The 57,671-nt window shown below is 43.3% G+C and carries 50 protein-coding genes (2 of these 50 running past the window's edge); 33 read left to right on the top strand and 17 right to left on the bottom strand.

What is annotated here, in order from left to right:
* Positions 1 to 7,205, bottom strand: partial view of a BapA/Bap/LapF family large adhesin gene (locus tag AMBT_RS13370; RefSeq protein ID WP_013785164.1) — the start only. Its footprint begins 11,905 nt before the window's first position; 7,205 of the gene's 19,110 nt are visible here — the first part of the coding sequence; its start codon is at positions 7,203 to 7,205; its stop codon lies off the left edge, out of view.
* Positions 7,206 to 7,457: 252 nt separating this feature from the next.
* Between AMBT_RS13370 and AMBT_RS13365 the strand changes: the two genes are divergently transcribed.
* The 4 genes from AMBT_RS13365 to AMBT_RS13350 are packed head-to-tail and all read left to right on the top strand — an operon-like array spanning position 7,458 to position 13,524.
* Positions 7,458 to 9,383 carry a TolC family outer membrane protein gene (locus AMBT_RS13365; RefSeq protein ID WP_041453002.1) on the top strand — a complete coding sequence of 642 codons (1,926 nt, stop codon included), beginning with the start codon at positions 7,458 to 7,460 and terminating at the stop codon, positions 9,381 to 9,383.
* Between the two features lie 23 nt (positions 9,384 to 9,406).
* Positions 9,407 to 11,563: a type I secretion system permease/ATPase gene (locus AMBT_RS13360; RefSeq protein ID WP_013785162.1), complete on the top strand. Its 2,157-nt coding sequence runs from the start codon at positions 9,407 to 9,409 to the stop codon at positions 11,561 to 11,563.
* Complete coding sequence (locus AMBT_RS13355; protein WP_013785161.1) at positions 11,560 to 12,924, top strand: HlyD family type I secretion periplasmic adaptor subunit; 1,365 nt, start codon at positions 11,560 to 11,562, stop codon at positions 12,922 to 12,924. Before AMBT_RS13360 ends, AMBT_RS13355 begins: the two co-directional genes overlap by 4 nt.
* The gene (locus AMBT_RS13350; RefSeq protein WP_013785160.1) at positions 12,925 to 13,524 is read left to right on the top strand and encodes a response regulator transcription factor; all 600 of its coding nucleotides are present in this window, start codon (positions 12,925 to 12,927) and stop codon (positions 13,522 to 13,524) included.
* On the opposite strand, the gene AMBT_RS13345 is transcribed toward AMBT_RS13350, so the two are convergent.
* From AMBT_RS13345 to AMBT_RS13335, 4 genes are all read right to left on the bottom strand, one after another.
* Positions 13,499 to 15,436, bottom strand: a complete 1,938-nt coding sequence (locus AMBT_RS13345) for a bifunctional diguanylate cyclase/phosphodiesterase (RefSeq protein WP_013785159.1) — start codon at positions 15,434 to 15,436, stop codon at positions 13,499 to 13,501. The genes AMBT_RS13350 and AMBT_RS13345 overlap by 26 nt on opposite strands.
* A 7-nt stretch (positions 15,437 to 15,443) precedes the next feature.
* The gene (locus tag AMBT_RS22960; protein ID WP_232363142.1) at positions 15,444 to 15,728 is read right to left on the bottom strand and encodes a hypothetical protein; all 285 of its coding nucleotides are present in this window, start codon (positions 15,726 to 15,728) and stop codon (positions 15,444 to 15,446) included.
* Complete coding sequence (locus AMBT_RS22955; protein ID WP_232363141.1) at positions 15,703 to 15,966, bottom strand: hypothetical protein; 264 nt, start codon at positions 15,964 to 15,966, stop codon at positions 15,703 to 15,705. The genes AMBT_RS22960 and AMBT_RS22955 overlap by 26 nt, the downstream gene beginning before the upstream one ends.
* A gap of 214 nt (positions 15,967 to 16,180) precedes the next feature.
* The gene (locus AMBT_RS13335; protein ID WP_013785157.1) at positions 16,181 to 17,410 is read right to left on the bottom strand and encodes a flagellar assembly protein T N-terminal domain-containing protein; all 1,230 of its coding nucleotides are present in this window, start codon (positions 17,408 to 17,410) and stop codon (positions 16,181 to 16,183) included.
* A gap of 277 nt (positions 17,411 to 17,687) precedes the next feature.
* Between AMBT_RS13335 and AMBT_RS13330 the strand changes: the two genes are divergently transcribed.
* Complete coding sequence (locus AMBT_RS13330; protein ID WP_049791832.1) at positions 17,688 to 18,140, top strand: LPP20 family lipoprotein; 453 nt, start codon at positions 17,688 to 17,690, stop codon at positions 18,138 to 18,140.
* Positions 18,141 to 18,236: 96 nt separating this feature from the next.
* On the opposite strand, the gene flgN is transcribed toward AMBT_RS13330, so the two are convergent.
* From flgN to flgA, 3 genes are all read right to left on the bottom strand, one after another.
* Complete coding sequence (gene flgN / locus AMBT_RS13325; RefSeq protein WP_041452575.1) at positions 18,237 to 18,665, bottom strand: flagellar export chaperone FlgN; 429 nt, start codon at positions 18,663 to 18,665, stop codon at positions 18,237 to 18,239.
* A 10-nt stretch (positions 18,666 to 18,675) separates the two neighbouring features.
* The gene (gene flgM / locus AMBT_RS13320; RefSeq protein ID WP_013785154.1) at positions 18,676 to 19,008 is read right to left on the bottom strand and encodes a flagellar biosynthesis anti-sigma factor FlgM; all 333 of its coding nucleotides are present in this window, start codon (positions 19,006 to 19,008) and stop codon (positions 18,676 to 18,678) included.
* Between the two features lie 103 nt (positions 19,009 to 19,111).
* Entirely contained in the window at positions 19,112 to 19,834 is a 723-nt protein-coding gene (gene flgA, locus AMBT_RS13315) for a flagellar basal body P-ring formation chaperone FlgA (RefSeq protein ID WP_013785153.1), read from the bottom strand.
* Between the two features lie 208 nt (positions 19,835 to 20,042).
* Between flgA and AMBT_RS13310 the strand changes: the two genes are divergently transcribed.
* From AMBT_RS13310 to flgL, 13 genes are all read left to right on the top strand, one after another.
* Positions 20,043 to 20,972, top strand: coding sequence for a chemotaxis protein CheV (locus AMBT_RS13310; RefSeq protein ID WP_013785152.1), 930 nt, complete (start codon positions 20,043 to 20,045; stop codon positions 20,970 to 20,972).
* Positions 20,973 to 20,986: 14 nt separating this feature from the next.
* Entirely contained in the window at positions 20,987 to 21,817 is an 831-nt protein-coding gene (locus AMBT_RS13305) for a CheR family methyltransferase (RefSeq protein WP_041452574.1), read from the top strand.
* Between the two features lie 178 nt (positions 21,818 to 21,995).
* Positions 21,996 to 22,427: a flagellar basal body rod protein FlgB gene (flgB, locus tag AMBT_RS13300; protein ID WP_013785150.1), complete on the top strand. Its 432-nt coding sequence runs from the start codon at positions 21,996 to 21,998 to the stop codon at positions 22,425 to 22,427.
* 2 nt (positions 22,428 to 22,429) lie between these two features.
* Complete coding sequence (flgC, locus tag AMBT_RS13295) at positions 22,430 to 22,852, top strand: flagellar basal body rod protein FlgC (protein ID WP_013785149.1); 423 nt, start codon at positions 22,430 to 22,432, stop codon at positions 22,850 to 22,852.
* 31 nt (positions 22,853 to 22,883) lie between these two features.
* Positions 22,884 to 23,573, top strand: a complete 690-nt coding sequence (gene flgD, locus AMBT_RS13290) for a flagellar hook assembly protein FlgD (protein WP_013785148.1) — start codon at positions 22,884 to 22,886, stop codon at positions 23,571 to 23,573.
* Between the two features lie 14 nt (positions 23,574 to 23,587).
* A complete protein-coding gene (gene flgE, locus AMBT_RS13285; RefSeq protein ID WP_013785147.1) occupies positions 23,588 to 24,964 on the top strand; it encodes a flagellar hook protein FlgE in 1,377 nt (458 codons plus the stop codon).
* Between the two features lie 127 nt (positions 24,965 to 25,091).
* Positions 25,092 to 25,835 carry a flagellar basal-body rod protein FlgF gene (locus AMBT_RS13280; RefSeq protein ID WP_013785146.1) on the top strand — a complete coding sequence of 248 codons (744 nt, stop codon included), beginning with the start codon at positions 25,092 to 25,094 and terminating at the stop codon, positions 25,833 to 25,835.
* Positions 25,836 to 25,883: 48 nt separating this feature from the next.
* Positions 25,884 to 26,672 (top strand): flagellar basal-body rod protein FlgG, encoded by a 789-nt coding sequence (gene flgG / locus AMBT_RS13275; RefSeq protein ID WP_013785145.1) that lies wholly within the window; start codon positions 25,884 to 25,886, stop codon positions 26,670 to 26,672.
* An 11-nt stretch (positions 26,673 to 26,683) separates the two neighbouring features.
* Complete coding sequence (gene flgH, locus AMBT_RS13270) at positions 26,684 to 27,364, top strand: flagellar basal body L-ring protein FlgH (RefSeq protein WP_041453000.1); 681 nt, start codon at positions 26,684 to 26,686, stop codon at positions 27,362 to 27,364.
* Positions 27,365 to 27,384: 20 nt separating this feature from the next.
* Positions 27,385 to 28,497 (top strand): flagellar basal body P-ring protein FlgI, encoded by a 1,113-nt coding sequence (locus AMBT_RS13265; protein WP_013785143.1) that lies wholly within the window; start codon positions 27,385 to 27,387, stop codon positions 28,495 to 28,497.
* The gene (gene flgJ / locus AMBT_RS13260) at positions 28,497 to 29,447 is read left to right on the top strand and encodes a flagellar assembly peptidoglycan hydrolase FlgJ (RefSeq protein ID WP_013785142.1); all 951 of its coding nucleotides are present in this window, start codon (positions 28,497 to 28,499) and stop codon (positions 29,445 to 29,447) included. The genes AMBT_RS13265 and flgJ overlap by 1 nt, the downstream gene beginning before the upstream one ends.
* Before the next feature lie 17 nt (positions 29,448 to 29,464).
* Positions 29,465 to 31,594: a flagellar hook-associated protein FlgK gene (gene flgK, locus AMBT_RS13255; RefSeq protein WP_013785141.1), complete on the top strand. Its 2,130-nt coding sequence runs from the start codon at positions 29,465 to 29,467 to the stop codon at positions 31,592 to 31,594.
* 6 nt (positions 31,595 to 31,600) lie between these two features.
* A complete protein-coding gene (flgL, locus tag AMBT_RS13250; protein WP_013785140.1) occupies positions 31,601 to 32,824 on the top strand; it encodes a flagellar hook-associated protein FlgL in 1,224 nt (407 codons plus the stop codon).
* On the opposite strand, the gene AMBT_RS13245 is transcribed toward flgL, so the two are convergent.
* Positions 32,801 to 33,787, bottom strand: coding sequence for a hypothetical protein (locus tag AMBT_RS13245; protein WP_013785139.1), 987 nt, complete (start codon positions 33,785 to 33,787; stop codon positions 32,801 to 32,803). The genes flgL and AMBT_RS13245 overlap by 24 nt on opposite strands.
* A 227-nt stretch (positions 33,788 to 34,014) precedes the next feature.
* Between AMBT_RS13245 and AMBT_RS13240 the strand changes: the two genes are divergently transcribed.
* From AMBT_RS13240 to rffA, 15 genes are all read left to right on the top strand, one after another.
* Positions 34,015 to 34,866 (top strand): flagellin N-terminal helical domain-containing protein, encoded by an 852-nt coding sequence (locus AMBT_RS13240; protein WP_013785138.1) that lies wholly within the window; start codon positions 34,015 to 34,017, stop codon positions 34,864 to 34,866.
* Between the two features lie 658 nt (positions 34,867 to 35,524).
* Positions 35,525 to 36,376 carry a flagellin N-terminal helical domain-containing protein gene (locus AMBT_RS13235; protein ID WP_013785137.1) on the top strand — a complete coding sequence of 284 codons (852 nt, stop codon included), beginning with the start codon at positions 35,525 to 35,527 and terminating at the stop codon, positions 36,374 to 36,376.
* Positions 36,377 to 37,098: 722 nt separating this feature from the next.
* Positions 37,099 to 37,938, top strand: a complete 840-nt coding sequence (locus tag AMBT_RS13230; protein ID WP_013785135.1) for a flagellin N-terminal helical domain-containing protein — start codon at positions 37,099 to 37,101, stop codon at positions 37,936 to 37,938.
* Between the two features lie 89 nt (positions 37,939 to 38,027).
* The gene (locus tag AMBT_RS13225) at positions 38,028 to 38,516 is read left to right on the top strand and encodes a flagellar protein FlaG (RefSeq protein ID WP_013785134.1); all 489 of its coding nucleotides are present in this window, start codon (positions 38,028 to 38,030) and stop codon (positions 38,514 to 38,516) included.
* Positions 38,517 to 38,566: 50 nt separating this feature from the next.
* On the top strand, positions 38,567 to 40,000 hold the full coding sequence (gene fliD / locus AMBT_RS13220; RefSeq protein WP_013785133.1) for a flagellar filament capping protein FliD: 1,434 nt from the start codon (positions 38,567 to 38,569) through the stop codon (positions 39,998 to 40,000).
* 18 nt (positions 40,001 to 40,018) lie between these two features.
* Entirely contained in the window at positions 40,019 to 40,447 is a 429-nt protein-coding gene (fliS, locus tag AMBT_RS13215) for a flagellar export chaperone FliS (RefSeq protein ID WP_013785132.1), read from the top strand.
* Between the two features lies 1 nt (position 40,448).
* On the top strand, positions 40,449 to 40,754 hold the full coding sequence (locus AMBT_RS13210) for a hypothetical protein (protein WP_013785131.1): 306 nt from the start codon (positions 40,449 to 40,451) through the stop codon (positions 40,752 to 40,754).
* A gap of 2 nt (positions 40,755 to 40,756) precedes the next feature.
* Positions 40,757 to 44,107, top strand: a complete 3,351-nt coding sequence (locus AMBT_RS13205; RefSeq protein WP_013785130.1) for a motility associated factor glycosyltransferase family protein — start codon at positions 40,757 to 40,759, stop codon at positions 44,105 to 44,107.
* 53 nt (positions 44,108 to 44,160) lie between these two features.
* Positions 44,161 to 45,132, top strand: a complete 972-nt coding sequence (locus tag AMBT_RS21965; protein ID WP_013785129.1) for a stealth family protein — start codon at positions 44,161 to 44,163, stop codon at positions 45,130 to 45,132.
* Positions 45,129 to 46,184 carry a TDP-N-acetylfucosamine:lipid II N-acetylfucosaminyltransferase family protein gene (locus AMBT_RS13195; protein ID WP_013785128.1) on the top strand — a complete coding sequence of 352 codons (1,056 nt, stop codon included), beginning with the start codon at positions 45,129 to 45,131 and terminating at the stop codon, positions 46,182 to 46,184. The genes AMBT_RS21965 and AMBT_RS13195 overlap by 4 nt, the downstream gene beginning before the upstream one ends.
* Positions 46,174 to 47,025, top strand: a complete 852-nt coding sequence (locus AMBT_RS21960; RefSeq protein WP_013785127.1) for a class I SAM-dependent methyltransferase — start codon at positions 46,174 to 46,176, stop codon at positions 47,023 to 47,025. The genes AMBT_RS13195 and AMBT_RS21960 overlap by 11 nt, the downstream gene beginning before the upstream one ends.
* 9 nt (positions 47,026 to 47,034) lie before the next feature.
* Positions 47,035 to 47,802, top strand: a complete 768-nt coding sequence (locus AMBT_RS13185; RefSeq protein ID WP_013785126.1) for a phytanoyl-CoA dioxygenase family protein — start codon at positions 47,035 to 47,037, stop codon at positions 47,800 to 47,802.
* A gap of 5 nt (positions 47,803 to 47,807) precedes the next feature.
* The gene (locus AMBT_RS21955; protein ID WP_013785125.1) at positions 47,808 to 48,473 is read left to right on the top strand and encodes an acetyltransferase; all 666 of its coding nucleotides are present in this window, start codon (positions 47,808 to 47,810) and stop codon (positions 48,471 to 48,473) included.
* Positions 48,470 to 49,171 carry a WbqC family protein gene (locus tag AMBT_RS13175; protein WP_013785124.1) on the top strand — a complete coding sequence of 234 codons (702 nt, stop codon included), beginning with the start codon at positions 48,470 to 48,472 and terminating at the stop codon, positions 49,169 to 49,171. Before AMBT_RS21955 ends, AMBT_RS13175 begins: the two co-directional genes overlap by 4 nt.
* Positions 49,155 to 50,300: a dTDP-4-amino-4,6-dideoxygalactose transaminase gene (gene rffA, locus AMBT_RS13170; protein ID WP_013785123.1), complete on the top strand. Its 1,146-nt coding sequence runs from the start codon at positions 49,155 to 49,157 to the stop codon at positions 50,298 to 50,300. Before AMBT_RS13175 ends, rffA begins: the two co-directional genes overlap by 17 nt.
* 188 nt (positions 50,301 to 50,488) lie before the next feature.
* On the opposite strand, the gene AMBT_RS21950 is transcribed toward rffA, so the two are convergent.
* The 8 genes from AMBT_RS21950 to pseG form a co-directional block, all read right to left on the bottom strand.
* Positions 50,489 to 51,388 carry a class I SAM-dependent methyltransferase gene (locus AMBT_RS21950; RefSeq protein ID WP_013785122.1) on the bottom strand — a complete coding sequence of 300 codons (900 nt, stop codon included), beginning with the start codon at positions 51,386 to 51,388 and terminating at the stop codon, positions 50,489 to 50,491.
* A 17-nt stretch (positions 51,389 to 51,405) separates the two neighbouring features.
* Positions 51,406 to 52,917, bottom strand: coding sequence for a CDP-glycerol glycerophosphotransferase family protein (locus tag AMBT_RS13160; protein ID WP_013785121.1), 1,512 nt, complete (start codon positions 52,915 to 52,917; stop codon positions 51,406 to 51,408).
* A 141-nt stretch (positions 52,918 to 53,058) separates the two neighbouring features.
* Complete coding sequence (locus AMBT_RS13155; protein ID WP_013785120.1) at positions 53,059 to 53,796, bottom strand: SDR family NAD(P)-dependent oxidoreductase; 738 nt, start codon at positions 53,794 to 53,796, stop codon at positions 53,059 to 53,061.
* 4 nt (positions 53,797 to 53,800) lie between these two features.
* Positions 53,801 to 55,132, bottom strand: coding sequence for an ANL family adenylate-forming protein (locus AMBT_RS13150; protein WP_013785119.1), 1,332 nt, complete (start codon positions 55,130 to 55,132; stop codon positions 53,801 to 53,803).
* Between the two features lie 4 nt (positions 55,133 to 55,136).
* Complete coding sequence (locus tag AMBT_RS13145) at positions 55,137 to 55,406, bottom strand: acyl carrier protein (RefSeq protein WP_013785118.1); 270 nt, start codon at positions 55,404 to 55,406, stop codon at positions 55,137 to 55,139.
* Between the two features lie 23 nt (positions 55,407 to 55,429).
* A complete protein-coding gene (gene pseH / locus AMBT_RS13140) occupies positions 55,430 to 56,086 on the bottom strand; it encodes a UDP-4-amino-4,6-dideoxy-N-acetyl-beta-L-altrosamine N-acetyltransferase (protein WP_013785117.1) in 657 nt (218 codons plus the stop codon).
* A 4-nt stretch (positions 56,087 to 56,090) separates the two neighbouring features.
* A complete protein-coding gene (gene pseI / locus AMBT_RS13135) occupies positions 56,091 to 57,140 on the bottom strand; it encodes a pseudaminic acid synthase (RefSeq protein ID WP_013785116.1) in 1,050 nt (349 codons plus the stop codon).
* 1 nt (position 57,141) lies between these two features.
* On the bottom strand, positions 57,142 to 57,671 hold the final stretch of the coding sequence (gene pseG / locus AMBT_RS13130) for a UDP-2,4-diacetamido-2,4,6-trideoxy-beta-L-altropyranose hydrolase (RefSeq protein WP_013785115.1). 595 nt of this gene lie beyond the right edge of the window; 530 of the gene's 1,125 nt are visible here — the last part of the coding sequence; its start codon lies off the right edge, out of view — the gene reads right to left on this strand; it ends in the stop codon at positions 57,142 to 57,144.

The following is a 57,671-nucleotide window of genomic DNA, read 5'->3' as shown; positions in this document are numbered from 1 at the left end:
GCCGTTGCGGTGACCGTATAGTCACCTTCAGCTAAGGGTGAAGGTACATTGGCTGCAAAACTGCCGTCGGTTTGTACCGTTGCCGCAAAGGTTTGCGTGTTACCTGCACTGTCGACGACTGTCAGTGTAACAATTGCGCCAGCCGGAAGGTTTGTGAGACCGGAAATGGTTGGCGTTAGATTATTTTCTGGCGCTAATTCATCTAGGTTTAGCTCAGGTGGCGTTGTGTCGATATTCCCCGAATTATCGAGTATCGAAGTACTATTGCCTGCTTCATCAGTGGCTGTAGCTTCAACACTATACGAGCCTTCAGCCAGTGCCGCGGGTAGGTCCACCGTAAAGTTTCCTGCAGCATCAACCGTTGCCGTGACCGTTTGAATGTTGCCTGTACTATCCGTGATAACTAAGGATACAACGCTACCTTCAGCTAGATCTGTGCTACCCGACATGGTTGGTGTTGTGTCATTGCCTAGCCCTTGAGGGTCTAACGTTAAGGTAGGCGCTGTGGTGTCAATGGTGCCCGCTGCACTGGCTGTCGAACTGTTGCCTGCCTCATCCTTAGCTGTTGCGGTTACGGTATAGTCACCTTCGGTTAGCGCAACTGGCACATCCACACTGAAGTTGCCGTTTGCATCAACCGTTGCCGTAACGGTTTGGGTATTTCCTGCATTGTCGGTAATCGAAAGCGTAACGCTCTCACCTGCTGCCAAGTCGGTAGTGCCCGAAATGGTAGGCGAAGTATCGTTATTTGAACCCAGCGTATCTAGCGAGATAACAGGGGCGACGGTATCGACGACACCGTTATTATCAGTGACAGAAGCACTATTGCCACTGCTGTCAGTGGCGGTAGCCGTTACTGAGTAATCGCCCTCGGCAAGTGGCGCGGGAACATCAGCACTGAAATTACCGCTTGCATCAACCAGTGCTGTAAAGGTTTGCGTGTTGCCTGCACTGTCAATGACGGAAAGCGTAACGGTTGAACCCGCGGGTAGGTCAGTCGTACCTGATAGGGTTGGAATAGTATCGCTAACCGTAACTTGAGCCTCTAGCGTTAGTGCAGGAGCGCTGGAATCTAGCGTACCGGTATCAGAGGTGGTGGTTGTATTGCCTGCATCGTCTGAGGCACTTGCTGTTACCGTGTAGCTGCCATCCGGTATAGCGTTTGGAACATCCGCGCTGAAGTCACCATTCGCATCCACAATGGCGTCAAAGGTTTGTGTATTGCCTGCGCTATCAGTAACAGTTAATGTTACCGTGCTTCCCGGTGCTAAATCAGTGTTGCCCGATATGTTAGGCGTTTCATCGTTGCCTGTACCTTGCGGATTTAGCGTAAGCACAGGGGCAGTGGTGTCAATATTGCCACCATCTTCAGATGTGGTTGTTGAGTTACCAGCATCATCTGTTGCAGTAACTTCTACGCTATAGTCGCCTTCAGGCAGTGGAGACAATGCCTCTGTAGCAAAGTTGCCATCGGCATCAACCAATGCGTTAATGGTTTGTGTGTCGCCATTACTGTCAGTTATGTTGATCACAACAACAGCGCCTTCGGGTAAATCTGTATTACCTGAAATAACCGGCGTTGTGTCATTACCTGAGTTTAACGGATTAACGTTGACAACAGGCACTTGCGTATCAATGTTTCCATTTGCCTCGTTTGCCGTTGCGGTGTTGCCTTGCGCATCGCTTACTGTTGCCGTAACGGTAAAGTCGCCTTCAGCTAATGCTGCAGGCACATCGGCGCTAAATGTTCCGTCTGCTTGTACTGCGGCTTGGAAACTTTGCGAGTCACCAGTGGCGTCAACTACCGTAATAGTGACAAGAGTGCCAGGGGCTACATCGGTAGTTCCTGAGATAGTAGGGGTTACGTCGCTGGTAGAGACTTGCGTGTCAAGCGCTAGCAGCGGCGCTTGGCTGTCTACATTGCCTGTTGTATTGGCATTTGCGGTATTGCCTGCACTGTCAGTTGCACTGGCGGTAACAGTAAAGTCGCCGTCAGCTACTGCGTTTGGCACATCTACACTAAAGCTACCATTTGCATCGACCAAGGCATTGACAGTTTGTGTATTTCCAGCGCTATCAGTTACGACAAGCGTGACTGTGCTTCCTCCTGGAAGGTCAGTGGTGCCTGAAAGCGTAGGGGTCGTGTCACCCGTGCTTCCCGGGTTTTCAAGGGTTAGCGCTGGCGCAGTAGTATCAATGGTGCCGCCATTATCGGTCACCGTTGTGGTATTGCCATCACTGTCAGTTGCGCTGGCGGTAACTGTGTAAGCGCCATCAGCGAGTGGGACGTTTACATCTGCATTGAAGGTGCCGCCGGTGTCTACTGTCGCGGTAATAGTTTGCGAGTTACCTGCGCTATCCGTTACGGTTAACGTTATCGTACTACCTTCAGGTAAGCTGCTGGAACCAGAAATAGTGGGCGAGCTATCATTCGTCTCGCCTTGTCCATCTAGCACTAATGTAGGTGAATTGGTGTTAATGTTACCGGTTGCGTTATCTGAAGCTTCATTGCCTGCTTCGTCCTCAGCCGTGGCAGTAACAGTAAAGTCTCCATCAGCCAGTTCTTGTGGTACGTCGACAGAGAAGTTGCCGTTTGCATCGACCAAGGTATTGATAGTTTGCGTGTTACCTGCGCTATCGGTGACGGCCAGTGTAACCGTACTACCTTGTGGTAAATCAGTCGTGCCACTAATTAATGGCGTGGTATCGTTGCCAATGTCTTGTGGATCAAGCGATAGCGTTGGTGCTGCGGTATCAATATTGCCCTGTGTTGACGCAGAGTCTTGATTACCCGCATCGTCATTGACTGTTGCGGTGATGGTAAAGTTGCCGTCGGCAAGCTCTGCTGGTACATCGACTGAGAAGGTCCCATCGTTTCCGACTACAGCAACAAAGGTTTGCGTATTTCCTGCACTGTCTGTAACTGTGATTGATACGTTGTTACCAGGTGCCTGGTCTGTGTTACCAGAAATGGTTGGCGTAGCATCATTAGTGCTGCCTTGAGCATCTAAGTTAACTAGGGGGGACGTAATATCAATATTACCGCCGGTTTCCGTTGCTGTTGCCGAATTGCCGTTTGCATCGGTTGCCGTAGCAGTAACGCTATATTCACCTTCCGCTAACGGGTTAGGCACATCAACACTGAAGTTACCCGAACCGTCGACAGTAGCCGTAAATGTTTGTGTATTGCCAAGCGCATCAGTAACACTCATTGTTACAGTGCTGCCAGTGGGCAAATCGGTAGTACCCGAAATGGTAGGAGTGGTGTCGTTGTCATCCCCTAGTGGGTCAAGCGTTAAGTTTGGCGAATTGGTATCCACACTGCCTGTTTGTGCCGTTGAAGCACTATTGCCCGCTGCATCGGTTGCTGTTGCTTCAACTGTGTAGTCGCCGTCAGCGAGCTCAGCAGGAACGTCTGCACTAAATTCGCCGTTAGTGTCTACTGTGGCGGGAAAGGTTTGGCTGTTTCCTGCACTGTCGGTAACGGTAAGTGTAACTGTGCTGCCCGCTTCTAAATTCGTTGAACCGCTAATCGAAGGTGTCGTGTCGTTACTCGTGCCAAGTGGTTCTAGTGCAATGGTAGGTGCTTGGGTATCGATGTTACCGCCATCTTCAGTAACGATAGTCGTATTACCTGCATCATCTGTAGCACTGGCTTCTACGGTATACTCACCCTCAGTAAGCGGCGTTTGCACGTCGACGCTGAAATTACCGCCATCATTAACGATTGCATCGATGGTTTGTGTGTTGTCCGCGCTGTCGGTAACCACAATAGTTACCGTTGAACCAGGCGGTAAATCGGTAGTACCAGAAATCGTTGGCGTGGTGTCGCTGCCGTCAGTTTGTGGGTCTAGAGATAGCGGTGGCGCGGTAGTGTCTATATTGCCACTGTTGTCGACAGCGGAAGTTGTATTACCCGCTGCATCAGTTGCTTCGACAGAGACCTCATAGTTGCCCTCTGCTAGCGCTTCATCCACATCGGCGCTGAAACTTTCATTTTCATCAACAACGGCGGTGACGGTCTGCGCATTACCCTGACTATCGGTGACGGTAATAACGACCTCGCTACCCGCTGGTAAATCTGTATTACCCGAGATAGTAGGTGTTGTGTCGTTAGCATCAGTTTGCGGATCGATATTCACAACCGGTGGGGTGGTATCAAGTACAGTGGTGGCCGTGGCAGTTGAGCTATTACCACTTTCGTCTGCCACCGTCACTTCAATGTCGTATTCATCCTCTTCAGCGCCTGGAGGAAAGGCTACATTAAAGTTGCCATTCTCATCTGTTGTACCTGTTATTGTCTGGCTGTTGCCGTCGCTATCGGTGATAACAACCACTACCTCTGAGTTAGGTGCGTCTGATGAGCCCCCGATGCCCTCACTACCGTTGGTAGGAGAACCGGTTTCAATAACGATATTCGGGCCTTGGGTGTTGATAACCGCATCGATAGACGTTGAACAGGTATTGGCCGCTACATCAGACACAGTAGCGGTTACAGTAAAGTCACCGTTTGCGAGTGCTTGCGGAACTTCAGCACTAAAGCTACCGTCTTCTTGCACAATTGCAGTAATGGTTTGCGTAGTGCCGTCTGAGTGTACGATATCTAGCGTTACCACCGCACCTGGTTCTGCATCAGTGTCGCCATTTATCACTGGCGTGTCATCATTAGTTGAACCAATGGGTTCAAGGCTGATCACCGGCGCTGTGGTGTCTATTTCACCGGTTACTGTGGTGGTAGAACTATTACCTGCTGGTGTCGTAACAGTAACGTCAACCGTGTACTCACCTTCGCTAAGCTCCGCTGGTACATCTTCGTTGAATGTGCCGTCTGCGCCTACAGTGGTAACTATTGTTTGTTCGTTACCCTCGCTATCTGTAACAACAATAACGACTTCACTGCCAGGAGGCGCATCAGTCTCACCAGACACGTTGGGCGTTGTGTCGTTCGTTGGCGCAGGTTGGTTCACGGTCGTCGAAGGACTCGTAGAATCGTAATCACCGCTTGCTGTTGCCTGCGCTGTGTTACCCGCACCATCGGTTACCTCGACAGTCACGCTGTATGTACCCTCAGCCACCGCATTTGGAACTTCAACAGTAAAAGTTCCATCGGCTAGTACGGTGGTAGAGAAGGTTTGAGTAACGCCTGCACTATCTGTAACGCTTAGTGTGATTGTGCTTCCTGGCACCGCATCGGTTAAACCAGAAAGTGTGGGTGTAGCATCGCCATTTATTCCAGGATCGTTCAATGAGATAGTTGGCGCAGTCACGTCGATAGCGCCTTGTGCTTCGACACTAGCCGTATTTCCTGCTTCATCTGTTACGCTGGCGTTAACCGTAAATTCACCTTCAGCTAATTCAGCCGGTACGTCTGCGCTGTAAGTGCCGTCTGGTTGAACAATGGCAGTCACGGTTTGCGTATTGCCCGCGCTATCGGTAATGGTTAACGTAACCGTGCTGCCTGGTGTGGCATCGGTTGTACCTGAAAGCGTAGGCGTGGTGTCGTTGCCAGTGCCAGTGCCAGTGCCTTGCGCATCTAACGTAATATCGGGTGCGGTAGTATCAATTTCACCGGTATTGGCATCGGTGGCTGTATTGCCTGCCGCATCGGTAACAGTGGCTTCAACGGAATATTCACCTTCTGCTAATTCAACAGGCACATCTACAGAGAAGGTACCGTCAGCTTGCACGGTGGTGGTAAGCGTCTGTACGTTACCCGCACTGTCTGTCACCGTTAGGGTCACTGTCGAACCCGGCGCAGCATCAGTAGTACCTGAAAGCGTAGGCGTCGTGTCGTTGTCAGTGCCTTGTGCATCTAAGGAAATTACCGGTGCGGTAGTATCAATTTCGCCGGTATTGGCATCGGTGGCGGTATTGCCTGCGGCGTCGGTAACGCTGGCTTCAACGGAATATTCACCTTCTGCTAATTCAACAGGCACATCTACAGAGAAGGTACCGTCAGCTTGCACGGTGGTGGTAAGCGTTTGTACGTTACCCGCACTGTCTGTCACCGTTAGGGTCACTGTCGAACCCGGCGCAGCATCAGTAGTACCTGAAAGCGTAGGCGTAGTGTCGTTGTCAGTGCCTTGTGCATCTAAGGAAATTGCTGGTGCAGTCGTATCAATTTCACCGGTATTGGCATCGGTTGCAGTATTGCCTGCGGCATCGGTAACGCTGGCTTCAACGGAATATTCACCTTCTGCTAATTCAACAGGCACATCCACAGAGAAGGTACCGTCAGCTTGCACGGTGGTGGTAAGCGTTTGTACGTTACCCGCACTGTCTGTCACCGTTAGCGTAACGGTAGAACCCGGCGCAGCATCAGTAGTACCTGAAAGCGTAGGCGTCGTGTCGTTGTCAGTGCCTTGTGCATCTAAGGAAATTACCGGTGCGGTAGTATCAATTTCACCAGTATTTGCATCGGTGGCAGTATTGCCTGCCGCATCCGTAACCGTAGCTTCAACAGAATATTCACCTTCCGCTAATTCCACAGGCACATCTACAGAGAAGGTACCGTCAGCTTGCACGGTGGTGGTAAGCGTTTGTACGTTACCCGCACTGTCTGTCACCGTTAGGGTCACGGTAGAACCCGGCGTTGCGTCAGTGGTACCCGATATCGTCGGGGTAGAATCGTTATCAAGAGGCGTTGCGTTGAGTGTTATGGTAATGTCTGTGGCTTCGTCACCGCCGTCACCAAACTGTTCTGACGTTAGTTCTTCGTTACCGTTAGCGCCTTGCTCAAATTCAAAAGCGACAGGGTCTACAGTTTCGTTGATTCTATCTACTCGAACAAAGTTACTCCCTCCTGCACCGCCGCCACCATCTAAACCAGCAGCGGTTGCTTCTAACGACTCTAAAATATCGTCATCGCCAGCAAGTACGTCTAAAAAGTCTTGGTCGAGGTCTTGGCTATCTCCAGTTTGATCAAGCAAGGCATTAAGATCTTCAACACTTTCGTCAAAAACAGCGAATTCGTCATCGCTGTCAAAATCTGAAAAGTCTAATTGAAGAGGGAAGGTAACTGTTTGACCAGCAGGTAATTCTTTAATAATTCCGTCTACGCTGACGCGTACTGTACTACCATCGGGGATAATTAGGCTGTCGCCTTCAGATAAGACTGTATTTTCACTAGCAGCAAATTGCTCATTCGTCTTAGAGCGTTCTACCAATACTTCACCGTTTACTTCTACCACAATTACATTGGCCATTTCGGTCCCTTTTTAAATAGCACTAACACTTTTTACTTAAGCCTAGCAGCGAAAATAAAATTGGTTACCGGACCGTGGTACAGGTATTGGCATACCTTTGTCGAATCTCTAGGTGTTTCTCCCTAATTTGTTAATTTTAAGACAGAATTAGATTTATGATGGTTGGCAGGATTTTAAATTTACTACTAGGCTATGTTCACATTGAGATAAATTTTATATCTGGGTTTGTTTATATATATGAGTACTGTAGGTATGAAGAAAATACTAACTTTTTGTTTACTTGGCTTAGTGACAATTTCCTTGTCCGCACAAGAATCCTCACCTGGAATGGGTAGTGCTTCTCTTGAGCAATACGTAAGCAAGACTATAAATTCGAACCCTGAAATTCAGGCCAGTTGGAGACAACTCCAAATCGCCATGAAAGATGTCGATATTGCTAAATCAGGTTATCTGCCTTCTGTTGATGTTCTAGCATCAAGTGCTTATACCGAAAGAAACTATGGCTTAGATCAAGACTATGCGGGCCACACCGCTGAAATTAGGTTGACGCAATTGCTTTATGATGGCTTTTTTACCTCCAGTGAGGTCAGTAGATTCAAACAAGCTCAAGTGGTTCGTTACTATGAATTGATGGGCGAAATAGAACAAAAGTCACTAGAAGCTTCATTAGCGTATATTGACGTACAGCTTTATCGCGAGTTACTTTCATTGGCAGAAAAAAATCTAATTACGCATGTGGACGTTTTCAAACAAATTGAAGAAAGTGTAATAGCAGGTGTGGGCAGAAGAGCGGACTTAGAACAAATTAGTGGTCGTCTTTCGCTGTCAGAGTCCAATGTATTAACTGAGCTTTCTAACCTTCATGATGTCACCGCGAGATTTTTAAGGCTTGTAGGGGAAAAGCCTGCTGAAGAGTTGGCCGACGTGTCACTTTCTGACGCTATGCCTGAGTCAGTAGAAATGGAAGTCGAGGCTATTTTGTTAGCGGCATATGAAACTAGCCCGTCTTTTAATGCGACAATTTATAATATTGATGCTCAGCGTTTTGCTATTGATAGCGCAAGAAGTCGCTACCACCCTCAAATTAATCTTACGGCCAGTTACGGGGCGCAAACGCGAGACGAAGCTGCGTTAAATAACACTATTTCAGAAGCAAGCGTGGGGGTTAACTTTTCGTACAATATTTACAACGGAGGTGCAGACAGAGCGGCAATTAGACAAGCACTATCACAGGTGGATTTAGCAAAAGACTTAAGAGATAAAGCGTGCATTGATATGCGCCAAACTATCCAAATTGCGCGTAACGATATTCAAAATATTAGCGAACAGCTTCCTTCCTTAAATGCACACAGATTGTCTTCCGACAGAGTTAAATCAGCTTATATGGATCAGTTCACCATTGGTGAACGTTCACTACTTGATTTACTGGACTCAGAAAATGAGTATTACGAGTCGAGCAGAGCGTATGTACAAGCAAGCTATACATTAGAAAAAGCGAGAGCGCGACTATTGGCTGCGTCGGGCGTGTTGGTTAAAGCGCTAGGTGTAAGCCGAAATGGTGTGGCCAGTGTGAGTGATTTGGCTGAAAAAGAGCTTCGTTACGATCCCAATCACGTGTGCCCAGCTACCCGTACGTCGTTAGATGACGAGCGCAACATTCTGAAACGAGACTCGGATTCTGATGGTATCGTCGATTTATGGGACGATTGCGTTAACTCTGCGCCCGGAGCCATGGTTGATGATTTTGGATGTGAAGCTAGTGACCCTGAGCCACAAACAATGAACACCCCAGCTAGCGCTGCTGATTTCACATTAGACGATGCACAAGTTTTAGCATCTTTTAGTATCAACATATCATTTGCATCAAATTCATCCAAAATTTCGCCTGAATACGTCTCGTCACTATCTCAAGTTATTGATGCACTTGAGAAGTACGACAATGCTGGCGTCATTATTCACGGACATGCCTCGTTAGATGGAGACGCGGCATATAACCAACGCCTCTCAGAACGGCGAGCTAGTGCTGTGGCCGCCTTACTAATTGAGTCCACTAATGACATAGATAGCCGTCGCATAACTTCTGTCGGTTACGGAGAAACACGGCCTCTAGTCGATGAGGAATCACCAGCCGCAAACGCTAAAAATCGTCGAATTGAAGCAACGATAATCCAGCTTTAATTCGAAAAGGACGTGGAGGGTTAATGGTTCAGGGAGAAAAAGGCGGGTTGTCTTATCTGGAAGAACAAGGCGGCGTGCTAATGGATTGCTTGATGATTATTTGTCGAGCACACAGTATGTCGGTTTCTCGGGTCAGCCTACTCAGTGGCTTGCCCCTAGACAATGGTGAGTTATCTCCTACGGGCTTTGAGCGTGCCGCTCAACGTGCTGGTTTAACAAGTCGCACCGCAAAAAGAGACATAGCGCAGATTAACCCTGCTTTGCTTCCTGCTGTTTTAATTATGGAAGGAAAGCAAGCCTGCGTTTTACACGAATTGCGCGACGAATGTGCGAAAGTTTCCTACCCAGAGTTAGATTCGGCCGTGGTATCGGTAGAGCTTGATAAAATCGCTTCTCAGTTTACCGGCTATGTCATTTTCGCTCGGCCTGTTTCACAAACTCAAACTCAGACTGGCAAGGTTGAAAAAAGCGCAGTTGGTCATTGGCTTTGGTCATCAGTAAAAGCTGCCTATGACTTGTATCGCGATGTTCTACTCGCATCAATATTCATTAGCCTGTTATCGATAGCATTGCCGCTATTTGTAATGAATGTGTATGACCGCGTAGTGCCTAATGCCGCAATGGAGACCTTGTGGGCATTAGCTATTGGTGTCCTTTTAGTATTAGCGGCAGATTTTCTCTTACGCGTGCTGCGGCAATATTTTGTAGAACTTGCTGCTAGTCGCTTAGATGTCACTATGTCCGCAAAAATTATGGAAAAAGTACTTTCAATTGATTTAACCAATAAGCCCGCTAAAAGTGGTGCGTTTATTAACAGTTTACAATCCTTCGAGAGTATACGTCACTTCTTTGGCTCACTTACCTTAGTCGCGTTGGTCGATTTGCCCTTTGGTTTACTGTTTGTGTTTATCATTGCCATGATAGATATCTATTTAATTATTCCTATTTTATTGGGCACGGTGATTCTTTTTTTATACGCCCTAAAAGCACAGCGAGTCATGCGCTCATTATCTGAAGAGTCGATGGAAATTAGTGCCAAAAAAAGCTCGTTAATTACCGAAAGCGTCACTGCCCTTGAAGATTTAAAAGCATTTGGATATCAAAGCCGAACGCAAAGTGCATGGGAAAAGCAAACCATCTTCTTAGCCAAAGTAAATGCTAAATTACGGTTGGTTTCTATGTCAGTTAATAACTCTGCACTATGGATTCAGCAATCAGTTGGTGTAGTAATAATCCTCACTGGTGTGTACCTCATTATCGAAGGAGAAATCACCCAAGGAGGTTTAATAGCGGCCTACTTACTCTCGAGTCGGGCTATGGGGCCTGTATCCCAAGCTGCTGCTTTACTCGCTCAGTATCATCAAGCAGAAACTGCAAAAAATGCGCTAGACGATATCATGTCTCTGCCATCAGAAGGTGGAGGGAATAAGCAGGTTAAAAACGCAAGTCAGTTAAGCGGAAACATCAATGTTAAGCAACTTTGTTTTCGCTACCCTGATGAAAATGTCTTAGCACTTAAAGATATTAACTTTTCAATTAAGCAAGGCGAGCACGTTGCCATTCTGGGGAAGAATGGTTGCGGTAAATCCACATTGAATCGTTTATTGATGGGGTTCTATAAAGCCGAATCAGGTCAAGTGTTACTTGATGAAATTGACATGCTGCAATACGAACCTGTCCTTCTAAGGCAAAACATAGGCTATGTTCCCCAAGATGTAAATCTTTTCTCCGGCACGCTAAAAGAGAATATTTTACCGGCCCACCGAGAAGTAGATGACGAGAGTCTTTGGGAAATCGCTAAGCGATGTGGCTTGGCGAAAGTCGTTAATACTCACGGAAACGGCTTTGAGCAGCAAGTGGGGGAAGGGGGCAAGCAATTGTCAGGGGGGCAACGTCAATCTGTGTCACTGGCCCGTGCCCTTATTTATGACCCCGCAATATTTATTATGGATGAACCTACTTCAGCCATGGATTCAGCGAATGAAGCCATGATGAAAGAAACCATTCGTGAAGCGATTAAGGGAAAAACATTTATCCTCAATACCCATCGCACAACGTTGCTCGATTTAGTCGACAGAGTCATTGTTATTGATAGTGGAAAAGTGATAGCTGATGGAAGAAAAGAGGACGTGCTACCTCAGTTCAAGCCGGTACCCGCTAAGCAAAGGACGGCACAGTGAAGATTAAAAGTGACGACAAAAGTAGCATTTTACATAAGCTAGTTAGAGGATGGTTAGCGCCTCCTTCAGGTCAAGATTGGGTACTTGAAGCTGAATGGGCCAGAATTATGCAAACTCCGGCAAAAGCCAAACGGCTTTTATACAGTGTAGGAGTGGTTTTACTGATATTGTTGATATGGGCGTATTTTGCAGAGATAGACGAAGTTGCTAAAGGGGAGGGGAAAGTGATCCCTTCGCAGCAGCTGCAAATTCTCCAATCATATGATGGTGGTATCGTTCAAGATATTTTGGTTAGTGAAGGACAGCAGGTACAAAAGGGCGATGTATTACTTCGTGTGGACCCTACGCGCTACATTTCAAGCTTAGAAGAAAACACAACACAGTTTGCCGCCCTTGCCGCCAAAGTGCAGCGTCTTTCAGCGCTAACCAATAACACAAGCTTAGCTTTCTCTCCTGACTTAATTAATCAAGCGCCAAAAATTGTCGAAAATGAACGGAACCTTTTTGAGTCTAACCTTGCAGAATTAAATGAAGTGGCAGCTGGCTCTGATAGTCGCATACAACAACGTAACCAAGATGTTGAGCAAGAAAGAGCTAACCTTTATCAATATAAGAGTGTGCTTTCATTAACCGAAAAAGAATTAAGCGTGACTAAACCCTTATTGGCTTCGGGGGCAGTGTCTGAAATTGAGATTTTACGATTAGAACGGCAAATTGTAGAACTTGAAGGAAAGATTGCCATGTCGCAAGTGGCTATCGAACGTGGCCTTTCCACCATTGAAGAAGAAATTATTAGTAAAGAAGAAAGTAGACTAAAACTTATCAATCGATGGAATCAAGAGTTAACCGATGCGGTGGGTGAAATGGCAACCCTTCAGCAGTCGCAAACAACCTTAGAAGATGTCGTCTCGCAAGCTGAATTACGCTCGCCAATTAATGGCACGGTTCAGCGTCTACTTATAAACACTGTTGGCGGGGTAATTACTCCTGGAAGTGCAGTTATCGAGCTCATCCCCCAAGACGACCAGCTTATTGTAGAAGCGAAGGTTTCTCCTAAAGATATTGCCTTTATCCGAGGGGGCCAAAAAGCCATTTTAAAATTTAGCGCCTATGACTTCACCATATATGGTGGTATGGACGCTGAAGTAAAACATATAAGCGCGGATGCTATTACCAATGAGAAAGACGAGACTTACTTTTTAGTCCGCTTGGAAACTAAGCGTACCATTGCTGATGCGCCGCTGGATATCATGCCAGGTATGATTGTTCAGGTTGATATCTTAACTGGAAAAAAGACGGTGTTGAATTACATTCTGTCTCCACTTTTCACCGTTACGTCGTCTGCACTTAGGGAGCGATAGATGAAGCATTACGTTATGAGTACATCGCAAAAGAGTATTGATTCTGACTTGATTGAATGGATTGAGTTTTCTGAAATACCGTGTGTTAGTTGTGATGAGAACGACAGTATTTGGGTGTCTACTTTGCATAAAAACTGGCGTGAAAATATCATCGCTGCGAGTGCGAAGTGTAGAAACGTTGTTTTATTGACATACCATTACGATAGACCGGAAATGCAAACGGCATTATTGTTGGGCGCAAGGGGGTATTGTCACGCCTTAAGCCAACAATCTCTTTTTGAGTCGGTTAGTCGGGTGCTAAAAGAAGGCGGAATATGGGTACCCAATGAGCTATATGTGAACACGACGTCAGCCGTTGCGACCACGCTAGATCTAAAAGTAAAAATACCTGAAATTGCGACATTAACGGCGCGGGAAAAAGATGTGTTAACAGGTATATTAGAGGGGTTGAGTAACAAAGAAATTGCCAGAAACCTTAAGCTCACAGAAAGAACAATTAAAGAGCATGTGGGCTCGCTATTAAAGAAGCTCAACGCCAAAGACAGAATTGGGTTATTACTGTCGCTTGGCGAGTTTAGTCATCTAAAAGATGCTCTATAACTTCAATATGCGATACCACGCCATCAACACCTAGCTCGACAAACAGCTCTTTCGTATTATTTGTTTTCACACCGTCAGCGTAAACGAGAATGCCAAAAGTATGAGCGAGTGAACAGAAGCCTCTAATAAAAGCATGATTCGCAGGATTGTGATCTATGTCCGCCATAAATGCAGAATCGATAACCACGTAATCGAGTCCTAGCTCTTGAACATTCATTAATTGAGAAAAGGACTCACCAACCCGCTTTAATCCGATGCCGCACCCTTTAGCTTTCAGGGTGGAGGAAAATAGCTCAAACTCATCAGGGAAGCGAGCAGCCGTAGACTCCCTTACTTCGAAATTAAGTTGCGAAGCAATGCGCTCGTTCATTTTAATTTGAAAATACAGTTGTGCCATGATCTCTTGGTTAAGAAGAAACTGCTCAGAACATAAAAAGGCAAACTTTGCCTGTGTGCCAGTTTGGCCTATATAGGAGAATAGGTGGCTAATGGTTGCAAGCTCTAACTCAGGCAGTAAGCCCAAATATCTTGCCCAGTGGGTATAGTAGCCACTCTTCCTCAAATCATTATCTATTTCAATACCCGCCCAACTTTGATAGTGAACTAGCTCTCTATTAGCGTCTAAAACCGGAAAGTTGAATGTCTCTACTGCTTGATTAGCAATACTTTCCTTTAATAGCTTATTCCAACGGTTTTCTTCCACTAGAGAAATAGACGAATCTAGCGTATTTTCTATATAAGGCTCGCTAAGCTTCCTCTCTACAGCTTCGTCGAGCAGTGTATCAAGGCGCATGAGTGCTGAGGAAACATCATCTTCAGGGCGCAGCCTCACCACAGACTGATACAATTTCGGATCGCCTTTTTGAGACAGTTCCGATAAACAAGCACCATGAATTGCCTCGGCAATTGTTACAATGTCATGGGTTTCCGTTAATAGTATGGCAATCTCGTTCTTCTGCATTCGAGCTACCCTACTGTCGGTGTAGTGATGATGGTGTTGGGCTAGGCAATCATTCACACTAGCGGCAAACTGCAAAAGCCGCATTCTTCGATTTTCCGGTCCCGAGCGAAGAAATGCTTCTCGGCCTCCTACTACTCTAAGAAGAAATATACAATTCACACCTTCGGTATCTCTAAATGCCAGTTGGCCTTTGAGTATAGAGATAAAATAGTCGCGGTTTGCTAATTCGGATTCAACGTCAAATTGAGTTTTATGTCGCAATAGATCAAGCCGTGTATTTTCCTCATCCATAATTCGTTGTGAATTACGTGCTAGAAAATTCATGGCTTTCACCACGCGTTTTAGTTCTAGGGTTCGTGGTTCATTTACTTGAATAAACTGCATTTGTCCAAAGGACTCAGCCTGCTCAACCACTTGATCGAGAGGGCGCATAATAAGGCGTAAAAACCACGCGCCAATAAGGCCAGCCACCGTACCCACAAGAGATAACCCAAGTATTAACCGCAGTGTGGCTTTCCACATAGAGGCAACAGCAAAGCTGGTATCAGTTTGAACATAGACCACACCGTACTGCCCCCATCCTTCTGTCACTTGAGCTACGCCTGGTTTCACGTTAGGACTAAATAATGAAGCAAACCAGGCCGGTGTTTGTTCATCTAACTGTGTGGTATGAGTATGGCTAGAGATGATTTCGCCATCGGGTTTCTGGAGTGTAATAGATGCATAGTGTCCAACATCGAACTGGGACATGATAAATAAATCTAACGTATCAGCGTCTTTTTCCAAACCGCTTAGTGTAAGTGCCAACATATTAGCGTTATCGAGGTTCTTGGAATAAAGCTGCTCTTCTACATAGCCCTTTGTAGTTGCACCGTGAATGGATACGCTCCCCATGATGGCGACAAGGACAACGGCTATAATGGCAAGCCACAACTCTCTTGTTATTGACATAGACTCCTCAAGATTGTCTTTTTATTCCCTCACGTTTCATGCGCTCAATAACGTTGCGCCACCGAGATAGTCTACTGGTAGAAGTGGAGACCTGCTTTGTTTTGCCCGGCGACCAAATGCCAGCGTCATTAAAGCTAAATACAGGCACGAGATCGGTTCGTTTCGAACCAGGCAATATCTCAGAAACAAGACTGTCTAAGACCAAAGGGTCTGAAGACGGAGTTTCGTAATACCCCAATACCATATGAGCTTGCGTTACGCGGCTTCTACCAATCTCCACGGGAATGGCCAAAAAGCTCGGCAGGGGTAGCCCAGTAGTCTTTTTGTTTGAAAACAATGTCGTCGGTGGCATATTGGATATGCTCGTCAAAGAAGCGGTTAACACCCTCTAACTGAGCGGATACTGAAAGATTGTTTAGCTGACTTAGTTTTTCTTCTAACTCTTTGACATCTAGAGCTTTATTATCCCCAAATCGCGTTTTCACTTCCATTTCTAATACGGGGAACTCTATAGACAGATGATCCTTCAATTGCTGTCCTGTCAATATAAGAGCTAAAACTACGAAGCAGTTTGACGCTAATATCGAAAGGGTCATGATTTATTTTTTAATTATTTATTATACGAAATTATAAGCACCTTATAGGCGGTGCTCCTGCATTTATATATAGATATCCATACCTGAGTATAGGTATAGCATGGGCGAAATGTGAAGCCAAGTGCTATTCAAAAGAGAATCATCATGGTTATCGTTTGATAACGAAATCACTCTCTTGAATATTCGCAACAATGCCACTGTCTTTGTGAATCAATCTTGCCGTATTGCCATAAGCATTTTCAACAACAAATGCTCCAGGGTAAATATGGTACTGCAAATAGGCCTTACCGTGCCGGTCGATAATTTCGCTGGTTTGATACACAAAAAGTTCATCACCGTTCTTGATGCCATTATCACGGCCCAATGATACTGAAATATGTGAACCCGCAACATTAAGCACTCTGCCAGTCATGGGCTGACAAGCAATAGTCTCATTAATATCAGCGGTTAACTGCTGCATCTGCTTTTTAATTGCCTTGCCGTATTCTGTCCGCCAAAAGGTCGACGAAAATTCGTCTACATCGGTAAACCGGTCAAAAGGCCACGCTGCTTCAGTAACGTAATCTTGCTGCAGTAGCAGGCCGCTATTTATACCGTCAAAAACTTTAATACTTAGCGAAAAGTAACGGGTGGCTTTTTCTTCTTTCCAGAATGCAAAAGAAGAAGGACGTTGTCTTTCAACACTCACGTCACTAATGCTGCCAATTAAAACAAACTGTGCATTTGACTGTCGCGACAATGCACGCACATTTTCTTCAAGCCCATTCACTCCCCATCGTGTGGTGTGTGGAGCAATGTAAGCTAAATTTAAATTCTGGGCCTGTGCCGACATTTCGGTAGCCAGCTTTCTTGTGACTGCCTCGGAAAAGTTAGGGATTTTTCCTTCAACTAAATGATTGCGGTTTTCTACCATGAAGTAACTGGTGGCAATATTTTTATCATACTCAACTGCGGTACATTGTTTAGCCGCAGGAAAGATATCCGCCCTGACGCTTACGGTAACATAGTCGCTATGCCATATTTCATCTGTGAGCTCGAGATGATCCACTTCACCTGAACTACTAATGGTAATGTCTTCACGTTCAAGTAACCCATTCGTGAGTTGCTGAACACTGTTTATCGAGGCACCTGCGAATAATAATGCCTGTTTTAAAGCTTCTTCTGTGGCGTCTCTACGGGCTTTTTCTTTATTGCCATTCACGATAACTGCTTGGCCTTTGGCCTCATACCAAGCGGCATAGCTTTGCCCTGTTGACCCTATTGCAAGGCAAAATAGCGCCATAAAAAAGGCGGCATTGGCGTATCTAGCTAAATATCTTCTTTTTACAGAAGATATGCTAACTAAAAGTAATTTAGCGAATGTTTGTATGCCAAGCACAGTCTTGTCCTTTTGTTGTAGTGCGAGAAGCGGGAGCGGGCACTACATCAGTTAATTTAAGCCAGTATTCTCTTTGTATTAGCTTCGTTGTCAGCTTTATTTCAATTTATGTTTCAATTTTTGCTCCAACCCACATATGCGGAATATAAGCGAAATAGATGCCAATGTTTCAAATTTAAAATTTAGGCGTAAAGATTGCTTATCCACTAATAGAAAAATTGAGAATGAGGTTTCTCTAATGGTGTTTTTTGAAAAATTGATTCGTAGCCGAGCATGGATGACGATGGCTTTATTTGCTGCACTAACAGGTTTATCAGGATGTAGTCTATTTGTAGACAAACATGTGGAGTGGGAGACGGTTGAGCCAGACAGTTACCCTGTGCTAAGTGCCGTTGGATATGCCCCAATTATGTCGCAACGGGGTGAAAGCGAAACCGTGAAAACCTTGATGGCAATTAAAGCATCAAAACTAGAGGCTTACAGAGAACTTGCAGAGCAGGTGTACGGACAGCGTATTGAAGGTAATCAATCACTGTCTAGCCTTGTGGTGGATAATGAAACCTTGCGGGCTTCTGTAGAGGGCGTTATTAGAGGGGCTAGGGTAATAAAAAGTTACCCCGTGGGTGAAGACACCTATGCCACCGAACTTGAGCTAGATATGCATCACGTGTACGACATTTATTTGACGACAGCGAAGCCACAAAGAATAAAAGACATCAAATACTATTAAGTATTTCGATGTATGACTAAATAGCACTCATAAAAAAAGCGCGTTTTAAACGCGCTTTTTTGTTTTTAATTGGGCTTTCGGTGATGAGTGCATTACTTAAGCGCTAATACCTGAACCTAAGCGGCCCGCATTTGGCTTGCCTTTCTTATCGTAGGTTAACGATTCTTTAGCGCGAACTTCTAACATCAGATTCCGTAAGTGTGTGAGGCGAAGCTGTCCTTGCTCTACGGCTTTCTGATTAATTTGGGTTTTATACTTACAGTCTTCTAACAGACTTTTCGCTTTATCCATCAACCCTTGTTCATCTGCACTAATCGTTTCTTCTGTAGTTTGGCGGTATAACGCCTCGACTTTTTGGTCGGTAGACTGAATAGACTCTAGCAATTCAGACTTATCTGATAACAGGCTCATTAAGGTTTCTGCATCTCGTGAACTAATCAAATGTAATTCTTTTTCCAGCATCAAGCACAGGCTCTCTAAGTTAGAGACCTGTTGTGATAACGCTGAATAAAGATGACTAGTCATAAAAACCTAATTACTTTTGGCCAAAAATCTCACCCTCAAGCTTAGCGATTTTATTCGCTAACACTTCAGGGTTAACTTTATATTCACCACTTGATATCGCCTTTTTAAGACGATCAACTTTTTCCTGATTCACAGGCGCTTCAGATCCTTTCTTCTGAACTTGATTCAACTGCTGTGCAGACTGAGTCAAAGATACTGAATCTTGTCGTGGTGCTTGAGCAACAGATGCATTGTTCGACGTCGCTTGTTGCTGTTGCGACTGCTGCGTCTGATTCTGTTGCGAAATTTTTGTATTATCAACGGGTGTTTTGGGTAACCCACTGTTTACATTGTTAATTGCCATAATATTTCTCCACTACCTTTTCGCCTCTGTATAAGTTATCGGCACGAGCCTTCTTTTCTTTAGGCTTTTATACGACGAAAACGTAGTTTTTTAGCACGCTGAACTACAAGTGTACCACGACTTCTTGAGCGCTGGCGACTTCCGCTATCACGGGCTTTTGGCTACTGGCATTGAGCACCTTTATGGTATCGCCAATAACACCATCTTGTTGTGCTATTCCAGATGTTTTAACCGCCATCCCACCCAATGATGCACGAATGGTAATTCTATCGCCCTTGCACACAAAGCATAGCATATTGGATTGCACAGCTTGGCCATCAACAATTCGGCGTTTCATTCGAGCGCCAATCAATGCATCTACATCAGTAAATGCACTGTATCGAAGACGCTTTATATCTACGGATGCCAACGTCAGATTAGATGCAGAAAGCACAGTGCCAGGGCTAACCGCGCCAGAAGTAACCACAATTTCTTTCGTTCTTGTCACTTGGGCGCTGGTAAACAAGTACCAGTCATTATTTGTGCAACTTACCCGTACCGAAACATACGATTGGTTCAAAGATTCATCAGACGCGTGAAATTGAAATCCGGTTGGACACTGAGGAATATTAATTCTTTCGTCTACTTCAGCAATGCTCACAGCAATATCGGTGTTTTCATCGTGTATACTAAGCGCCGACAGCAGGTATTCTTCTGCGCCCTTATTCACTACATCGTGCATTGTTTCAGCGTAACTGTAAGGCGCTAAAGCAACGGTCACCACAACAGTGAAAAGTGGCAGACGAACTCCTGTAAGCCAAGATTTTACGTTTTTTAAATTTTTCATAGTCACTTTTTGTGTTCACTTACTGAGTTATTGTCTATGCTTATAAGACAAATTAGGTTGAGACAATAACTTGCGTACGTCCGTGATTAAGTTGTACATGCAGCGAAACCGTCATTTTTCTGTCGTTTGACCTGCATACATTTAGTGATATTGTCTATTCTCTTTAGTGAAGGCAATGATCATGCCCAGTATTAAAAAGAGGTGAGATATGTCGGGAATTTTAGACTCGGTTAACCAACGAACCCAATTAGTTGGTCAAAACCGTCTTGAGTTATTGTTGTTCAGGCTTAATGGCCGTCAACGCTTTGGTATCAACGTGTTTAAAGTACGTGAAGTGCTCCAGTGTCCACCACTGACTTCAATGCCAAAGTTGAACTCGTTAGTTCGCGGAGTAGCACATATTCGTGGGCAAACTATTTCTGTCATCGATTTAAGCATGGCGACGGGTGGCAAGCGTATTGAAGATTTATCAAATGCGTTTATCGTTATTGCTGAATACAACCGTTCTGTACAAGGCTTTTTAGTGGGCGCTGTTGAGCGCATCATTAATACCAACTGGGATGCCATCATGCCGCCTCCCCAAGGGACAGGCCGAGCAAGTTACTTAACCGCTGTTACTGAAGTAGAAAACGAATTAATTGAAATTCTCGACGTAGAAAAAATCCTCAATGAAATTTCACCGCTAAATGCAGAAGTAAGCGCAGATGTTGCCGAAGGGCTAACTACGGAAGGTAAGGAAGATAAAATTATCTTCATTGCTGATGATTCAGCGGTGGCAAGAAACCAGGTTAAAAAAGCGCTAACCTCACTTGGGTTAGAAATTGAGCTGGCAAAGAATGGTTTAGAAGCGTTAAACCGCTTGAAGGAAATCGCTGAAGAATATGGTGATATTACCAAGCGAATTGGGGTGCTAGTGTCTGACATAGAAATGCCAGAGATGGACGGTTACACCCTTACGGCGGAAATTAAAAATACACCAGAACTTCAAAAGCTTCATGTTGTACTTCACACATCTTTAAGTGGTGTATTCAATCAAGCCATGGTCCAGAAAGTGGGAGCGGATGACTTTATTGCGAAATTTCACCCCGATGAACTAGCGACAGCAGTTCAGAAGTGGTTAATGACGGATTGTGAATAACGGAGCAGTAGGGGTTGGATAATAAAAATGTGTCGCCGGCAAGCTATGAAAAGTTTCGGCACTTCCTCGAGAAACAATGCGGAATAGTACTCGGGGAAAACAAACAATATCTTGTAAGAAGTAGGCTTGCGTCTTTGTTATATAAGCATGACTATGACAATACTGATGCGCTTATTGATGTGGTTGTAAAGGGTTACGATCGTAACCTTTTGCAAAGCGTCATCGATGCGATGACCACAAATGAAACGTTGTGGTTTAGAGATACCTATCCATTTGAGTTGCTACTACGCGATTTACTTCCTCAACTTGCAACGAAAAATCAAAAGCTAAGAATTTGGAGTGCAGCTTGTTCGTCTGGACAAGAGCCTTATTCTATTGCTATGTCGATATTAGAGTTTCAAAAACAGCGACCCGGATTGCTTAGGCAAGGGGTTGAAATTATAGCCACTGACCTTTCTTCTGAAATGCTCAGCAAGTGTAGCCAAGGGCTATACGATGAACTTTCGCTTGCTAGAGGGTTATCGCCACAACGTAGGGCTATGTTCTTCCAACCTCATGAAAGTGGGCAGATGCAGGTAAAGCCAGAAGTGCGCAACATGGTCTCATTCAGAAGTTTGAATTTGTTAACCTCCTATGCAGCACTTGGCCGCTTCGACATCGTTTTTTGCCGCAATGTGCTGATTTATTTTTCGGCAGATGTGAAACAAAAGATACTGCAACAAATTGCCGGACAGCTGCAACCTGCCGGTGTCCTTTTCCTTGGCGCGTCTGAATCTATCAGTGCGGCAAGCGATACGTATGCCATGATCAAATGTAATCCTGGCTTGTACTATCAGAAGAAATAAATACCTAACGTACTGAATTTAATAAAACATTTAAAATCCCCTCTATTACTTTTCTCATTTTTACACAGTGCCAACCTTCAGGTTGGCATCTGCCTTGCTAGTAAAATCCTATAACAGATAATTCGTCATTATTTATTGATGGCGTATTTCCGGAATTTCGCAGCGAGGAGTTTTCAATATGGCCATAAATCTCGACAAGTTAGTCGGGTTTCATCAGTCGGCGTTAGCAATACGCACCGACAGAATGGAAGTCATCTCTGGAAACCTAGCGAACGCCAATACCCCTGGTTATAAGGCGAAAGACATCGACTTTAATAAAGCGATGGAGTCAGCCATGAGCGCCCAAGATGGGCAGCACAAATTGGGCGGTGGAAGCTTAGTAAGAACTCACGATAAACACATAGGTGGCGATGTATCGTCGGTTGCATCAAATTTTGAAATGCAATACCGCATACCCACTCAACCGGATACCGGAGACGGCAATACGGTTGAAGTACAGGCAGAACGTAACCGCTTTTTAGATAACGGTTTACGTTACCAAGCCACACTTGAGTTTATTAACGGTAAAGTTAAAGGTATGAAAAAAGCCCTTAGTTCTGGAGGCCAGTAATCATGAGCTTATTTAATGTGATGTCAATTTCCAGTACCGGTATGGAAGCTGAAAATGTTCGTTTAAACACCACTGCTAGTAACATTGCTAACGCGAATTCGGTAAGCAGTAGTTATGACGAAACGTATCGTGCAAGACACCCAGTGTTTGCCGCTGAGTTGCAGCGAGCTATGGGCGATCAAAGCAAGGGTGTGGGTGTTGAAGTTAAGGGAATTGTAGAAAGCGATGCGCCATTGCAAGTTGAGTATGCCCCGCATAACCCAATGGCTGACGAAGAGGGTTATATCTATAAGCCAAACGTCAACATCGTTGAAGAAATGGCAAATATGATGTCGGCGTCAAAAGCCTATGAAACCAACGTTCAGGTTGCTGATACCACCAAACGGATATTCCGTCGGGTATTGCAACTAGGACAAGGGCAATAAGTTGCCGCATAGGTAATGTGAGGAAAATACTGTGACCACAATTAACAACACCACTGGCCTGAACAACGAACTCTACTGGCAAGAAGAGACGGTTCCGGTTGTCGATGGAACAGAGCAACAGCTTTCGCAAGAAGACTTTTTTGCCATGTTAACCGAGCAATTAGCGAATCAGGATCCTACTAAACCCGTAGATAACGATCAGATGGTAGCGCAAATGACATCATTCACTATGGCTGATGGTATTTCTCAGTTGAATGATAAGTTCGAGTCATTCGCCGCCTCGATGACATCTAACCAAGCATTGCAAGCATCTAGCTTGATTGGTCAGAACGTGTTGGTACAGGGCAACGTAGGGCACATGTCTAGCGACGCTGCAGGCGTATCGGGTGTTGTGGTCAATGAGCAGAGCGTACAAAACATGACTATCACTGTTGAAAATCAATACGGTGAAGTGATTAAGACTATTGATGCTGGCACACAAGCCGCTGGCAACATTCAATTTGAATGGGATGGCAAGGACACCCAAGGCAACGATATGCCAGCGGGTGACTACGTAATCAGTGCTACAGGCGAATTAAACGGTGAAGGCGTTCAATTGAATACTGCCATTAATCGTCATGTAGGAAGTGTTAGTTTGGCCGGCAGTGGTCAGGGCGTAATTTTAAATTTAGATGGCGAAGTCAGCATTAGTCTTGATGACGTTATTCAAATCGGCAGTTAGCAGGAGAAAGAAGCATGTCTTTTAATATTGCACTAAGTGGCGTAGCTGCCGCACAAAAAGATTTAGATGTAACCGCGAATAACATCGCAAACGTAAATACTGTTGGCTTTAAAGAGTCTCGCGCTGAATTCGGCGACGTGTACGCCACATCACTATTGGCTGGAAGTAAAACCAAAGTGGGCGACGGTGTTTTGACACAAGATGTGGCCCAGCAGTTTTCGCAAGGTAGCTTGCAATTCACCAATACTGCACTTGATTTGGCGATTACTGGGAATGGTTTCTTTGCCACCGTGCCTGATGAAACCTCACGAGACTTCTCGTTTACCCGTGCCGGTCAATTCAAGTTAGATGACGACAACTACGTGGTTAACAGTAACGGCGACTTACTTTTAGGTTTCCCTGTTAATTCAGACTCTACCAGTTCATCGGTTGCATTGAGTACCACAGAGCCAGTGCAAATCCCAGATTCATCAGGTTCTCCAGCACAAACCTCAGAAGTTGATATTCGTATGAACTTACCTGCTGGTGATCAGGGATTAGATCCAGCCGCATTTGATCCACAAGATCCACTTACCTACAATGCGGCAACCTCGGTAACGGTTTATGACTCACTAGGCGACAGCCACGTGATGACTTATTACTTCGTTAAAGATGTAGCGGCAGACAATGAATGGTATGTGGCGACAGCGGTAGACGATCAACTTACTGATTTAGTGAATTCTACCGGTACTGATTCCGACCCAACTACAGCGGTAAACTCGCTGGGTACTAACACGGGTAACGGCGTTACAGCAGCTAAGCTTGTGTTTTCTCAAGGTGGTGACTTTATTGGTATTGAATCACCAGATGGCATTCAAACTACCGATTACAAGTTAACGACTGAAGCGCTAGGTTCTGCATTATCAAATGGGGCGGATGCGACTCAACAAATAGGGATCGATTTTAACTTAGACCCTTCAAATGCTACCACGGTGGAACCTACGCAATACGCATCAGCATTCGAAGTGACGTCATTAGAGCAAGATGGTTTGCCTGTTGGTCGTTTGACGGGTATTGATATTGGCCCAGACGGCTTGGTTCGAGCGACGTTCTCAAACGGTACGTCAGAACCTATCGTGCGTGTGGCCTTAGTGAGATTTGCTAATGAGCAGGGCTTAACGCAGCAAAGCAGCACTGAGTGGAAAGAAAGTATCCTATCTGGTGAAGCATTGGCGGGTGAAGCGACGACGGGGACTTTCGGTGAAATTAACTCATCAGCCCTTGAACAAGCCAACGTTAACCTAACCACTGAGCTTATCGATATGATTATTGCACAGCGGAACTTCCAGGCTAACTCTCGAGCACTCGAAGTGAATAACTCGCTTAACCAGACTATCCTGAACATCCGATAAACATTGACGTTTAACTAGCAAAAACCGCAACTTTAGTTGCGGTTTTTTTGTATCCACTTCTATTTGTGCATGTTGGCACTGGGATTGCAAAACCTGTATATGGTTTAACCAGAGTCAAAAGTCAGTCATGGACAAACTTCTCTACATTGCTGCCAGTGGTGCATCTCAAGACCTTTTAGGTACTGGGCTTCGTGCCAATAACTTGGCTAACGCGCAAACAACTGGGTTTAGAGCTCAGTTAGAACAGGCAAGGTCAATGCCTGCCTACGGCGAAGGTTTGCCGTCTCGCGTTTTTTCAATGACCGAAAGTCCGTCAAACAACTATGAATCAGGTCCTATGATTCAAACGGGTCGTGATTTAGACGTTGCGATACAAGGCGATGGCTGGTTTGCCGTTCAAGATGACAATGGGCAAGAAGCCTATTCTCGTGACGGTAACTTTAAGCTTGGTGACGACGGTATTTTGACAGATGTGCACAATCGCCCCGTTTTAGGCGATAACGGTCCAATTTTCCTTCCTGTGCCGCTAGATAATTTAGATATCGGTATGGACGGCACGTTGTCAATGAGACAGCTTGGCGCGCCAGAAAATGTAATTGAAGATGTTGGCCGGTTGAAACTGGTTAAGCCGAACTATGCCGATATGGAACGAGGCACTGATGGTTTATTTAGAATGGAAGACGGCACGGTAGCCCCAGCAAGTGCTGGTGTGAAAGTAATGTCTGGCATGTTGGAAGGCTCGAACGTGAATGCCGTTGACGAAATGGTCAATATGATAAGCCTTCAGCGCCACTATGAGCTTCAAGTGAAGATGATGAAGCAAGCTGATGAGCTAGATGCTCGCGGCAACCAATTACTGCGCATTCTATAGAATAGTTAACAATTTTGTTATACGAACTTTAAAGGTTAGGAGGTCGCCATGCACCCAGCATTGTGGATAAGTAAAACAGGTCTTGATGCCGCACAAACAGATGTCGCGGTGGTATCGAACAACCTGGCTAACGCATCAACGGTAGGCTTTAAAAAAGACAGAGCAATTTTTGAAGATTTGCTTTATCAGAATATAAACCAACCTGGTGGCCGCTCATCAGCTGATACCGAATTACCTTCTGGCCTTATGTTAGGTTCTGGTTCAAAGGTGGTATCAACACAAAAAGCACATACCCAAGGCAACTTGCTAACCACGGATAATGCGTTAGATATGTCTATTCAGGGGCGCGGTTATTTTGAAATATTGCAGCCTGACGGCACCATTGCCTACTCAAGAAATGGTCAGTTTTCAATGAACGATCAAGGTCAGATAGTGACTTCTGGCGCGGGTTTTTTACTCCAACCTGAAGTGGCAATTCCAGAGGATGCGCAGCAAATTACCATTTCACAAGACGGTGAAATTAGCGTGTCAATTCGTGGTCAAGCCGAGCCGCAAGTGCTTGGCCAAATGAACCTATCAGACTTCATTAACCCAACTGGCCTTCAGCCTATAGGACAGAACCTCTACGTTGAAACCGCATCAAGTGGCGCACCTATTCAAGGTGTGCCAGGCCTTCAAGGTATAGGCACTATTGCACAAGGTACGCTAGAAACCAGTAACGTGAATGTGACCGAAGAGCTGGTTAATTTGATTGAAAGTCAACGTTTGTACGAGATGAACTCGAAAGTGATTTCGTCGGTGGATCAGATGCTTGGGCAAGTCATTCAGCAACTTTAGTGAGTAATGTTATGCGAATTCTCGGACTCTTTCTTTCAGTGACAATAATGGCAGGTTGTGCAAGCACTAACCAGCCACCGGTTCAAGCAAACGACCCGTCGTTTGCCCCAGTGGTACCTGATTATCCTCGTGAGAAGATTGTAGAAGATGGTTCGCTGTTCCGCTCATACATGGCCAATAGCTTGTATTCAGATATGACAGCTAGACGGGTTGGCGACATTATTACTATCACGTTGAGTGAAAATACCAACGCGAGTAAATCAGCTGGCACGTCGACATCAAAAGATACCACGGTAGATTTAGACACGATCACCGGATTAGGTGGCCAGCCGTTAAATATTGGGGGTCAATCTGTTCAGCTTGGCGTGAGTTCATCTAATGAGTTCGAAGGTGATGCAGCAACAAACCAAAGTAACAGTTTATCGGGAAATATCTCTGTCACCGTAGTGGAAGTGCTACCCAATGACAATTTAGTTATTCGCGGCGAAAAGTGGCTCACCTTAAACCATGGCGATGAATACATTCGTTTGACGGGTATCATTCGCTTATCTGACATTAGCCCCGAAAATGAAGTGTTATCGACAAAAATTGCCAATGCCAGAATTCAATATAGCGGTACGGGCTCTTTTGCTAGTGCGCAGGAAAAAGGCTGGCTTACGAAGTTTTTCACATCATCATGGTGGCCGCTTTAAGCGGGGCTAGGAGAATTATTATGCGTTTGTTTTCAGTAGTACTTATCGCATTAACACTGGTGCTATCTAGCAATGTTAATGCACAACGCATCAAAGACTTGGCAAGTATCCAAGGGGTGAGAAGCAACCAATTAGTAGGCTATGGCTTGGTAGTCGGTTTACCTGGCACTGGTGAACAGAGTCCTTTCACCGAGCAAAGCTTTCGTACCATGCTAAGTAACTTTGGTATTAGCTTAGATTCCAACACTAAACCCAAAATCAAAAACGTGGCAGCGGTGGCTGTTCACGCAGAATTGCCAGCATTTACTAAGCCAGGGCAAACCATTGATATTACCGTGTCGTCAGTTGGTGAAGCGAGTAGCTTGCAAGGCGGTACGCTGTTACAGACATTTCTTCGGGGTGTAGATGGCAAAGTGTATGCAGTAGCGCAAGGTAGCTTGGTAGTGAGTGGCTTTGGCGCACAAGGCGGTGATGGTTCGCGAATTGTGGTCAATACACCGACCGTAGGCCGTATTCCTAATGGCGCTATGGTAGAGCAAACCGTACCAAGCGGTTTCGCTAATGGCGATTCATTAACACTTAACTTGCATTACCCTGACTTTTCAACAGCAAAAGCGTTAGCTGATGTGATTAACGAGCGATTGGGTGCACAGCCAGAAAAAGGTTATTCCATAGCTACGCCGATTGATGCCGCGTCAGTGCGTGTATCAGCGCCACGAGATGTTGGTCAGCGAGTGGGCTTTTTGGCCACACTCGAAAATTTTGAATTCACGCCGGCCGATGCCCCTGCGCGGGTTGTTATTAATAGCCGTACCGGTACGATTGTGATTGGTCGAGACGTGCGTCTACTACCTGCTGCTATTACCCATGGCGGGTTAACGGTGACAATTTCAGAAAACCAACAAGTTACCCAGCCAAATGCGTTTGCAGATGGTGAAACGGTGGTGACAACACAGTCGATTGTTGATGTGGATTTATCAGACAGTCGCATGTTTTCTTTTGAACCGGGAGTGACACTGGATCAGCTAGTGCGAGCGGTTAATGAGGTGGGTGCTGCACCTGGTGATTTAATGGCGATTTTAGAAGCATTAAGGCAGGCCGGTGCGTTACATGGTGAATTGGTGATCATCTAATGGAAGCATTCAGCTCAAAAAATCAGCTTGATATGGCACGCAATGTTCACGATCTTGGCAGTATTAATAAAATGCGCGAGGCCATTGCTTCGGGTGATGAAAGTGTATTGCAAGAAGCGGCTGAACAATTTGAAGCCATATTTGTGCAAATGATGCTGAAGTCGATGCGTAAAGCGCAAGACGCCCTAGCAGATGAAGACAGCCCGTTCAATTCTCAACAAGTTAAATTTTATCGCGACATGCACGACCAACAGCTTGCAACCGATTTAACGGCAGGTGGCGGTATGGGGTTGGCTGACATTATCGTTAAACAAATGGGCCAATCCGAAGACAGTTATTTACCTGCCAGCGTTATTCGTAGTGATGGTAACTTGAATTCGTTGAACCGCGACCGTGTTGTCGCTGTAGAGCAAGCGCAAGAAACCGTGCTCGCTTCTGAATCTAAAGGGGTGAAATCAGCCGCAAAAGACAGCATGTTCGATACCCCTGAAGATTTTGTTGAAACTCTGCGCCCCTACGCTGAACAAGTGGCTGAAAAGTACGGTATGGATGCTAAAGCCATTATCGCGCAGGCTGCGGTCGAAACAGGTTGGGGTAAGTTCGTTATTCACAATGCCGACGGTGAAAGTTCGCACAATCTTTTTGGTATTAAAGCGAACTCGAAGTGGGAAGGCGAGCAAGCGGTTGTCGACACACTTGAATTTAATAGCGGTATTCCACAAAAGCAAAAAGCAGCTTTTCGTTCTTATGCGTCATTGGAAGAGGCGGTTAATGACTACGGTCGTTTTATTACCACTCAGCCCCGTTATCAGCAAGCGGTGGAACGAACCTCAGATGCACACAGTTATACGCGAGAACTACAAAGCGCTGGATATGCTACGGATCCTAACTACGCCAGTAAAATCATGGCGGTTTACCACAGCGATAGGCTTAACGGCTTAATGCCGTAAGAAGAGGGGTTTAATATATGAGCGCAGTTGATTTATTTTCCCTAGCCACCAGTGGTGTAAACGCCAGTAGTAAGCTTTTACAAACTACCAGTAATAATATTGCCAATGTAAATACGCCTGGGTACGTACGTGAACGCACCGAGCTGGTTAACAGTGATGTATTCGGTGTTGAAATCGGAAATACAGAGCGAATTATAAATGTATTTGCGCAAAACCAGCTTCGCCGCGATATAACTTCGGTAGGTGAGCTAGAGGCTTTTTCTTCCAAAACTTCAGCGATTGATACCCTTTTAGCCAGTGAGGCAAACTCTTTATCTAAAGGCATTAGTGACTATTTTGCAGCGGTACAAACTGCCTCAGACGACCCCACAAACTTAGCGTCTCGTGAACAGGTATTAGGGAAATCAGAGTCGCTGTATCAACGTATGAAAACCCTGTCAGATTACATGGTGGAAAAGGAAGAAGAGTTTAACCTTGAAGTCACGTCTTTAGTGAACAGAACCAATAGCTTGATTAGCTCTATTGGCGAACTCAACAAAAATATAGTCATTGCCAAAGGAAACAACACCAGCGACGAACCCAGCGCATTAATGAATAAACGAGATGCCGCCGTTGAAGAGCTTGCCTCTATTATGGCTATCGATGTGAAAGACAGTCAAAGTCAAAACGGTGCGATTACCGTGAATTTGACCACTGGCGAATCACTCATATTAGAAAACGGCGCGTTTAATTTATTCGAAATAAGTACCAGTGCAGATTCAACCAGCAAAGAACTTAAGTTAGAAACAGATTTTGGTTCTCAAACGAAAAACGATACTACCATCCGTATTGTTGAAAGTGACTTAGGGGGCAGCCTCGGCGGATTATTTCGTTACAGAAATGAAGTGCTAGGCACGGCTATGCGCGACGTAGGCCAGCTTTCTGTTACCTTTGCCGACGCAGTAAATACCCAAAACAAGTTGGGGATGGATTTAGACGGTCAACTAGGCGGCAATATCTTCGACATTCCTACTTTTAGGGGCTTAGAAACTCAAGATACCAGCGGAGACTATCAGGTCGTTGGGCAGCTTGTTGCTGGCAAGGGCGCTGAACTCACTGATGCCGATTATCAAATTGAAGTGACTGCGGTATCTGCAGGGGTTCCTAGCGAAATAGAAATTACTTTATTAAATCCTGATGGTACACCGCAAAAAGACGGATCTGGGAATGATATTGTTTATTCAAACTACACCGTTACTAGTGGCTTCAATGAATTACCAGGTGGTATTGAAGTAGAATTTGGCGGTACCTCCACCTATGCGGTTGGCGATGAATTCTTGATGCAACCGACTAAAACGATTGCATCATCCATTGAGCTAGCCACAAACAGACCTGAAGACCTCGCGTTTGCGGCGCCCGTAAGAGCTCAAGCAGATGCCACGAATTTAGGTAGCGCCAATGTAAGTGGGGTATCGATTACCAACACGGAAGTTGGCGGTGGTACCGAACAATCTGCATTTGATGGTGCAGGTGGAATACATGATTTAGCCAGCTCGCCAAGTGGTACATTTGGCGCGCCAGCTCAAATCGTCTTCACCGCAGAAGATAGCTATCAAGTGTTAGATGGAGAGACACCGCCAAATGTCATTACCAATGTGACGGGCGCAACGAATTTAAGCAACTTATTAGCACAGGCAGAAAGTAGTGGCAGTAGCCCAGCTTGGCCTGCAGCATTTTCATCACTAGATAACTACCCAGGTTACGACATCAGTTTAGATGGTGTACCTAAAGCAGGTGATAGTTTTACTATTAGTTACAACACTGATGGTTTCAACGACAACAGTAATGCACTTGAGATCGCAGCGTTGCAGAACGAGAATCTCGTGCAAGTGAGCAGTGAATCAACCAACCAGCAACGTACTTTTCAAGATGCCTATGCATCTATGGTCGGGCGGATTGGTGAAGACGCAGCCATGGCTGACATTTCGTTAACTTCAGCAGAGGCAATGAAAACCCAATCAGAAAATTGGTTTGAGTCAGTATCTGGAGTAAGTCTAGATGAAGAGGCGGCAAACCTGGTTAAGTTTCAGCAGTCTTATTCTGCCGCAGCACGAATTTTGAGCACAGCGCAAGAGTTGTTCGACACCATTCTAAGTGCGGCGAGGTAACAGATTATGCGTATATCGACGAGTCAAGTTTACGACCAAAGCATTCGCTCCATTATGGAAAACCAAGAAGGTTTGGTTAAAACGCAAGAGCAGTTAGCGACGGGTAAGCGGATCATTACGCCGGCAGACGATCCTGTGGGCGCTGCAAAAGTATTGCGCTTGACCGAAGAGCTTGATGGGCTGACGCAATTTCAACGAAATAATGATTTGGTAACAGGCTCTTTAGAACAGCAAGAAGCAGTGCTAACGAATATTACTAATTCGATTAACCGTGCTAGAACATTAGTCGTTCAAGCAGGCTCGGGTATTCTTGATGACCCTGATAAACGCGCTATCGGGGCTGAGTTAGAACAAATTAAGTTGGAAATATTCGACTTAATGAATACGCAAGATGCCGATGGCAATTACATGTATGCAGGTTATCAATCTGCGAACCAAGCCTTTACCTACAACCCCGCATCATCAGGAAATGCCATTACATTTTCAGGTGATGCAGGTGTAAGTTTTATTCAGTTATCGTCTAGCTCAAAGATACAATCTACCAGCAACGGTTATGAAGTTTTTGAGAACGTACTATCCCGTTTTGATTTCTCAGTAACCGGCAGTACAGTAGCCGATTTACAAAACACGGTGGTAAAAGAACAAGGTACGTTTGATACCTTTTTTAATAAGAATTATGACCCAGTGACCAGTGCTAATAATGACTATCAAGTGGAGTTTTTAGCATCAGGAGAAGCACAGTTAACTAATACAGGCACAGGCGCAGTTGTGGGAACGGTTGGCTACACTTCCGGTAGCCCATTTACTATCAAGGGTATGCAGTTTGAAGCGAGTGCTGCCGTTGGCGATACCATTAATTTTTCTTTGGATGCGCCTGAGAAAAAGAGTATGGCTCAATCGCTTCATGAAATTCAAACCATACTTATGGATAGCACCATTGATGATAGTGCGCTGCAAGAAGCCATTGCCGACTCATTAGTTGGGTTAGATAATGGGTTAGAAAAAATATCTCTAGAACGCGCCTCTATAGGTAGCCGTCTAAATATCGCTGAATCGACTTACGAAAGTAACCTTGATATGGAAATTGCAGCAAAGGCATCCCGTTCATCAATCCAAGATGTTGATTATGCAGAGGCCTCTACGGAATTTGCCAAACAAGAAACGGCACTCAATGCGGCATTGGCTACTTTTCCGCAAGTGTCTAATTTATCCCTGTTTAACTTCATTTAATAGGCTATTCATCCCTGACAATGTAGCAAGATATACTCGGGTTTTGTTATCGATATGATCTGAGTAATAAGAGACATACAGCGTGTCGTCTTGCCATACTAACCCCGGGTAACTATTGTCTCCTTTACTCGGTAAGGTCATCAGAAGTTTCAGCGAATAGTCAGTTGATGAAAGTAACCAAATTGCCGTTGTCAGACTTTTACCATCCCAGTTTCTGCCTGCTACCACATACGTATTTTCGGTAAGTGATAACATAACCGGCCCTCCAACGTACTGTTTCAAATCGTGCCATTTCCAATTGGTATAGGGCGGAGATGAGACACCTAGTTTGGCGCTGAAACTATCAGCATCTCGGCGTACAATCGCCGTTGCTTTATCAGTATCATCAAACAATATATGACTTTCATTTGGGTAGCCAAATGAGTGCTTCTCAAAAGAAATAGCGCCTTTCTTTTGAAGGTAAAGTTGTTTGCGTGGGTTGCCTACATACAAATCAATTCTTTGACTTTTGCGGTTATAGGCAAAACCATAAGCTTTGTCCTTGTTCCATGTGATGCGCCAAAGCCACCAACCGGAATGCCCAAAAAAATGAGGTGTTGACCAAGAATCTCCCGTGGTAGAAAAGTAACTCACCATTTTAGTAGTTACCGCGCCCGTATTTGCGTCTTTGTGCTTAGCGTAGGCTGTGATGATTAACTTTCGTCCATCAAAACAAAATTTTGGATCGCGTAAATCCCAAGAGGGTAGTGCCAGTCGCTGGTAAGTTTTCGCCCCTGAATCAATATTCTCTTTGCAGACAATTACAACGCCATCTGGGCTTATATGGTTCAAGGCTCGTCGATAGCAGCACAGTAGTGATTTGCGACTATTGTCGAAGGGATTTTCGATTAAATCAGTAAACGCGCAGTGCTCACCTTCCGATGAAATTCGCTCAACCGCGTTAATCTTCAAATTTATATTCACGCTAATACCCTTTTAAAAACCGTCTGTTATGTAATTTTAAACGGCAATTTTATACCGCACTACGGCAATTTTTGTAAATAATTCTAAAGGGAACTGCTGTTATGTCGATACAAACACTGAGAGAGCCAGTTCATCATTACCCCTCAGGTATTGGTGACTATTAAAATTGTAATAGCCGGATCCCCGGCAGCCAGCTCACGCTGGACTGAGAGTGTAGGAGAGACTTTATGTCTATGTTCGTCAATACCAATGTTTCCTCATTGAATGCTCAGCGTCAATTATTTGATGTAAGCAATTCTTTGGGTACGTCTTTTGAGCGTCTGTCTTCGGGTTTCCGTATAAACAGTGCTGCAGATGACGCCGCAGGTCTACAAATCACCGACCGAATGACTTCACAAGTTCAAGGTCTTAACCAAGCGGTACGTAACGCTAACGATGCGATCTCACTATCGCAAACTGCTGAAGGTGCGTTGTCTGAAACGACGACTTCTCTTCAACGTATTCGTACACTAGCAATTCAATCACAGAACGGTATCAACAGCTCTGCTGACCGTGTAGCACTTCAAAAAGAAGTATCTGCATTAAGAACTGAAATATCGCGTATTTCAACAACGACTCAGTTCGCTGGTGTAAATATATTGTCAGGTGACTTCTCTGCCAAGTTCTTGGTAGGTGCAAACGCTGGTCAAACGATTTCTGTAAATCTATCAAGTCAACCGCTTGCGAATGCTAATGTAGATGGTTTCAGTGCGACAGGTTTAGGAATTACTGGCGGCACTAATAACGTACTTACCAGTGAAAATGCATCTAGCATGTTAGCCAGTGTAGATAACGCTATTTCAGCGGTAGGTGGCCTTCGTGCTGACTTAGGTGCGCTTCAAAACCGTTTCCAGTCTACTATTCGTAACTTAAGTAACATCTCTGAAAACGTATCTGCGGCACGTTCGCAAATTAAAGATACTGATTTTGCCACAGAGACTGCTAACTTGACCCGTAACCAGATCCTACAGCAGGCGAGCACTACCGTGTTGTCTCAGGCGAATCAGCGTCCACAGGCGGCACTACAGCTTCTAGGTTAATACTCTAGTTGATAATAGTAAGAGAATGAGGCCAGGAGGTAGTGAACCTTTAACCTCAGTTGTTCCACAGTGATTTAATCCCAAAAAGGCCGATTTTTTAATCGGCCTTTTTTTATTTCTGCGAATTAAGTTATTGAACTAAATAGGTTTTTCAAAAAGATCAAAAAAACCTAAAGTAAATGGCTAACCGGTACGATAACTATAACAAAGGGAAGGTAAACATTACTTCCTCTCTTTAAGGCCTATAACGAATAATAAAAGCAATAATTTTATGGTGTTTTAAAGAGTGTTAATTGACTGCTAGGTTTTAGTTATTGTCAGGAGATCAATAGCTTAAAATTAGAAAAAACATTTTCATAAAGTTCTAAAGGAAATGGTGAGGTAAGTCGATAAAGAGTTAAGTTTGCTGATTGGCTGCTGACTGGCGAGAATGAAGCCAGGAGGTAGTGAGAGGTTTGAGGTCTGGAACAACAAACCCGACAGTCAGCAAAAGAGAAGTTTCCTTCTCTGTGTAACAAGCTTCACCGGGAGTGACCCGCTAAAGCGTCAGAATAAAATCCTGACAATTATGTGAAGCACAAGCTATGCCAAAATATTTAATTAAATCGCGCAAAAATAAAATCAATAGCGCAAAACTTAAACTGTTAGGAGACCTCTCATGAGTCTATTCGTAAATACTAATGTGTCATCGCTTAATGCGCAGCGCCAGTTGTTTTCAACAGGCAATAACTTAGATACTGCATTTGAACGTTTATCATCTGGTTTTAGAATTAACAGCGCCGCTGATGATGCTGCAGGTCTGCAAATTACTGACCGTATGACCTCGCAAGTTCAAGGCCTAAACCAAGCGGTACGTAATGCAAACGATGCGATTTCATTATCGCAAACTGCTGAAGGCGCAATGCAGGAAACAACGACCGCCTTACAACGAATTCGTACCCTTGCTATTCAATCGCAAAATGGTATTAACTCTTCTGCGGATAGATTAGCACTTCAAAAAGAAGTGTCAGCGCTTCGTACTGAAATTTCACGTATTGCTACCACAACCCAGTTCGCTGGCGTAGATGTACTCACTGGCGCATTTTCAGCTCGCTTCTTAGTAGGCGCAAATGCGGGACAAACAATTTCTGTTAACTTGTCGACACAAGCATTGGGCCGCGCAGGCATTAATGGTTTCAGTGCAACAGGCTTAGGAATTGTTGGTGGGAATAATGATGTATTAACAGAAACGAATGCATCAGCGCTACTTGGTTCAGTGGATAATGCGATATCTGCAATAGGTGGTCTTCGCGCAGACTTGGGTGCGCTTCAAAACCGCTTCCAGTCAACAATCAGAAACTTAAGTAATATTTCTGAGAACGTATCAGCGGCAAGATCACGAATTAAAGATACAGATTTTGCCACCGAAACGGCAGAGTTGAGCCGTAACCAGATTCTTCAACAAGCAAGTACAACTATCCTTGCCCAGGCAAACCAACGTCCACAAGCGGCATTGTCACTACTAGGATAAGAAGTAAATAAGGCGTTTTAATTGGGAAGGAGTTGAGAGGCCATCCCCTAATGAAGGAATGGCGGCCATTTAAGGCCGCCCCCTTTGAGAAAGCGCCGACTAACAGGACTGAGAGTGTAGAAGTGTTGGTTGAGAGGCCAGTTTATCCTACTAAAACCCTGCCAGCCGACTGAAACAGTATTTGCTCAATCTCCTAACGTGAGCAGATTGGCCGAGATTTAATGTCTCGGCCTTTTTTTTATTCTAAGCCGAAGCACCCTGCCAAACTGAAATCATTAACTTGAGCAAAATTAATGATTCACAAATACAAATGCACCTTCCATGCCAAGTGTAGTCATTTAATGTGTCAAACCTACGAATCATTGTTAAACCTAACGATGCCGCATTACCTTCAAAATAAATGTTGTCAGCCAAAATGTGAATCGATTTATCACTAATTGATTAGCATCTGTGTCTATTTAATGGCTAAAAAGACAAAAAAACATAAAAATAAAAAGATAATTAATTTATATAAATCAATAACTTAAATATTCTTTGAATTTATTTGAAAAAAAAAGCAAAAAAAAACTAAAGAAGCTAAAGACTTGGCCGATACCTATTGTTGAGGGGTAATGTAATTTACTTTGCAAGAGGAAGTTAGTCGGGAGTAGTGACCCAGCTAATTTGAACTGGAAGGGTTTGATGATAGCACATGCATCATTGAATCCCTAGGAGGTAATCTAATGTCTTTATTTGTAAATACTAATGTGTCATCACTTAACGCTCAACGTCAGCTTTTTGACGTAAGTGATAAATTGAACACGTCATTTGAGAGATTGTCATCTGGGTTTCGTATCAACAGTGCGGCTGATGATGCTGCTGGTCTTCAAATTTCTGACCGTCTAACGTCTCAAGTTGAAGGTTTGAACCAAGCTGTTCGTAACGCTAACGATGCTATCTCATTATCACAAACTGCTGAAGGTGCGCTAAGCGAAGTAACGTCTAGCTTACAGCGTATCCGTCAATTAGCAGTTCAATCACAAAATGGAATTAACTCTTCAGCTGACCGCTTAGCACTTCAAAAAGAAGTGTCGGCGCTTAGAACTGAAATTTCACGTATTGCGACAGATACGCAGTTCGGAAGCGTGAAAATTTTGGATGGCAGCTTCTCTGCTAAATTCTTAGTAGGAGCAAACGCTGGCCAAACCATTTCTGTTAACTTATCTTCAACTAACCTTGGTTCTATCAGCGGCTTTAGTGCGACTGGATTGGGCATTACTACCAATAGTGTTGCCACAGCTGATGGCGCGTCTTCGCTTCTGTCTGACGTAGACGCTGCAATATCAGGTATTGGGGCGGTTCGAGCTGACCTGGGGGCGCTTCAAAATCGCTTCCAATCAACTATTCGTAACCTAAGCAATATCAGTGAGAACTTGTCATCTGCACGTTCTCAGATTCGTGATACAGATTTTGCATCTGAAACTGCAGATCTGACACGTAATCAGATTATTCAGCAGGCATCTATTTCTGTACTAAGTCAAGCAAACCAGCGCCCTCAAACTGCGCTATCTTTGCTTGGATAAGCTATAATTTAATACCTTAGTTGGAATGTAACGGGTGCTTGCTTACTTGCAAGGGCCCGTTTTGTCGTTTCAAAAGGGGGGTGAAATAAGTGGAAATTGTAAATAATCAAACTGGTCAGGCTTTTGCATTAGCTTCTGAGTCAGCACCTGTGTCTAAAGTAGCATCAAACGAGAGCTCAGCGAAAGCGAGCAACGACAGCGAAAACAATAGTGCTGGCCAACAGCAAGCGAACAGTAGTCAAACCAATTCTGCACTAAAAAATGATGTGTCTAGTGTACAAAATTTGCCTCAAGGTTCTAATCCTTCAGCCGATAAAGTGTCTGGAGAAGAGAATCAAGCTTCGCTAGAGAATGCAGTTCAAGAAGTAGAATCATTCTTGCAAACGCAAAATAGGAATTTGGCGTTTTCTATTGATGACGAAACTAAGCGCTCGGTTGTTACTGTAAAAGATTCTGAGTCTGGTGATGTAATAAGACAAATACCCTCTGAAGAAGTATTAGCGCTTGCTGAACGTATTCAAGATTTGCAGCAAGACGTTGGTGACAGTGTAGGGGTATTTATTAACAATCGCGTCTAACAACCGTGTTTAACAACCGTGTTTAACAACCGTGTTTAACGAGGTAAGGTATGACAATTCAATCATTAGGGGTAGGTTCAGGTTTAGCACTTGACGACCTAGTTCAACAGCTTCTTACTGCTGAACGTCAGCCGAAAGAAGATCGGTTGAATGCAAAAGAAGAACAGATTGAAGCGGAAATCTCAGGCTTAGGTCAGATCAAATCCAAATTTTCTGATTTTAAAGATGCGGTTGATGATCTACGAAGCGATAACGACATTAACGGTCGTGAACCTACGATTACTAATCCTTCTGAAGACGATGATGTACTTTCTGCAGAAGCATCTAATTCTGCCCTTCGTGGTTCGTATGATATTGTGGTTGAGCAACTAGCCCAAGGCAGCCGAATTACTACCGATGATGGTGCGTTTACCGCAAGTTCAGATCCAGTACTTACGTCGGGTACCGGTTCACTGACATTTGATGTTGGCGGAAGCGACAGCTTCACGATTGATATTACTGCTGGTACCTCATTAACAGCGCTTAGAGAAAAAATTAATAACGCAGATGATAACTTTGGTGTAACCGCCAACATTATCGATACCGGCACAGCTGCTGGCCCTCGTTTAGTGTTTAGCTCTAGTGAAACGGGGACGGGCAATGATTTAGTTATTACCAATGATAATGGTAACGCCGAGTTAGATAGGCTTTCCACTACTGGTGGTGCAGGTAGCATCGACCCTGCGAATATCGAATCTGCACAGAATGCGATTGCTTATATAGACGGTATCGCGGTTGAAAGTGAATCCAATGAATTTGAAAACACCATTCAAAATGTGTCTTTTGAAGTTAATGAAATTTCGCCTAAAGACGCCGTCGGTGATTTTCTTTCTACCAAATTGGAAATTGGTTACGACAAGGAAGGCCTCGATAAAAAAATTCGTGATTTCGTAGAAAACTATAATAGTTTGATTGACGAAATAGGCCTGCTAACAAAATATGGCGAGTCAGAATTAGAAGATGATGGCGCATTGGCCGGGGATTCGCTTCTACGTGGAATTCAATCTGGCTTGGCCAGTATAGTGGGTGACAGCAACAGCGCATCTGCGTTGGGTGGCCTGTTCCAATTAGGCATAGAATTTGATGATGATGGTAAATTAGAAATTGGCACAACTGATTATGGATTGGGTTCAGGTGAAGATCGTCTTGCTGATGCTCTTGAAGATAATTTTGATGAAATAGCATCGCTATTTACTGATGATGATGAAGGTGTTGCGGTACGGCTTTATGAATTTGCTAACCAATATACCTCTTACAGCGGGTTGATTAGCTTGCGTGAACGGTCAGCCAAAGACGATAGAGATGATTTGTACGACGAGCGAGAGACATTGGAACTGAGAATGCTTAGTTATGAAGAAATTCTTCGTGATAAGTATCTGAATTTAGACCAAACTGTTGCTCAGCTAAACCAGACTAGTTCGGCATTACTTGCTTCACTAGGCTAAGAAGTTTTCGGAGATTTTATGGCACTTAAAGGCATTAACGCTTACCGCAAAGGTAACCTAAAACAAGATATAGCGTCTGCGGATCCGCATAAGCTTACACTCATGCTGCTTCAAGGCGCGTTGGATCGTATCGCCTACGCCAAAGGTGCAATGGAAAGAAAAGATCTTATCACCAAAGCAGATTTTATCTCTAAAACAAGTGCTATCCTCATGCATTTACGAGATACGTTAGACCTTGAAATTGGCGGTGAAGTAGCGCAGAACATGTTTAATCTATATGACTACATGATTCAGCGTTTAAATGATGCACATGTAAATAACGACTTGAAGTTACTTGACGAAGTGTCTAGCTTATTAACACCTATTCGAGACGCGTGGGTACAAATTCCTGAAACTGCAAAGCAAGAGGCCTTTGAAGCTCAGCGTCAAAATCGTCAAGCTATGTGAAGTGAAAATTAAACTAAATCATATTCATACTCCAGAATCTTTGAAACCTATCAACGATGAAATATCAATGATACTCGAAGAAGATGATGTAAACATAGGTAGACTTGGAGCCCTATGTGTAACGAGAGATAAGGAAATTCGGAAAACTCTTACAGCCTTATCATCTTGTTCTCGCAAGCAGTTTGCTGAAAAAGAATATGAAAAAAACCTTGAGCTTACCAATTTCGTCCAAAACCTGCTAAATTCTACGAAAGAACAGGTGCTGAGCATATCGCGTAGCAAAGAGGCGATAAAGAAGTATAGGTAAACATGTTAAATGATATTCGGTTTCACTTACATGAAAGCGACTTGGAACAAGCGCAAGTAGAGACCAGCATCGCGGCTAACTTACAGGTGCAAAAACATAGAAATATTGAAGCCTTAAAGCGGAATATTCCTTCTTTAGTTCCTATAGCAGTTGATGCGCCGTTGGGTTCCGTAACAATATTCTGCAATAAGCTTGGACGTATTAACATTTGTGATACGAACAGCGGCCAAGTCGTCTACGGTCTCAACCCTGAAAAAGATGCCAAAGATCAAGTTACTGCCGCACTTCTCAAACCTTTTAAAGTGACTCTCAATTCGTCAACGTCCGATAATCAACTACTAGTCATTTTAGGTCTGGGTTTAGGCTACCATTTGAGTCTGGTAATCGAGAAAACTTTGGCTTCGCACATTGTTGTTTATGAGCCTTATGTAGATTACTTTAAATGTTCTATGTCATCAATTGATTGGCAAAGCTTGTTCCAACTTGCTAAAAAGAAAAATATTTCGCTTTTCTTTCAGATCGGAAAAGATGCTCGCAACCTTTACCAGGACATAGAAGAGCTACTAGAGCATATTGATGTATCTTACTTTACGTTAATTAAACATTTAAACCATCCTGTCTTTGACGAACTTCAGAATTTACTTAGTACCTGCAGTTGGGAAGATATGAAAACATTTCAACCGGCGAGCAAACGAAACGATCTCGCAAGCTTTTTACCTTCATGGACCACTTTTCGCTATGAACAAACATGGAAGCCTTTAACGACAGATAATGAAGTCTATATTTCAAATTTGCGAATTCTCAAAGCGTATTTCCCTGCGCTCTACAACGAATTTGTGGACTACGATATCGCAGACTGGCGGCCTGTTGTCGATGAAAACGATAGTATTAACCTCTGTCACTTAAAAACAGGGGCTTTGTTTTATTCCATCAATCCTGTAGATGAAGCTGTTGAAAGGTTCAATTATTTTACTCGCTATCCACAAAAAGATGGCTTAATACTCGGGTATAAAGGTCAAAAATTAAAACACTATCAACATTACCAATTTGTGAAAAGTTGTGACCCGGTACTAAATAAACTCGACCATCAAGTCGGTAGCTTACCTGGCTCAGTGAAATCCCTCATATATTTTGGTTTAGGAACAGGGCATGAACTAAGCATGCTGGTAGAAAATTATACTATTAGTAAGTTATTTATATGCGAACCTAATCGAGATTTCTTCTATGCGTCACTTTTCAATGTCGATTGGGAGGCAGTGATTAAGTCATTTGATGCCGAAGATAAAAGACTATACCTAAATATCGGCGATGATGGCAGTCACCTAACTAGAGATCTTCTGGTGCAGTTCCAGTCAATAGGCCCATATGTGCTAGCAAGTACTTACTTTTATCAAGGTTATTATAATGAATTGTTGGTTAAAGCTGTTTCACAGTTAAGGGAACAACTTCAAGTTATAATAGCAATGGGTGACTATTTTGATAATGCTAAATATGGGATTGCACATACTCGCATTGCTATCGAAAGTGATATTCCTTTCCTCAAACAAGATGCTAGTCAATTCCTTAGTCTTGATGATAAGGATATTCCGGTTTTCATTGTAGGTAATGGCCCTTCATTAGACGACCTCATAGAATTAATAAAAGTAGAAAAGGAAAATGCAATAGTTGTCTCTTGTGGGACCGCGTTACAGTCACTCTATAATCACGGCATTGTTCCAGATTTCCATGCTGAAATAGAAACTAATAGGACAAGTTTTGATTGGGCAATGAGGATAGGAGATCTTGATTATCTTTCCAAGATTAGTCTCATAAGTTGCAATGGCATACATCCAGATACCTGTTCGCTTTATGGAAAAACCTATCTTGCTTTTAAACAGGGGGAGGCTTCGACAGTATCAATTACCGAATTGTATAAAACGCATAATTTTGCATTACTCGATCACTCTTACCCCACAGTATGTAACTTTGTTGTCGATTTCTTTACAAACATAGGTATGAGACAACTTTACTTTTTAGGTACTGATCTAGGATTTGTCGATGAGCGACATCACCACTCGAAACAGTCTGGTTATTATGACAGTTCAGGTAGTGAGCTTTATAATTATGCCGAAAGAAATAATACCTCCATAGTGGTGGCGGGTAATTTTCGAGCGTTTGTGAAAACGAAATTAGAATTCAAAATGTCTAAAACGGTAATCGAAACGACGTTAAATGCATCTAGAGCAGAAGCTTATAATTTGAGTGATGGTGCAAAAATAAATGGAGCAACTCCCTTACAAAAGCACAATGTGTTACTGATTAAGCCTAGCGGTGCTTCAAAAATAAAAACGTTGATGAATTTAAAAACAAAGGCCTTTAAACCGATTGTTAAAGAAGAATTCGAGCATCTATATAATGAAAGGTATTCATATAAAACTCTTCTTAAAGAGTTAGGTGAACTAATTGCTAAGATACCTGAATATGTAGAACAACGTGATGATGTTGAAGCGTTAGTTAGTTATCAGCGTGATAAACTAGTTGCCTCACTACTAAATAAAAAATCACTATTGTTTTATTACTTTAATGGAACAATTAATTACACTAACAGTGTATTAAGTAAAATCCTGAATATTACAGATGATGATGCTGTCGTTGATGCTGCAAATGCGGTCTTAAGTAATTGGTTACAATCTATTAAGAATATGCGGGATGTAATTTACTATGATGAATTAGGGCCTGATGGGTCTTCCACATTTGGTGGTAAGCGAAGATCGCTATCACTAACTCATTATAATGAAAAAAATGGTTCCGAAGTTATTGTACATAACCGGAATATTTTCAAGTTTGACTATACATTTTTATCTACTTTTTCTAGTAAAAGATCTGACAAAACACTAGCTCTACATATTGATTTTCATGAGCAGATCGAAGCTCAAGCTGATTATCATTGTAGCGTTATCGATTATACTCTAGCTGACCTCTCATTATTGCTAAACACACAAGGAAACTTTGTATATTTGCCCCTTTCAGAAGCTGAAAATACAGATGGTGTGTACTATCAAGATCATATAAGAGTAAATAGCGCTTTATTTTTATTGGCTAGTACCTTGCGCAACGTAGTTGCTATTCCCAAGCCCAATTATATTGATGATAGTCATATAGCTTTACCAGAAGAAATTGAGAATTTGAGTCGTTCTTGTTTTGTTTATGACACACCATTTTTCATCATTCTATCTCCAACGCAAATTCACGAAAGCGATAGAGTGCTAGGATGTGGAGATAGACTTGTTTATGTCCCATTACTCACTTTACGTAATTATTTGGGCAAGAAAGTGACCTTAAATGAATACGTTAAACTCTATGAGGGAAAGTAGAGAATGTATTTGACGTTTTCTGACTGGGTATCTGTTATTAAAGTAGATAATTCGTGAAGGATATATTGCCAGATATTGACTTCATTATTCCCTGGGTTAATGGGCAGGAAAAGAGGCACTTGGCTAAGAGGTTGCATTACCAAAGCGAGATATCGGATCTTGCAGAATATGATGTCGAACAATCTGTTAGTGATAAGCGCTTTTTCCAGTTTGATGAATTAAAGTATACATTACGTTCGATAAAGAAATATGCACCTTGGTATCGAAATATATTTCTTATAACTGACAACCAATCACCTCCGTTTTTAATGACTTCACAGCTGCATTTGGACAGAATTACTATTATCGATCATTGTGAGCTGTTTAAGCATCATGAGCATTTGCTTCCTACCTTTAACACACGCTCTATCGCAACAAATATTCATAAGTTACCTCAATTAAGTGAATACTTTGTGTACGGAAATGACGATTTTATGTTCAGTGCTCCTGTTGAGCCTTCGTTCTTTTTTAAAAATGATTTACCGGTAGTGATGGGAGAATGGTGCACTATTCCCGAAAACGAAAATGCGACTCTTTATCAACAAGGTATGATAAATGCTGCAAGATTGGAGGGGTATGCTAAAAGTAAGTTTATAACGCTAAGTCATGGGTTTCAGGCAATGAAAAAGTCGCTTAACGCTGAAGCTGAAGACACTTTTAAAGATGATTTTTTTCAAAATCTTACTCATCGATTTCGTCATCGAAATCAGTTTTTGGTTGAATCCTTAATGAATCACTTTTGCCACAAGCGTTACAATGTCCCCTTATCATCTGTTGAGCCAATGGTACACTTTAGTTTCGAATTGTGTAGATTCGCAGATAAGGAAAAAATCTACTTCCTATTTTCACTTTTGGAATCAGGAGCGCGTAGTATGTTCTGCCTAAATGAATATCAATCCTTGGAAGAAAGAATGCCTGAAATACGCCTTTTATTAGAGGCGCTATGCGGTGAAAAATTGAAAAGTGAAATGGACAATAGCTTATGATCCTTCATATTATGACGCTAGAAAAATTCACGCCGCTTTTTATACATTTTGTTGAAGAGAATATAGGCTGTAGGGGACACAAATTTGTTTTTATCACTAGCAAGCGCTTTCAGTATGGCTTAGAGGAAAAAGACAATGCAGAGTTTTTACATACTGACGCTGATTTTTGTAAACTTCGCAATTATATGTTCGAAGCGGAAAAAATAATCCTTCACAGTCTGAAAAGAGACAAAGTCCACAAAATTTTGCGACTAGAGCCTGCATTATTAGCAAAATCAATTTGGGTTATGTGGGGCGGAGATTTTTATTCACCTAGTTCTTATAATAATGATCATCTCTACGTAATCAAAAACGTGCCGTATATGGTTAATATTCTTGATGAAGAAATAACAATGGTCCAACGTATATATGGTTGTAAAGGAAAGCACATACGTACTTTTTTTTACAACACTACGTTGTACAGCCCTAAAAGCATAACTATAACAAAGAAGAAAAAAACGCCATTACATATTATGTTGGGGCATTCGGCAGTGCCCGAGAATCGACATATTCAGTATTTGGAAGTACTTAAACAAAAAGACGATGGCCAATTTATTGTTAAGTGTCCGCTGGTTTACCCCAACAGCAATGAAGATTACAAAGTGCAAGTGATAGAAAAAGGCAAGTCACTTTTTGGTGCTCGCTTTGAACCTTTACTAGAATTCATGCCTCTAGATGATTATTTACTATGGATGGAAACAGTTGATATAGCGATTCTGCCATCGTCCCGGCAGCACGGCATGGGAAATCTAGTGAATTTGCTTGGCAGTGGTAAGAAAGTCTTTATTGATGATTCAGTGTCGACATGGTCTTTTTTTAAGCGCTTGGGTGTGAGCTTATATAGCTTAGAGGAATTGGAATTTACTGCTTTAAATAACGACATTGCTGCCGATAACCATAAAACAATAGCAGGTTATTTTTCGAAAGAAAGGCTAACAAGAGACCTCAAAGCAATTTTCGATCTGCGGCTTGGCGAAGAACTTGAACTCGATATGGTGAAACATGACAGATAAAAATGAAATGATAGAAGAAACGCTCTCGGCCAATCGCTATGTTCATGCTTTTTTAGTGGAAAACGGAGAGTATGAAAAAAGTCCTCACTTCCGACCCGAAAACAGGGCGAAAGTCAGGGGTATTATTGAGGCATTAATCCCGCGTTTGCCGGCTTGTCACAAGCTACTCGATTTTGGGTGTGGTACTGGATTTATTTTATCTCTTAGCAATGATCTTTTTGACGAGTTAGTGGGCGTGGATATTACCGATGAAATGATGGAAAAAGTAGACCTCTCATCAGGCAATATAACGCTCCTCAACTGTCAAGCCGAAGCAACACCTTTTGAAGATAGTACCTTTGATATGGCGACAGCTTATTCATTTATGGACCACCTTTCGGACTACAGAAAGTTGCTCTCAGAAGCATACCGAGTGCTCAAGCCCGGCGGTATTTTCTACACTGATTTAAACCCAAATCGTGATTTTATTGTTGCCATGGAGAATGCTAATTCGAACTTATCGTCCGGCAATCCTTCTTCACTGCTATCTCGAGAAATATCCGGAGCGCTAAATAACGGCAATCATTATGAAGAAAAATTTGGATTAGATGCTTCAACATTATTAAAAGCAGAACCTGGGAAAACCCTAGCAAAGGGATTTGATGCTAGTGAAGTGAAAGCGTTTGCCCAGTCTCTTGGGTTTTCACACGTTGAACTTGAATATGAATGGTACATTGATCAGGGTAGATGGGTGAATAGTAAACCTGAGGGGCATGCAGAGGTGATTGACGAATACTTGTTGACACTGTTGCCTTTAACATCATCGCTGTATAAATATATCAGGTTTGTAATGATAAAGTAGGGTATTTAAATGCAAAATCTCCATCATCTTAAAGAGGAAATGGTAGATACCGGCGTTGTGGTGATTGATGACATTGTTGATACGGATACTGTATCTATCCTAAGGGCAGAACTCGAAGCGGCAATTGAAGAAGACTCATTAGTTCGAGATTCCGTGTTTGATGCCGGAATGGTCCACAATTGTATGTTACGAGGGGAGGCTATGTGTTCATTAATTCAGAATAAAAAAATTAATGATGTAATAGATGCTCTATTTACTCCTTATGCCATAATATATGCTTATCAATCTTCAAGCCTTTACCCTGGTAGAGGCAACTATGGTTCTCGCATTCATGTAGATTGCCCTCGATTTATTCCAAACTACATTACAAATTTAGGCGCTATTATAGCGTTAAATGATTTCACACAAGACAATGGCGGAACTTACTACCTACCAGGCTCTCATAAAAGTGAAAGCTTACCAGATCAGTCATTTTTTTATGAAAACGCAAAGCAACTGTCTTGCAACAGAGGCGCGCTAATTTTGTTTAATGGTAGATTAGTGCACGCTGCTGGGGTAAATAGAACTGACACGGCGCGACATGCTCTAACTATAAACTACTGTCGACCGTATATGAGACAACGCTTTGACTTTCCGAGGTTAATTTCCACAGAACAACTCAGACAATTTAACGACATAGGTAAGCGTCGAATCGGAATGGATGTAAGAATGCCTACGAGCTTGGACGAATTCTATTTACCTGCAGATAAACGACTTTATAAGCCAGGGCAGGAATGATACGCATGCAACGTTTGCTTATTTTTGGGGCTGGCTCTTTAGCAAAAATAATTAGTCAATGGCTGTTAGAGAGTGATAAATACTCTGTAGCGGCATTTGTGGTAGACGATGGTTATGAGAGTGACAAGTGTATCGCCGGCAACGCAATACCTGTTATTTCTTACAGCGAAGCAAAAAAGCAATATTCTGCTGCCGATATCCGCTTTGTTATTGCTGTTGGTTATAAATCGTTACGTAACCGCGCTCGGGTTGCAAAGCGAATAACAAACGATGGTTATTCACTGGAGAGTATAATTAGTAAAAGTGCATCAATAGATACAAGTGTTAAGCTTGGTGAGGGATGCATCGTTTTTCCCAATGTAACAATAGAGCCTTTTTGCGATATTGGTGCTAATAACATTTTCTGGTCTGGGACAATAATTTGTCATGATGTAAAAATCGGCGAGCATAATTTTTTTGCTGCAGGTAGTTTAATTGGCGGTGAGGTTTCTATTGAAAACTTATGTTTTTTCGGGTTCAGAAGCGTCGTAATACATCAGTTGACTCTAGCCTCAGAGACATTAATAGGTGCTGCTTCAATGCTAAGTTCCAATAGTGAATCTGCCGCCCAATACATAGGCACACCTGCTAAATTAAGAGGCTTTCACCATGAATATGGTATACAAATTTGAAAACCTTCGCTGTGAGCCAATCTAATTATTTACCGTGGAAAGGTTATTTTGACCTTATCAACAACGTAGATATTTTTGTTCTATACGATACCGTTCAATATACTAAAAATGACTGGCGAAATAGAAATCGAGTTGTTACTGCAAATGGAACTTCTTGGTTAACGGTGCCGGTCATTCAAAAGTCACTCAACCAACGTATTAATGAAGTGGAAATAGCCAATCAACACTGGCAAAGAAAACACTGGCTCACTATCGAACAAAGCTATAAGAAAACGCCTTTTTTCGCAAAATATTCGCCATTTATTAAACCGGTTTTCGAGCGAGACTGGAGTAAACTTTCTGAATTAAATGTATTTTTGCTGTCAGAACTTTGCCGTTTGTTAGGAATTAGCACAAAATTTGTCAATGCCGCTGATTTTAACCTTGAAGGTGATAAGAATATGAGGCTTATTCAAATAGCAAAGGAATTGGATGCTCAGCATTATTTAAGTGGGCCGGCGGCGAAAGATTACATTGATTTGAGGCTGTTTAAACAAGAAGGCATCGCAGTAAAGTGGATGGATTACACCAACTACCCAGTATACCCACAGCGGAGTATTAACTTTGAACATGGCGTTAGTATAATAGATTTACTATTTAACGTGGGGCCTAACTTCGACTCTTATATGCAAAGGAGTGTTCGTGAAAATACCTTTTAATTGGCCACATATGACAGGAAAAGAATTATACAATATTGCAGAGAGTCACTTTAACGGGCGACTTGCTGGTGATGGGCCTTTCACTAAAAAATGTCATGATTGGTTAGAAGTGAATGGTCATACGCACCGTGCGCTCCTTACAAATTCTTGCACTGCCTCTCTCGAGATGTCAGCATTGCTTTTAGACGTAAAGGCAGGCGATGAAATTATTATGCCATCCTATACGTTTGTTTCAACAGCAAATGCATTTGTTTTAAGGGGAGCGACCCCAGTATTTGTTGATATTAGACAAGACACGCTTAACCTTGATGAAACAAAAATTGAAAGGGCTATTACGAATAAAACCAGAGCTATTGTGCCTGTTCATTATGCTGGGGTAGGGTGCGAAATGGACAGTATACTTGATACTGCAGGGCATTACGGTTTGTCCGTTATCGAAGATGCAGCGCAAGGCCTTATGGCTACTTATAAAGGTAAGCCTCTAGGTAGCCTTGGAAAGTTAGGGGCATTTAGTTTTCATGAAACCAAAAATATTATTTCTGGCGAAGGTGGTGCCTTGTTCGTAAATGATCAAGCCCTTGCAGAAAAGGCAGAGATCATTCGAGAAAAAGGAACAAATAGGAGTCAGTTTTTTAGGGGAGAAGTGGACAAATATACTTGGCAAGAGGTTGGATCGTCTTATCTGCCAGGTGAGTTAATTGCTGCGTTTTTATGGGCGCAGTTAGAAGATGCTGAGAAAATCACTGAAGCACGGCTACGAAGCTGGGATTACTATCATTCGCTATTAGCTGATGCAGAATCGCAAGGGTATTTGAATAGACCAATTATACCTTCCGAATGTGGACATAATGCCCATCTTTATTATGTGATACTACCCGAACATATAGATAGAAACCGTATTCTATTCAAAATGAAAACCGCAGGAATTGGCGCAGTATTTCACTATGTGCCGCTTCACAGCTCCCCCGCAGGGAAAAAGTACGGTCGTGTTTCTGGAGAATTGAGAAATACCGAAGTATTGTCCAAACAACTAATTCGCTTACCTTTGTGGGTGGGGCTCTCGAAAGAACAACAAGAAACGGTTGTTCAAGTTTTACTTGATGCTTTGCGAAGCAACATCAACGTTTAATGCGACAAGTCAAATAAACACACATGTTCCTCTTAACTACAGATTCAATTCATATTTTTCCATTAATTTTGAAAAGGACTTATGTTTGAGAAACGAGAGATAACTTTAAGTAATAATAGTCGTACAGCATGTAGTGGGTAAACTAGCCCACATTTTAGTGAGCGGGATGCCTATAGAGTTGCTAATCATTAAACGCGTTCAAGTGCGAAACTCTGTCGCTCATCTATGTCCATTGTAATATACTTAATGCGCCATTCGTATGTTTTACAAAACTCATATACAGCCTCAATAACGCCATATCTACTGCGTTTAGACCAGTTACCCATACAATAGTCATGACCTGCAATGATACCGCCTGGTTTAATTTTGGTGTTATAAGCAGCAAGTTCTTTTTTCGTAGTTGCATAACCATGTGTTGTATCTATATAGACCCAGTCGAAATAATTATCTTCAAAATCATCAACTGCTTTTAAAGACGTATTTCTGTGTATTTGACAGCTACCACTTTCTATTGCGTCTCGGAATTTATGCTTAACTGATTGGAACAAATGCTCACCGTAGCGTTCACTGTCCCAAACGTCTACTAAATGAAGTTTTTTAGGGTTTAGCTTGGCAATAATTCGTTCTGAAAAGTCCCCCGCTGCGACACCTAGCTCAACACCGATACTGTCAACGGGAAGTTGCTCTAGAAGTATTTCGCGGTTTTCTAATAGTATAGTCCCTTCAATGTACTTTCTAGGTAGTGTATTTAAAGAGGGAAGGGACGATTCTTGTATGTTACCCAAGATTGTAGTGTATTCCGAGGCTACCTCTAAAATACTGGGTAAAGTATCTACGTCTATGGCATTTTGTATATTATGAGCTTTTAAATTTTCAAATATAGTAGTAGAGAAACTGCTTGCTACGATTATATAATTGTACTCAATCTCACTGAGGGAAGATAAGTGAACAATCGGTTTCCCCAAAAAAAAACCACCTTGCTTATTAACGTCGCTATCCACAAATCCCAGTATTTTATATTCTAACGCAAGTGCAGGCAGGTTCAGTAGTGCTTTACTGCCAGTTCCATAAATATAGATATTTTTCATGACTTACCTTTTTTATCTTATTTTTGATTGAGTGACTTAACTAAAGCAATAATTTGTGGAGATGATAAATCTTCATTTATCTTCAGAGTGCTGAGTAAAGTAGCACAAGGCCGTGATACAGGATGTCCAATTATATTAAAAAGAACAGTTAGCAATTGTTCAGTATTGAAGACAAGCTCGCCCGCTATAAATAAGTCGTCTGAAACTAATGTATGACCTCTCAATTTTCTATATTTGTCCAGATCATATTGAAAGTAAACAATTGGTTTTTGGGTTAGCAAAAAATCATACGCGATTGATGAATAGTCAGTAATTAAGGTTTCTGCATCTGCCAGCCAAGGATATATATTCTTTCCACTGGGGTATAAATAAAGGTGAGGGTACGAAGGCAGAGCTTGCACATTTTCACTATCAGGCAGCGCCATGGCATCGCCAAATTGCCTTGAAATAAAAGGGTGAAATTTTAAAACAAAAGAGCGTTTATTTTTTTCGCACCATTCGTTTATCTTATCTAAATCTAATGGGTAATCGTTATCTCCCCAATCGCGGTAAGTAGGGGCATAAACAATAATACTGCCTGTGGTATTTTGAATATGCGTCAATGTGCTAAGCGGCTCGGCGTTGATCCAGTCTCGTTCTTGAGGTAATTGACTAAAAACGTCATTTCGAGGGTAGCCGTAATCTAAATAGCGTCTGGCCCTAAAAATAGTGGGAAAGATGTGTTCGTTAAACCATGATGAACTAGATATGAAAGCATCATCACAAATGTCAGGGTAATGAATATTTCCGCTCAGCGCTTTATAAGGTAACCCGTGCCATAGCTGTATGACAGGAATAAACCTTCTAAAAAGGGTGAAGGTATTACCGGTGAACTCATGGTCTACCACCATTTTTTTAGCCCGCACCATGTGCCACAGCCCCTGAAGCGAAAACAAGCGTAATAGATGGTTGTCGTCATCCAGCATGGTTAAATCTTGCTTTATGTCTCTGCCTATCAACCAAGGTTCATCAGGGTGTTGTCTACGGTGTTGTCGGTATGCTAACAGCATGTTGGTATCGAAAAATTGTTCCGCGTAGTACACATAGCCTCGTTGAGGCACCATGCTTCTCAATACCTTGATGGTGAATGAGAATAAGGTAAACCGTAATGACTTAAATTTCTCGCTTATAGGCGTTTTGTACGGTCGAATTGTCGAGCGAAGGTTCGTGCCACCCTTTGGGGATGAGTTTGGAGCTTGAGTTGTGGCGAGGCTCTCGCTTTCAACCGAGGTATAAAGCTGATTTGGGCTAAACCCTCTTGCTATGAGCCCTTTGGCGACACCGTGTGTGTAAGGGCCGCTACAAATAATAACCATGGCATCAGGTTTTGATTGAGCGTGCGAGTTTATAATTCCATCGGCGTGCTTTAAATTGTCAGCAAGCCCGCAGACATTGTACCCTTGGGACGTTAGTGCACTCGCAAGCGCCCTTCCTGCTGGGTTGGCGGGCGCTACGTATACTGGTTGTGAGGTATTAATATTACTCTGCATAGTAATGCGTTCTCGTTAAGCTCTCGCCAATGCGTGTCTAATCCGTATCTAGTGCGTGGCTAGGTTCTATTATTTATAAAGAATAAATAATAAAACGTACTCATGACGTTGACTGCCAAAGTAAAAGTTAACGCCAAATATTCAAGCAGTGCTGCCAGCATCAACAGTTATGGTTGTACCCGTAATTGATTTTGCGCTATCACTTAATAAATATAAGACCGCCCCCGCCGCATCTTCAGGCGTGGCAAGTGTGCCAAGGGGGCTACGTCGTTTCACCGCTTCAAGTTTGTCGCCAGTAAGGCTATCTGTCATGTCTGTTTGCATGTAGCCAGGGGCTACGCAATTCACCGTTATACCGGCTTTGCCGACTTCCCGAGCAAGGGAACGGGTAAATCCTTCAAGCGCCGCTTTACTGGCGGCGTAAACGCTCAAACCATTAAATCCCGTATTGGCAATAATCGAGGAAATATTGATAATTCGACCCGTGCGGTTAAGTAACATGGCACGAGACAAATATTTGGTCAGTAAAATGGGCGCTTGAACATTCACATTCAGCAGAGTGTTTATCTCGCTATTATGCATGGTGGCCAATACACCATCGAAACCTACGGCGGCATTGTTAATAAGCGCGTAAGGTCTACCGTGTATTTTCACTATTGATTTAGTCAGTTCGTGAAGTGATTCAAGGTTCCCTAAATCAAACGGAATATGTGTAACATCATTGCTGCTACACAATGCGTCAAGGGCGGCACTACTTGCCCGTGAAATTGCCACTACTTGGTAGTTATCGGCTGCCAGCAGGTGGCATATTGCAAGGCCTAACCCGCGACTCGCGCCGGTCACAATCACTAGTTTCTTATTTGAAGTTGGCTGCTGCATATATTTACTCTGTAGACGCTTGCTGGGCTCTGCCTATCTTGCCTGTGGCGTTGATGGCTATGCTATCAGTAACGTTAATTTTTGTAGGTATTTCGAATCGGTCAAGATGCTTTTTACAATGTAGCAATAACGCAATCGCGGGCTTGGTCTCAGTGTCTTTACTAGCACAAAGCACAACATCGGCCACAACGAGTTGCCCCATGATACTGCTTTGCTTCGCATAGACTCGAGCTTGTGACACTAATGGTGATTGTAATAGCACTTGTTCTACATGTTCAGGGTGCACTTTTTGCCCGCCGACGTTAATCGCGCCGTTTGCTCTGCCTTTAAAGTAAACACGATTGTCTTCAATCATCACTACATCATTTGTGTTTACATAGCCTTGTGAATCGACCTCTACGATGGTGCTATTAACTTTGGCTAATTCAGTGTTTTTCGCTGCATCAGTCTTAATCCAAAGCACATTTTCGCTATCCACTTTCAAGCTATTACCATTTACGCCCGCGGTTAGCCATTGTTTTGGAAAACCAGGCTGGCTGTCGGTAACCGCAAATCCCACACCGGCTTCGGTAGAAGCATAGACATGCATAATTTTAGCGTTCGGAAATTGGCTTGCTAATTGGGCTAACAAAGGGGCATCGGTAATTTCTCCTCCAAGGGTTATCTTATCGATAGTGAAGGGAGGCTGACTATTTGAAAAAGCACCGCTTAATAAAAATTGACGCCAAAGGGTGGGAGTGGCGGAAATTGCATTTACTTTTTCACGTTTAATAATATCTAACTTTTCTGCGGTGTCGGTGGCAGTACAATCTACTAACGTGGCGCCATTGAGCAGGCTTTGAAGTAATACCTGTAGGCCCGCATAGCGAAAAGGTTGATAGCATAATGCCCAGCGGGTCTGTTGATGCTGCTGACCCTGTTTAATAGCACGGCACAAACTTGCACTGGTATGCCCAATCCATTTTGGTGTTCCGGTCGTTCCAGATGTTGCCAAGTGCCACACCGTTGCAGCAGATTTTTTTTGTGTGCTGACTGTCGTGTTCGTGCTGCTTTCATGAGTGAGTGCAAGCACTGTTTCAGGTTGTAGATAAAGATTTTCCACCATGCTTTCATACGCAAGCAAGTGGGCTACAAAGGTGGTTAGGTCTTTAAAAGAAAGTTCCGCGTGGCAAGGCAAATTTCCCTTAGCGCGTAATGCTTTGGCTTTGGCAATTAGGGTTTCGTAAGTTGTGTATTGAATCGCTTGAGCGTTATCATTAATACTAATCTCAGCCCTTGTATTGTGAACAAGGGCAATACCTGTAAATTTTGAAACCTGCTCGAGCAGCGACAACACCCTGTTAGCCCTTTAATGCACTTGCATAAAGCGTGGTGAACTCTCCAAAAGTACGAGGGTATACGGCTAGTTGCATCTCGCTGAAAGGATCTATACCTAAGTCTTCTTCAAGCTGCGCCACTAACATGGCAAACCCCAAAGAATCTAAACCGCTTTGAAGCAGTACGGTTTCATCATTAATGGTGTCGATGAGCGTACAATCTGCAATGACAGCTACATTGGACATAGTATCTAAAATAGTTTGCGCTAACTCAGTTCTGTTTAAATCGCTCATTAGTCTCGTTCATTATTGATGGTTTAAGATTTAGTAAAATGTATATGCTGTGCGGCTGCGCCAATTTGTTTTGGTAGCATTGAAAGCACTTTTTCCCGTTTTAAAAGCCACTGCTTTTGATGGTATAAAAAGCGCTTTACCGTAACAATAGTGCCGTCTGTTTTTTCGTCTGTTCGATCTTCAAGTGCATCGTATTGAAACAACTTGTGCATTTTGAGCACTGATTGGTTGGACGACAGCACCTCAGCATACAATGTCGCTGCATTTTTACCGATAAATGCGTAATCAAGTGCGGCAATTTCCAATAACAACCCCGACCCCGGCCACACATTGTCCTCACCGATATAACATCCCCATTCCAAGCAGGGTGTTGTCAGTTCAAGACGGTTCTCAATAGCGTCAACTAGGGTGAAATTTAATACGCCAATAGGGCGCTCGTTTTGCAAAAACACAAAGAACTGCTTCTTTGAATCATTTTTAAGTGTTTCAAACCAGCTAAGGTGCTGTTGCCAGCTTATCTCGTTGGTCGAATGCATGTTTGCGCGTATATGCGGTAAATTACGCCACCTAAGCACCGTTTCAAGGTGTGTGTCGTTTAAAGGTATAAATTGACTATTAGGTGGCATTTTAGCTTTTGTGCTAGTTGTTTTCGCATTAGCTGCTACTGGAATATGTGTCATGGGATTAAATAAGATCCCAGTTCATAGGGGTGCCTTTTTTCACATCTTGATTGACAGGCTTTCCTAACAACATGGGCAAGTTTTTCACAGGTAAACCAAGGCCTGGTCTAATTGAACGCAAGTTTGTTGGCGTTAAAATATCACCCGCCTTCAAATCGTTAGCGATATAAAGCGAACGCCTGTGTACCCGTGAATTAATCTCGGCCTCGGTACAGCCATAATTGACTTCGCCCACTGCAATGCGTGCGCGCTGACTTTCTTCTACTAGCTGTTTAAATTCTTTCGGTTCTAACGAAAATGCCGCGTCCACGCCGCCTGCATTTCTATCTATAACGAAATGTTTTTCAATCACACTCGCACCGAGTGCGGCAGCGGCAATAGCTACCCCTATGCCTGTAGTGTGATCAGATAATCCCACATGGCATCCAAACATGGCTTTTAAATGGGGTAAAGTCAGTAAGTTAGCGTTTACTGGGTCGGCGGGGTATTGGCTAGTGCATTTAAGTAGCACGTAATTTTCACAGCCATTGTCACGTAACACATCAACCGCTTCTGAAATTTCTGTCAAACTTGCCATACCTGTAGACACAATAACGGGTTTACCTGTTTTAGCCACGGCAGCAATAAGCGCGTGGTCGGTATTTTCAAATGAGGCTATTTTATAACAAGGTACGTCTAGGCTTTCCAGAAATGCGACTGAAGTGAGATCGAATGGCGTGCTAAACGCAACCATGCCTTTTGCTTTAGCGCGTTCAAAAATAGCGTTATGCCACTCCCACGGTGTAAAGGCTTTTTCATACAACTGATATAAAGACGAACCGTGCCAAAGGCTACTCTCATCATCAATATAGAACTCGCCAGTAGCAATATCTAATGTCATGGTATCAGCAGTGTAAGTCTGTAACTTTAACGCATGAACACCAGCCTCGGCGGCAGCGTCTACCATGGCCAATGCAACATCAAGGTCTTGGTTATGGTTACCGGATAATTCTGCAATAATAAAAGGGGGCTGAGTGTCACCAATAGTATGATGACCAATTGAAAATGTATCCACGTTAGCCTTCCTCTCTTAACATTTTTCTGTTTAACACTGTCTTGCCTTTTATCTTATTCATCTGCGCGACTATGACGTCAACCACTGCAACAGCGCCGCCATTTATTGGAACGAGCTTAGAGGCGATTTGAGACATATGTTGCCGAGCCGTTGCATCATTTAATAACGCAAAGGCAGAATGCGCAATGGCGTCCTGCGTAACTGTTTCGCTTTCACCAAGCCATTTGCAGGCTCCCAATTCTGACAGATATTGTGTCGTCGCGACTTGGTTGGCGGCAAGTGTTATAACAATGCTAGGCAGAGCCGAAACACAGCGCTCCCAATGCATACTACCACCTGCGCCAATCATTATTGTCGCGTGCTGCATAAGCACTGCCATTTGTGTGGTATCTACGTGCAATGTCATAGTAGGAAACTGCGCCACCTTGGTAACAATTTGGGCATAATCCACATGTTGGCTACCAATCACGACATCAACGTCAAAAAGTAAAGCGTCCAGCTTACTTATCGCTGATAAGGTTTTATCGGTTA

The organism is Alteromonas naphthalenivorans, assembly GCF_000213655.1.
Classification (GTDB): Bacteria; Pseudomonadota; Gammaproteobacteria; order Enterobacterales; family Alteromonadaceae; genus Alteromonas; species Alteromonas naphthalenivorans.
The sequence above is the reverse complement of the archived record's forward strand: the minus strand, read 5'-3'. Positions and strand labels throughout refer to the sequence as shown.

Coding starts and splice junctions, on each gene's coding strand:
- AMBT_RS13365 (WP_041453002.1), top strand. CDS start 7,458: ATGAAGAAAATACTAACTTTTTGTTTACTTGGCTTAGTGACAATTTCC.
- AMBT_RS13360 (WP_013785162.1), top strand. CDS start 9,407: ATGGTTCAGGGAGAAAAAGGCGGGTTGTCTTATCTGGAAGAACAAGGC.
- AMBT_RS13350 (WP_013785160.1), top strand. CDS start 12,925: ATGAAGCATTACGTTATGAGTACATCGCAAAAGAGTATTGATTCTGAC.
- AMBT_RS13345 (WP_013785159.1), bottom strand. CDS start 15,436: ATGTCAATAACAAGAGAGTTGTGGCTTGCCATTATAGCCGTTGTCCTT.
- AMBT_RS13330 (WP_049791832.1), top strand. CDS start 17,688: ATGACGATGGCTTTATTTGCTGCACTAACAGGTTTATCAGGATGTAGT.
- flgN (WP_041452575.1), bottom strand. CDS start 18,665: ATGACTAGTCATCTTTATTCAGCGTTATCACAACAGGTCTCTAACTTA.
- flgM (WP_013785154.1), bottom strand. CDS start 19,008: ATGGCAATTAACAATGTAAACAGTGGGTTACCCAAAACACCCGTTGAT.
- flgA (WP_013785153.1), bottom strand. CDS start 19,834: ATGAAAAATTTAAAAAACGTAAAATCTTGGCTTACAGGAGTTCGTCTG.
- AMBT_RS13310 (WP_013785152.1), top strand. CDS start 20,043: ATGTCGGGAATTTTAGACTCGGTTAACCAACGAACCCAATTAGTTGGT.
- flgB (WP_013785150.1), top strand. CDS start 21,996: ATGGCCATAAATCTCGACAAGTTAGTCGGGTTTCATCAGTCGGCGTTA.
- flgC (WP_013785149.1), top strand. CDS start 22,430: ATGAGCTTATTTAATGTGATGTCAATTTCCAGTACCGGTATGGAAGCT.
- flgE (WP_013785147.1), top strand. CDS start 23,588: ATGTCTTTTAATATTGCACTAAGTGGCGTAGCTGCCGCACAAAAAGAT.
- AMBT_RS13280 (WP_013785146.1), top strand. CDS start 25,092: ATGGACAAACTTCTCTACATTGCTGCCAGTGGTGCATCTCAAGACCTT.
- flgG (WP_013785145.1), top strand. CDS start 25,884: ATGCACCCAGCATTGTGGATAAGTAAAACAGGTCTTGATGCCGCACAA.
- flgH (WP_041453000.1), top strand. CDS start 26,684: ATGCGAATTCTCGGACTCTTTCTTTCAGTGACAATAATGGCAGGTTGT.
- AMBT_RS13265 (WP_013785143.1), top strand. CDS start 27,385: ATGCGTTTGTTTTCAGTAGTACTTATCGCATTAACACTGGTGCTATCT.
- flgJ (WP_013785142.1), top strand. CDS start 28,497: ATGGAAGCATTCAGCTCAAAAAATCAGCTTGATATGGCACGCAATGTT.
- flgK (WP_013785141.1), top strand. CDS start 29,465: ATGAGCGCAGTTGATTTATTTTCCCTAGCCACCAGTGGTGTAAACGCC.
- flgL (WP_013785140.1), top strand. CDS start 31,601: ATGCGTATATCGACGAGTCAAGTTTACGACCAAAGCATTCGCTCCATT.
- AMBT_RS13240 (WP_013785138.1), top strand. CDS start 34,015: ATGTCTATGTTCGTCAATACCAATGTTTCCTCATTGAATGCTCAGCGT.
- AMBT_RS13235 (WP_013785137.1), top strand. CDS start 35,525: ATGAGTCTATTCGTAAATACTAATGTGTCATCGCTTAATGCGCAGCGC.
- AMBT_RS13230 (WP_013785135.1), top strand. CDS start 37,099: ATGTCTTTATTTGTAAATACTAATGTGTCATCACTTAACGCTCAACGT.
- fliD (WP_013785133.1), top strand. CDS start 38,567: ATGACAATTCAATCATTAGGGGTAGGTTCAGGTTTAGCACTTGACGAC.
- fliS (WP_013785132.1), top strand. CDS start 40,019: ATGGCACTTAAAGGCATTAACGCTTACCGCAAAGGTAACCTAAAACAA.
- AMBT_RS13205 (WP_013785130.1), top strand. CDS start 40,757: ATGTTAAATGATATTCGGTTTCACTTACATGAAAGCGACTTGGAACAA.
- AMBT_RS13195 (WP_013785128.1), top strand. CDS start 45,129: ATGATCCTTCATATTATGACGCTAGAAAAATTCACGCCGCTTTTTATA.
- AMBT_RS21960 (WP_013785127.1), top strand. CDS start 46,174: ATGACAGATAAAAATGAAATGATAGAAGAAACGCTCTCGGCCAATCGC.
- AMBT_RS13185 (WP_013785126.1), top strand. CDS start 47,035: ATGCAAAATCTCCATCATCTTAAAGAGGAAATGGTAGATACCGGCGTT.
- AMBT_RS21955 (WP_013785125.1), top strand. CDS start 47,808: ATGCAACGTTTGCTTATTTTTGGGGCTGGCTCTTTAGCAAAAATAATT.
- AMBT_RS21950 (WP_013785122.1), bottom strand. CDS start 51,388: ATGAAAAATATCTATATTTATGGAACTGGCAGTAAAGCACTACTGAAC.
- AMBT_RS13160 (WP_013785121.1), bottom strand. CDS start 52,917: ATGCAGAGTAATATTAATACCTCACAACCAGTATACGTAGCGCCCGCC.
- AMBT_RS13155 (WP_013785120.1), bottom strand. CDS start 53,796: ATGCAGCAGCCAACTTCAAATAAGAAACTAGTGATTGTGACCGGCGCG.
- AMBT_RS13145 (WP_013785118.1), bottom strand. CDS start 55,406: ATGAGCGATTTAAACAGAACTGAGTTAGCGCAAACTATTTTAGATACT.
- pseH (WP_013785117.1), bottom strand. CDS start 56,086: ATGACACATATTCCAGTAGCAGCTAATGCGAAAACAACTAGCACAAAA.